This window comes from Ruegeria sp. BHSA191 (assembly GCF_059613325.1).
The window spans coordinates 1-56,784 of sequence record NZ_JBXWSH010000012.1; the positions used below are offsets into that span (position 1 = coordinate 1).

Annotated in this window: 51 protein-coding genes, 2 tRNA genes and 2 pseudogenes (1 of these 55 only partly in view); 25 read left to right on the top strand and 30 right to left on the bottom strand. The window is 62.9% G+C overall.

Annotated elements, in window-relative coordinates:
* On the top strand, positions 1-233 hold a 233-nt coding region (locus AC2FNS_RS12335), incomplete at its 5' end, for an NADP-dependent isocitrate dehydrogenase (protein WP_496803871.1).
* Between the two features lie 390 nt (positions 234-623).
* On the opposite strand, the gene AC2FNS_RS12340 is transcribed toward AC2FNS_RS12335, so the two are convergent.
* The 12 genes from AC2FNS_RS12340 to AC2FNS_RS12395 all read right to left on the bottom strand — a co-directional run bounded on the left by AC2FNS_RS12340 (position 624) and on the right by AC2FNS_RS12395 (position 16,554).
* Entirely contained in the window at positions 624-1,730 is a 1,107-nt protein-coding gene (locus tag AC2FNS_RS12340) for a peptidoglycan-binding protein LysM (protein WP_496797137.1), read from the bottom strand.
* A gap of 46 nt (positions 1,731-1,776) precedes the next feature.
* On the bottom strand, positions 1,777-3,039 hold the full coding sequence (locus tag AC2FNS_RS12345) for a type 2 periplasmic-binding domain-containing protein (protein WP_496797816.1): 1,263 nt from the start codon (positions 3,037-3,039) through the stop codon (positions 1,777-1,779).
* 22 nt (positions 3,040-3,061) lie between these two features.
* Complete coding sequence (locus tag AC2FNS_RS12350) at positions 3,062-3,847, bottom strand: PP2C family protein-serine/threonine phosphatase (RefSeq protein WP_496797817.1); 786 nt, start codon at positions 3,845-3,847, stop codon at positions 3,062-3,064.
* 3 nt (positions 3,848-3,850) lie between these two features.
* Complete coding sequence (locus AC2FNS_RS12355) at positions 3,851-4,843, bottom strand: FHA domain-containing protein (protein WP_496713010.1); 993 nt, start codon at positions 4,841-4,843, stop codon at positions 3,851-3,853.
* A gap of 203 nt (positions 4,844-5,046) precedes the next feature.
* The gene (locus AC2FNS_RS12360) at positions 5,047-7,221 is read right to left on the bottom strand and encodes a serine/threonine protein kinase (protein WP_496713011.1); all 2,175 of its coding nucleotides are present in this window, start codon (positions 7,219-7,221) and stop codon (positions 5,047-5,049) included.
* A 339-nt stretch (positions 7,222-7,560) separates the two neighbouring features.
* Complete coding sequence (locus tag AC2FNS_RS12365; protein ID WP_496713013.1) at positions 7,561-8,841, bottom strand: dynamin family protein; 1,281 nt, start codon at positions 8,839-8,841, stop codon at positions 7,561-7,563.
* Positions 8,838-10,880 carry a dynamin family protein gene (locus tag AC2FNS_RS12370; protein WP_496797818.1) on the bottom strand — a complete coding sequence of 681 codons (2,043 nt, stop codon included), beginning with the start codon at positions 10,878-10,880 and terminating at the stop codon, positions 8,838-8,840. The genes AC2FNS_RS12365 and AC2FNS_RS12370 overlap by 4 nt, the downstream gene beginning before the upstream one ends.
* 69 nt (positions 10,881-10,949) lie before the next feature.
* Positions 10,950-11,813: a hypothetical protein gene (locus AC2FNS_RS12375; protein ID WP_496713017.1), complete on the bottom strand. Its 864-nt coding sequence runs from the start codon at positions 11,811-11,813 to the stop codon at positions 10,950-10,952.
* Between the two features lie 23 nt (positions 11,814-11,836).
* Positions 11,837-12,238 carry a hypothetical protein gene (locus AC2FNS_RS12380; RefSeq protein WP_496684595.1) on the bottom strand — a complete coding sequence of 134 codons (402 nt, stop codon included), beginning with the start codon at positions 12,236-12,238 and terminating at the stop codon, positions 11,837-11,839.
* Positions 12,239-12,362: 124 nt separating this feature from the next.
* Positions 12,363-14,021: a dynamin family protein gene (locus tag AC2FNS_RS12385; RefSeq protein ID WP_496713018.1), complete on the bottom strand. Its 1,659-nt coding sequence runs from the start codon at positions 14,019-14,021 to the stop codon at positions 12,363-12,365.
* Positions 14,022-14,026: 5 nt separating this feature from the next.
* Positions 14,027-16,039, bottom strand: a complete 2,013-nt coding sequence (locus tag AC2FNS_RS12390; protein WP_496713020.1) for a dynamin family protein — start codon at positions 16,037-16,039, stop codon at positions 14,027-14,029.
* 2 nt (positions 16,040-16,041) lie between these two features.
* Complete coding sequence (locus tag AC2FNS_RS12395; RefSeq protein WP_496713022.1) at positions 16,042-16,554, bottom strand: hypothetical protein; 513 nt, start codon at positions 16,552-16,554, stop codon at positions 16,042-16,044.
* Positions 16,555-17,065: 511 nt separating this feature from the next.
* Here AC2FNS_RS12395 and AC2FNS_RS12400 point away from each other — a divergent pair.
* Positions 17,066-17,150: transfer RNA gene (locus tag AC2FNS_RS12400), tRNA-Leu, on the top strand.
* Positions 17,151-17,319: 169 nt separating this feature from the next.
* On the opposite strand, the gene AC2FNS_RS12405 is transcribed toward AC2FNS_RS12400, so the two are convergent.
* Genes AC2FNS_RS12405 through AC2FNS_RS12455 form a run of 11 tightly spaced genes read right to left on the bottom strand, consistent with a single transcriptional unit; the run spans position 17,320 to position 25,135 of the window.
* Complete coding sequence (locus AC2FNS_RS12405; RefSeq protein ID WP_496682715.1) at positions 17,320-18,234, bottom strand: F0F1 ATP synthase subunit gamma; 915 nt, start codon at positions 18,232-18,234, stop codon at positions 17,320-17,322.
* Entirely contained in the window at positions 18,218-19,771 is a 1,554-nt protein-coding gene (locus tag AC2FNS_RS12410) for a F0F1 ATP synthase subunit alpha (protein WP_496685434.1), read from the bottom strand. Before AC2FNS_RS12410 ends, AC2FNS_RS12405 begins: the two co-directional genes overlap by 17 nt.
* Positions 19,768-20,529: a F0F1 ATP synthase subunit B family protein gene (locus AC2FNS_RS12415; RefSeq protein ID WP_496803872.1), complete on the bottom strand. Its 762-nt coding sequence runs from the start codon at positions 20,527-20,529 to the stop codon at positions 19,768-19,770. The genes AC2FNS_RS12410 and AC2FNS_RS12415 overlap by 4 nt, the downstream gene beginning before the upstream one ends.
* A 3-nt stretch (positions 20,530-20,532) precedes the next feature.
* The gene (locus tag AC2FNS_RS12420) at positions 20,533-20,820 is read right to left on the bottom strand and encodes a F0F1 ATP synthase subunit C (protein WP_490362510.1); all 288 of its coding nucleotides are present in this window, start codon (positions 20,818-20,820) and stop codon (positions 20,533-20,535) included.
* On the bottom strand, positions 20,817-21,512 hold the full coding sequence (locus AC2FNS_RS12425) for a F0F1 ATP synthase subunit A (protein WP_496682703.1): 696 nt from the start codon (positions 21,510-21,512) through the stop codon (positions 20,817-20,819). Before AC2FNS_RS12425 ends, AC2FNS_RS12420 begins: the two co-directional genes overlap by 4 nt.
* The gene (locus tag AC2FNS_RS12430) at positions 21,512-21,799 is read right to left on the bottom strand and encodes an N-ATPase subunit AtpR (protein WP_496685437.1); all 288 of its coding nucleotides are present in this window, start codon (positions 21,797-21,799) and stop codon (positions 21,512-21,514) included. Before AC2FNS_RS12430 ends, AC2FNS_RS12425 begins: the two co-directional genes overlap by 1 nt.
* Entirely contained in the window at positions 21,796-22,083 is a 288-nt protein-coding gene (locus AC2FNS_RS12435) for an AtpZ/AtpI family protein (RefSeq protein WP_496682697.1), read from the bottom strand. Before AC2FNS_RS12435 ends, AC2FNS_RS12430 begins: the two co-directional genes overlap by 4 nt.
* A complete protein-coding gene (locus AC2FNS_RS12440) occupies positions 22,080-22,490 on the bottom strand; it encodes an ATPase (RefSeq protein ID WP_496682695.1) in 411 nt (136 codons plus the stop codon). Before AC2FNS_RS12440 ends, AC2FNS_RS12435 begins: the two co-directional genes overlap by 4 nt.
* Positions 22,487-23,878: a F0F1 ATP synthase subunit beta gene (gene atpD / locus AC2FNS_RS12445; protein WP_496713030.1), complete on the bottom strand. Its 1,392-nt coding sequence runs from the start codon at positions 23,876-23,878 to the stop codon at positions 22,487-22,489. The genes AC2FNS_RS12440 and atpD overlap by 4 nt, the downstream gene beginning before the upstream one ends.
* Entirely contained in the window at positions 23,875-24,792 is a 918-nt protein-coding gene (gene arcC, locus AC2FNS_RS12450; protein ID WP_496713032.1) for a carbamate kinase, read from the bottom strand. The genes atpD and arcC overlap by 4 nt, the downstream gene beginning before the upstream one ends.
* A 1-nt stretch (position 24,793) precedes the next feature.
* On the bottom strand, positions 24,794-25,135 hold the full coding sequence (locus tag AC2FNS_RS12455; RefSeq protein WP_496713034.1) for a hypothetical protein: 342 nt from the start codon (positions 25,133-25,135) through the stop codon (positions 24,794-24,796).
* Between the two features lie 40 nt (positions 25,136-25,175).
* On the opposite strand from AC2FNS_RS12455, the pseudogene AC2FNS_RS12460 reads away from it, so the two are divergent.
* The 7 genes and pseudogenes from AC2FNS_RS12460 to AC2FNS_RS12490 form a co-directional block, all read left to right on the top strand.
* A pseudogene (locus AC2FNS_RS12460) lies at positions 25,176-25,556 on the top strand (SDR family NAD(P)-dependent oxidoreductase); the annotation flags it as partial.
* A 287-nt stretch (positions 25,557-25,843) separates the two neighbouring features.
* A pseudogene (locus AC2FNS_RS12465) lies at positions 25,844-26,166 on the top strand (hypothetical protein); the annotation flags it as partial.
* Between the two features lie 231 nt (positions 26,167-26,397).
* A complete protein-coding gene (gene xylB / locus AC2FNS_RS12470) occupies positions 26,398-27,852 on the top strand; it encodes a xylulokinase (protein ID WP_496713036.1) in 1,455 nt (484 codons plus the stop codon).
* Positions 27,852-28,793, top strand: a complete 942-nt coding sequence (locus AC2FNS_RS12475) for an aldose epimerase family protein (RefSeq protein WP_496713038.1) — start codon at positions 27,852-27,854, stop codon at positions 28,791-28,793. The genes xylB and AC2FNS_RS12475 overlap by 1 nt, the downstream gene beginning before the upstream one ends.
* A gap of 389 nt (positions 28,794-29,182) precedes the next feature.
* Entirely contained in the window at positions 29,183-30,745 is a 1,563-nt protein-coding gene (locus tag AC2FNS_RS12480; RefSeq protein WP_496713040.1) for an FAD-binding domain-containing protein, read from the top strand.
* A gap of 2 nt (positions 30,746-30,747) precedes the next feature.
* The gene (locus AC2FNS_RS12485; protein ID WP_496682710.1) at positions 30,748-30,900 is read left to right on the top strand and encodes a DUF2256 domain-containing protein; all 153 of its coding nucleotides are present in this window, start codon (positions 30,748-30,750) and stop codon (positions 30,898-30,900) included.
* A gap of 64 nt (positions 30,901-30,964) precedes the next feature.
* On the top strand, positions 30,965-32,497 hold the full coding sequence (locus tag AC2FNS_RS12490; RefSeq protein ID WP_496803873.1) for a cryptochrome/photolyase family protein: 1,533 nt from the start codon (positions 30,965-30,967) through the stop codon (positions 32,495-32,497).
* A 348-nt stretch (positions 32,498-32,845) separates the two neighbouring features.
* On the opposite strand, the gene AC2FNS_RS12495 is transcribed toward AC2FNS_RS12490, so the two are convergent.
* Together AC2FNS_RS12495 and AC2FNS_RS12500 are read right to left on the bottom strand one after the other, a co-directional pair.
* Positions 32,846-32,922: transfer RNA gene (locus AC2FNS_RS12495), tRNA-Pro, on the bottom strand.
* A gap of 93 nt (positions 32,923-33,015) precedes the next feature.
* Positions 33,016-34,128, bottom strand: coding sequence for a THUMP domain-containing class I SAM-dependent RNA methyltransferase (locus AC2FNS_RS12500; protein WP_496713044.1), 1,113 nt, complete (start codon positions 34,126-34,128; stop codon positions 33,016-33,018).
* Positions 34,129-34,427: 299 nt separating this feature from the next.
* Between AC2FNS_RS12500 and AC2FNS_RS12505 the strand changes: the two genes are divergently transcribed.
* From AC2FNS_RS12505 to nqrF, 6 genes are read left to right on the top strand one after another with little or no spacing between them, the layout of a single operon-like run.
* A complete protein-coding gene (locus tag AC2FNS_RS12505; protein ID WP_496727681.1) occupies positions 34,428-35,771 on the top strand; it encodes a Na(+)-translocating NADH-quinone reductase subunit A in 1,344 nt (447 codons plus the stop codon).
* A 5-nt stretch (positions 35,772-35,776) separates the two neighbouring features.
* The gene (locus AC2FNS_RS12510; RefSeq protein WP_496727680.1) at positions 35,777-36,985 is read left to right on the top strand and encodes an NADH:ubiquinone reductase (Na(+)-transporting) subunit B; all 1,209 of its coding nucleotides are present in this window, start codon (positions 35,777-35,779) and stop codon (positions 36,983-36,985) included.
* Entirely contained in the window at positions 36,978-37,793 is an 816-nt protein-coding gene (locus tag AC2FNS_RS12515; protein ID WP_496682671.1) for a Na(+)-translocating NADH-quinone reductase subunit C, read from the top strand. Before AC2FNS_RS12510 ends, AC2FNS_RS12515 begins: the two co-directional genes overlap by 8 nt.
* Positions 37,793-38,446, top strand: coding sequence for an NADH:ubiquinone reductase (Na(+)-transporting) subunit D (locus AC2FNS_RS12520; RefSeq protein WP_093963366.1), 654 nt, complete (start codon positions 37,793-37,795; stop codon positions 38,444-38,446). The genes AC2FNS_RS12515 and AC2FNS_RS12520 overlap by 1 nt, the downstream gene beginning before the upstream one ends.
* Complete coding sequence (gene nqrE / locus AC2FNS_RS12525; RefSeq protein WP_170453916.1) at positions 38,446-39,054, top strand: NADH:ubiquinone reductase (Na(+)-transporting) subunit E; 609 nt, start codon at positions 38,446-38,448, stop codon at positions 39,052-39,054. Before AC2FNS_RS12520 ends, nqrE begins: the two co-directional genes overlap by 1 nt.
* A 12-nt stretch (positions 39,055-39,066) precedes the next feature.
* Entirely contained in the window at positions 39,067-40,287 is a 1,221-nt protein-coding gene (gene nqrF / locus AC2FNS_RS12530) for an NADH:ubiquinone reductase (Na(+)-transporting) subunit F (RefSeq protein WP_496685462.1), read from the top strand.
* Positions 40,288-40,323: 36 nt separating this feature from the next.
* Here the strand turns inward: nqrF and AC2FNS_RS12535 are convergent, their stop codons facing one another.
* Positions 40,324-41,343: an NAD-dependent epimerase/dehydratase family protein gene (locus AC2FNS_RS12535; RefSeq protein ID WP_496713438.1), complete on the bottom strand. Its 1,020-nt coding sequence runs from the start codon at positions 41,341-41,343 to the stop codon at positions 40,324-40,326.
* 135 nt (positions 41,344-41,478) lie between these two features.
* On the opposite strand from AC2FNS_RS12535, the gene AC2FNS_RS12540 reads away from it, so the two are divergent.
* Positions 41,479-42,255 (top strand): metallophosphoesterase, encoded by a 777-nt coding sequence (locus tag AC2FNS_RS12540; protein ID WP_496713450.1) that lies wholly within the window; start codon positions 41,479-41,481, stop codon positions 42,253-42,255.
* 7 nt (positions 42,256-42,262) lie between these two features.
* On the opposite strand, the gene AC2FNS_RS12545 is transcribed toward AC2FNS_RS12540, so the two are convergent.
* Entirely contained in the window at positions 42,263-42,787 is a 525-nt protein-coding gene (locus AC2FNS_RS12545; RefSeq protein WP_490362249.1) for a CBS domain-containing protein, read from the bottom strand.
* A gap of 64 nt (positions 42,788-42,851) precedes the next feature.
* Between AC2FNS_RS12545 and AC2FNS_RS12550 the strand changes: the two genes are divergently transcribed.
* The 7 genes from AC2FNS_RS12550 to AC2FNS_RS12580 all read left to right on the top strand — a co-directional run bounded on the left by AC2FNS_RS12550 (position 42,852) and on the right by AC2FNS_RS12580 (position 50,208).
* Positions 42,852-43,094 (top strand): hypothetical protein, encoded by a 243-nt coding sequence (locus tag AC2FNS_RS12550; RefSeq protein ID WP_496727611.1) that lies wholly within the window; start codon positions 42,852-42,854, stop codon positions 43,092-43,094.
* Between the two features lie 66 nt (positions 43,095-43,160).
* Entirely contained in the window at positions 43,161-44,186 is a 1,026-nt protein-coding gene (locus AC2FNS_RS12555) for an FAD:protein FMN transferase (RefSeq protein WP_496713440.1), read from the top strand.
* 15 nt (positions 44,187-44,201) lie between these two features.
* Positions 44,202-44,447: a (Na+)-NQR maturation NqrM gene (gene nqrM / locus AC2FNS_RS12560; RefSeq protein ID WP_170599965.1), complete on the top strand. Its 246-nt coding sequence runs from the start codon at positions 44,202-44,204 to the stop codon at positions 44,445-44,447.
* On the top strand, positions 44,448-46,115 hold the full coding sequence (locus tag AC2FNS_RS12565) for a sulfatase-like hydrolase/transferase (protein ID WP_496713442.1): 1,668 nt from the start codon (positions 44,448-44,450) through the stop codon (positions 46,113-46,115). It begins immediately after the preceding gene.
* A gap of 92 nt (positions 46,116-46,207) precedes the next feature.
* Entirely contained in the window at positions 46,208-47,725 is a 1,518-nt protein-coding gene (gene gpmI / locus AC2FNS_RS12570; protein ID WP_496713444.1) for a 2,3-bisphosphoglycerate-independent phosphoglycerate mutase, read from the top strand.
* Entirely contained in the window at positions 47,722-48,855 is a 1,134-nt protein-coding gene (locus tag AC2FNS_RS12575) for a murein hydrolase activator EnvC family protein (protein WP_496713446.1), read from the top strand. Before gpmI ends, AC2FNS_RS12575 begins: the two co-directional genes overlap by 4 nt.
* A 6-nt stretch (positions 48,856-48,861) precedes the next feature.
* The gene (locus AC2FNS_RS12580) at positions 48,862-50,208 is read left to right on the top strand and encodes a S41 family peptidase (RefSeq protein WP_496685472.1); all 1,347 of its coding nucleotides are present in this window, start codon (positions 48,862-48,864) and stop codon (positions 50,206-50,208) included.
* A gap of 54 nt (positions 50,209-50,262) precedes the next feature.
* Here AC2FNS_RS12580 and AC2FNS_RS12585 read toward each other — a convergent pair whose 3' ends face one another.
* The 3 genes from AC2FNS_RS12585 to AC2FNS_RS12595 all read right to left on the bottom strand — a co-directional run bounded on the left by AC2FNS_RS12585 (position 50,263) and on the right by AC2FNS_RS12595 (position 53,020).
* Complete coding sequence (locus AC2FNS_RS12585; RefSeq protein ID WP_496727612.1) at positions 50,263-51,789, bottom strand: MFS transporter; 1,527 nt, start codon at positions 51,787-51,789, stop codon at positions 50,263-50,265.
* Between the two features lie 104 nt (positions 51,790-51,893).
* Entirely contained in the window at positions 51,894-52,247 is a 354-nt protein-coding gene (locus AC2FNS_RS12590) for a hypothetical protein (RefSeq protein WP_496711957.1), read from the bottom strand.
* Between the two features lie 11 nt (positions 52,248-52,258).
* Positions 52,259-53,020: a DUF6478 family protein gene (locus AC2FNS_RS12595; protein WP_496711958.1), complete on the bottom strand. Its 762-nt coding sequence runs from the start codon at positions 53,018-53,020 to the stop codon at positions 52,259-52,261.
* Between the two features lie 222 nt (positions 53,021-53,242).
* Here AC2FNS_RS12595 and AC2FNS_RS12600 point away from each other — a divergent pair, with 222 nt between their 5' ends.
* Both AC2FNS_RS12600 and AC2FNS_RS12605 read left to right on the top strand, forming a co-directional pair.
* Positions 53,243-56,323 carry a cyclic nucleotide-binding domain-containing protein gene (locus tag AC2FNS_RS12600; RefSeq protein WP_496803874.1) on the top strand — a complete coding sequence of 1,027 codons (3,081 nt, stop codon included), beginning with the start codon at positions 53,243-53,245 and terminating at the stop codon, positions 56,321-56,323.
* Positions 56,320-56,784: the 5' portion of a CPBP family intramembrane glutamic endopeptidase gene (locus AC2FNS_RS12605; RefSeq protein ID WP_496711960.1), read on the top strand. 438 nt of this gene lie beyond the right edge of the window; only the first 465 of its 903 coding nucleotides appear in the window; its start codon is at positions 56,320-56,322; the stop codon falls past the right edge of the window. The genes AC2FNS_RS12600 and AC2FNS_RS12605 overlap by 4 nt, the downstream gene beginning before the upstream one ends.

Here is a 56,784-nt window from a genome sequence, read left to right on the forward strand (position 1 = left end):
GGTTTGCCCGCTATTGGGCCGAGGCGCTTGCCGCGCAGTCCGACGATGCCGACCTGGGCGCGACGTTTGCACCGATCGCCAAGGAACTGGCCGAGAAAGAGCCGCAGATCCTGGCCGAATTGGCTGCCGTGCAGGGTAAACCGGTGGATCTGGGCGGGTACTATCACCCCGACCGGGCCAAGGTTGCGGCGGTGATGCGCCCCAGCGCCACGCTGAACGCCATCATCGGCTGAGAAACGAACAGGCCCGCGCCATCGCGCGGGCCTGCGACCCTGACGCCTGACCGACGGCGTCGTGGGTAAACGCCATCAATTGCGCAGACAAATGCGTCGGGGCAAACGCGCCAGTCCAGCAGTCTGGCGGAGTATTCCAAATTATTTTGGTTGAATTGACCGAGATTCTACGGGATTCCCCCAATATTCAGCCGCACTGCGCGGGGCTATCCTGAAAACAACCTCGGACAAATACCGGTGAGGCCCGTCGGGGCTGCACCACTCACTCAGAAAACGGCCAGCATTTGGGGTGCTGGCCGTTTTTCTTGTCGATATGGCCTGTGACGGGCGCCGACAAAAAAAGAGGGCCGGTCGCAAGACCGGCCCCAAGATTTTCGCGCAACCGAGGGATCAGTTCGACGCGGCGTTCATCTCTTCGTTGTGCTCGCGCAGCGTGTCCGAAACGATGGCGTACCATTCGCCCGACTCGCGCATTTCATTCAGGCCCTTGTTCAGCATCGCGATGTATTGTTTGCCGAACGGGTTGCTGCGATGCGCGATGATGCGCTGGCTGGCAATGGTGTTCACGAAGGGGTTTTCCACGATGTCCTTCGGTGTCAGGCCCATTTCGCTCATGGCATCCGCCGCCAGCTGAACCTCGAAGGATGCAACGTCGGCGGTACCGGTCAGAACGGCGTCCAGGCACTCAGCGGCGCTGATCGGGCGGACCATTGTGATGTTCGGCTCGAAAACGCCCTGTTCTTCGAGGTCGTGGGTGAACCAGGCATCCATCCGGCACAGCCGCGCGCCTTTGAAGTCTTCGAAAGAACGGGCCTCGGCGTATTTGCTGTCGGGCAGGGTGTAGAAACCGATAACCACGTCATACACGCTGACGGTCGAGTCGAACTCGTTACAGCGACGGGTTGTCTCCGCCGACCATTCATAGCTGCGGTTCGAGCAGTCCGGGATGTACCAGCCAAGACCTACGTCGAACGCGCCCAGCGGCAGCAGCGTGTCCAGGTGCGAACCCCAATCGTTCACGAAGCTTACCGAATGCTCGCGACTGTTGCCGCCACGGCTGAGCGCGGTCGAGGCCAGACGCACCAGAATGCCACCGCCCGACAAGCTCTCGTCAGAGAAGGGTGCATAGTTGCCGCCGGCAAGAATCTTGACGGGGGGTTCATAGACGTTCGACGCCTTGTTGTTCGCGTTGCGGGCTTCCTCGGCGGCGATCAGGTCCTGTGCGCTCAGGCCGTTGGGCAGGCTGCCGTCCTCACAGGGCAGGGCCAGCACGACGCCCGGCTCAAGGTTCGAGGGGTTCGAGATGATGTTGCGGTTTGCGTTGAAGATCGGCTGGTAGTTCGACGTGCCGTAGGCCGCGATCGAGATGGTTGCCAGCGTGTCGCCATCCTGAACCGTATAGTTCGAGCAGGCTTCCTGAGCTGCGGCGGCGCCGGCGCTCAGGGCGGTGATTGCGGTGGCCGCAACCACCAGTTTCTTCAGATTGATTTCAAACATGTCCACTTCCTCCAGACTTTTGTTTTTTTCAGGCCTGTTCGGGGCCTTATCCGTTTTCCATTTGGTACCGCAGGGCCTCGGACACGATGTCGCGCCATTCGCCCGATTGCTGCATGATCGCCAGACCCTGATTCAGAGTCTCGAGGATCGCTTCCCCATCCGGGTTGTCCTTGTGGGTCATGACATTGAGCGGCTTGATCGCCGCAAGGTTGGGGTTTTCGACAAGTTGATGTTCGTACCCGAGCCGTTTGATCGCATCGGTGGCCAGGTGCGCCTCGATGGCTACGATATCGGCGCTTCCGTCCATGGCGGCGCGGAAACAGTCATCTGGGTCGACCGGGCGCATCAGGGTGATCGCGGGTTCATACAGGCCCACCGCATCCATGTGGGTCGTTGACCATCCTTCAGGACGGCAGATCGTTGCGCCCGCGAAATCGGCATAGCTGAGCGTGGTCTCGTAGCCCGAGCCATCCTTGGCAAAGAACGTGTCCACCACCTCGTAGAACGGGTTCGAGAAGTTGTAGGTCTCGCACCGGTTCCTGTCGCTTTCCGACAGGGCTTCGGCCTCGTCGCAGTTGGGGCGCGACCAGGGGAAGGTGGCGTCGAAGGCGAGGGTCGGCATCAGCAGGTCGAGATGCGAAGACCAGTCGTTCACGAACTGGATCTTGTAGGCCTGTTCAGGCGCGGCTCGCAGGAAGGCGGTTTCGACCAGATGCGTGTACAGCCCGCGATAGGGCAGGGACTCGTCGGTGAAGGGCGCATATTTGCCGCCGGTGATCAGCAGCAGCTGACGGTCGCGGATGGCCGGGCGCTCGGCCGTGCCGGCGTCGCGGATCAGCGCGGCAGCCTCGGCGCGGGCGGCTTCAATTTCTTGTTTCGCGGCCGTCTTGGCGGCAATCACCGCCTCTTCGCTGGCCTTTTTGGCTTCGGCCTCAGCGGCGGCGACGCGGGCCTCGGCCTCGGCGATGGCCTTGGCAGCGCGCTCTTCGGCGGCCTTGACCAGTTCGGCGGCCATCTCGGCGGCCATGCGCTCGGCCTCGGTCTCGGGCTGGGGTGCGGCCCGGCCGACATCTTCGAGACAGGGCATCTTGAGAATGTCACCCACGCGGATGATGTTCGGATTCGAGCCGATCACCTCGCGGTTGGCGTCATAGATGATGCGGAAGTCTTCGGTTGCATAGACTTCGATCGCCAGTGCCCGCAGGCTGTCGCCGCGCTGGATCTCGTAGTCCGAGCAGGCCTCTTGCGCCGAGGCTGCTCCTGCGGCTGCCGCAAGGGCCAGGCTGGATATTAGGAATGTCTTTTTCATGGGTCCTGTTGGGTTGCTCTTGTTATTGTCCGGTCGCTTTCACGACGGCGATCGAAATGTTATCCTGGTCGGGATCGGCCTTGGCGATCAGGGCCTGCAGAAGGCTGTCGGCAATGTCCTGGGAAGGCGCGTCGGCGTTGTCCTGCAGAGTCGCGCGGATTTCGTCGTCGGTCAGGTACTGCAGCCCGTCGCTGCCCAGAACCACGATATCCTCGGGGTCCAGTTCCAGCGCCTGTTCGGGGCAGTCCACCTTGGGGATCGCCGCGCCCATGATGACTGAGGTCAGCTGGTTGCGGTTGGGGTGGGCCTGGGCTTCTGCCGGCGACAGATGCCCCTGTGCGACGCGGGCGTCGATTTCGGGCGCCATCGAGTGATCTTCGTTGATCTGGGTCAGGGCCCCGTCGCGGAACAGGTAGAGTGGGCTGTCGCCGATCGAGATCCAGAACAGCCGGTTGCGCAGCAGCAGAACGCCCAGAAGGGTCGACCCCATGTTGAAGCCTGCCGGCTGATCTTCGCCGTAGCCCGCCACCGTCGCATTGGCCTGCATGGCGGCCAGGGGCAGGGCGTCTTGCAATTCGCTTTCGGTCGGTTCGCGACTGTCCAGAACGGCATCCAGAACCGAGCGCCAGGCCTTGATCACGAGGTCCGAGGCGACCTCGCCGGCCGCGTGACCGCCCATGCCGTCGGCCACCACCACGTAGCCGGCATTGGCCGCGTCAAAGACACGTGCCGCGATCGCGTCCTCCTGCGAGTCGCGCCGGCCCTGATCCAGGATCAGCGCAATGTCATATGACGGAGTCGCCAGCATTCGTTATGCGTCCCGCCAGTCGAAGTTTTCGTCGCAGAAGGCGACGAACCGCAGGGACGTTTCGCTGATGCGGATCAGGTCGCCGCTGGCCAGCGGTACGGTACTCAGAACCGGCTTGCCGTTCAGGCGCACCAGGTTGGCCTTGCCTCCATGGCCCAAATAGCATTTCCGGTCTTCCGGATCATAGGCGATGAACGCATGGTTCGAGCGCGAAATGCCGGTGTCGCCGAAATCGAGCTGGATCGCCTGATCGTCGTTGCGGCCGATCTGCATCAGCCCTTCCTTCAGGGTGATGCTGGCGCCACGGCCTGGGCCGCCAGTGACGACCAGCCAGCCAACCGGGAAGGTCTCGGTGGCAGTCTCGGCCTTGCGGATCGGTTCGGCGGTTTCGATCAGATCCTGAACATGGGTGTCCGGCCGCTCGAAGCCCAGGAAGGTGGTCTTGACCCGCGCGCGGCGGTCCTGTTGGGCTACGTCGGGTGCCGCCGTCATGGCTGCGGTTGCGGTGGCCGCGATCGTAGCAGGCTCGGGCGCTGCGACGGGCGGTTCGGGGGACTCTTCCAGCGCCGACGTCTCTGGCTCGGGCGCCTCGGCAACCGCTTCCTCGGCGCTGTCCGCCTCGATCGAAGCTGTCTCGGGTTCAGGCTCGGGCTGAGCCAAACGCAGGGTCACGACCGGCTCGGGTTCGGGCTCGGCCGCTTCGGGCTGCGACGGGGCTTCCTTGGCCGCCTCGGTGACCGGTTCTTCCTCGTCGTCAAACTCGGGCATCTTGTCCTCGGGGAGCAGCTCGTCGCTTTCCTCGAAGCCTTCGGTGTTCAGGCTGCCGCCACCCAGAGCCTGCCGAAGCGCGTTGAAATCCGCGATCGGCTGAGGTTTCTCGTCGGGCGCAGCCTCGGGTTCTGTCTGCGTGGCTTCGGCCGTATCAGTGGCCTCGGCTTCCTTGGTCTTGCCGGCACCTTCGAGAAGCCGGCTGAGGGGGCTTTTGTATTTGAACATGGTGTCGACACCTTTTGACTTCTTGCACGGACTGGATGGGTCCGTGGGGCTGCGAAAAACCTCTGCGCACGGGCAGGGCACTGATGATCGGGGAAACCAGAAAATCTTTACGCTCCGCGACGGGCCGGATCCCGTCAGGGTGGCGCAAAACCGATGCCACCCTCAGCCAAACACGCTGGCGGGTTCGGGACTTGTCGGTCAGGTCATTCCGCCTGCTCCTGTGTCAAGGGCATCAGGGCGGTGGTCTCGGCGCCGTTGCGCGATACCGTCAGCTTTGCCTCGGGCTGGCCATCGGCCACCAGTTCGGAAATCACCCGGTCCAGGCTGTCGGACTCGGTGATCTCGGTGCCGGTGTGGATCTCGCGCAGCAGGATGTCGCCTTCCTGCAAGGATCCAGCCCCTTCGATCGGCGCTTCGCTCACGATGGTCTGCCAACCCGTGTCGCCACCGGCACGGGCGGTGAAACCATACCCGTTGATCAACCCGAAGTTGCGGATCGCGGGTAGGGCCAGCAGGCCGTTCTCGGGCCGGGTCTTGCCTGGTGCCCGGTACCGGGCGGCCACGCGGACATAGCCGTCGGGGTCGATCTCAAGGTTGTTCAGCACCTGCGTCGCCAGGGGTGCGTCGTCCTGAATAGGCTCGCCGTTCAGGGTGTAGATGACCGCGCCGCGTGCGACCCAATCGCCAATGACCGACAGGTCCCGGCCCTGTTCAACACCGGTGATCGCGATCGCGCTGCCGGTAGAACCGCGCCGCGTGGCGGTTGAGAACGGGACTTCGACATCCCAATGGGCAAAGCCGAACTGGTTCTGGGCCAGCTTGACCGGTGCGGTCGGGGCAGGGGTCTCGGGCGCAGCAGCCGTGGGTTTTTCGACGACTGGATCTGCCGTTTGGGCTGGCTCGGCCAGGGGCTGCTCGACAGGCTGGTCCTGCGCTTCTGGTGTTGCCGCGGTTTCTTCCGGCCCGCGATTTCCCACACCGTCGGTCGGCGGGGTTTCGAGGGCGGTGTCCGGTTCGGGGTCTGATTCGATGGGTGCGGGTGCTTCCGGCGTGATTTCGGGTGTCGCCGCCGCGACGGTCGTATCCGCCTGAACGGCGGATACGGCAGCGTCGGGTGCCGTGGCGTCCTTGTTCATCCAGACATAGCCGCCGCCGGCAGCCAGGGCTGCCAGAACCGCCAGGCCGGCGATCAGTTTGCCGCTGCCGCTCGAGCTTTTCTGAACGACGGTGTCGACCGTCGGGGCCGTATCACCCACGGACCCCGAGGCAGCCGCCTCGTCGTTCTTGGTCGGGCCAAGAGCCAGATCGGAATTGCCGGCCAGCAGGGCGGTCACGACCGCTTCGGCATTGTCGGCCTCGGCCTTGATGCGGGCCTTTTCTACCTCGTCATCTTCGCGGTCCAGCGCGACGATGACCGAGACCGGACGATAATCGAAGTTGTCGAACACGACGCTGGGACCGCGGAACATGCGCAGCCAGTCCAGAGCTGATTGCAGGCGATCGGTGGCGTGAAGCTCCATCGCTTTGTCGATCGCCTCGAGGAACCCTTCGGGATAGCCCTGGAACCGGCCGGTCAGCGGGACATACGGGTCCGGCTGGCCGTTATTGAAGGCGTTCAGGCGGGTCTGCCCGTCGATGGGCCGTTCGCCGCTGATCGCGTGGTACAGCGTGGCGCCCAGCACATACAGATCGCTGCTAGGTCCCTGTTCCGATCCGCGTACATAGAATTCATGCGGGGAATAGCCGTCCTTGATGACCCGCAGGGTCAGCAGGGCGGCGGACTTGTTGGCGGCCTGTTCCCGCGCGGCCCCGAAATCGATCAGGATCGGTTCGCCATGTTCGTCGATCAGGATGTTGTCGGGCGAGATGTCGCGGTGCAGCATGCCGCTTTGGTGAATGAACGACACCGCCGACAGCATCTTCTCGGTGACCTGCACGATAAAATCTGGGCCGCTCTCGGTCTTGGGGTCTTCGATGTAATCCAGCAGGTCGCAGCCGCGGATCAGGTCCATCGCGATATAGGCGGTGTCGTTGTCCTCGAACACCTGATGAACATCAACGATGTTCGGGTGCACCAGCCGCGCGTGGTTGCGGGCCTCTTGGATGAACAGATCGATGATGGCGCGCAAATCGTCCTTGAAGGCGGGGTCGTTGGGTTCGACCAGATCGCTGTTCCGGCGGCACAGCGCCCCCGGATAGCATTCCTTGATGACCACGTCGCGATCCAGGCTGTCACGGGCCAGGTAGGTAATCCCGAACCCGCCATTGCTGAGAAATTCCAGTATTTCATACTGGCCGCGCAGCAGCTTCGCGCCGGGTTGCAGCCCTTGGATCTGTGGTTCGTCGTGCGAGGCGCCGACCGCGTGGTTGTGATTCATTTTTCCCGCCCATGAGTTCAATTCTTGCGGCCTACAAAAACCGGACAAACTGCCCTTGCACTCACAACCAAAAACAACCGCAGGACACTTGAGAACGGTTAGACGGTTCAAATTTGACTTTATTGGGGCCGCCGCATGGCTTCACTATGGATCGACCCGCAGGGCGATCTGTATCTTGTGTGTTATCTGAGGAAATATGCTATATATTGGAAAATGGTGTAGTCTGACCATTGTCAGTCCGCTGGTCGCGACCGGCATGGTCAACGGATTCGAAACAATGGTTGGCAGAGTCCAGGCGCTCGATTCGCCGCTGAGCGGCGCAATCCGGGCGCGAAGAGTTCAGGTGCCGGTGCGGGGCGCGGCCGTGGCGACCTTGCTGCCGGCCCAGGCCAGATTGTCGCTGAGCTGCGCCAGTATGCTGACCGCATCCTTCAGCCGGGTCTCGCCGGTTTCGAACTGAAGCAGCAGCAACAGGTCCGTGGCCTTTTCGAACTCGGCCGGGATCCAGTCGGCCTCGGGGTCGATCTCGGACCCGGAGTCCAGGCGTTCGGCAAAATCTTCGACGATTTCCCGGCAGCTTTCCAGGAAGGCGCCGGGGTCGATGTCCGAGCTGTCGCGCAGGTCCTCGTAGATGCTGGCGATGGCGGCCAGCCAGTCTTCGAGGATCGGATTGGACAGCGGCGGCAGCGCCGATTCCAGACTGGGCTGGACGGTGCGCGAGTCGGGGGTTTCTGGTTCGTCTCCCTTGAGGGTCTCCAGAAACGGCAGAAATTCCTGTTTCAGGTCGCGGCGTGCGGCCTCCAAGTCGGATTTGCGCCGGTCCGAGGCGATTTCCAGCATCTGTTCAGCCAGTTTCTGGCCGCCGCAGGTCTCCCACAAGGCGAAATCGGGTTCGGGCTCTTGGGCCATGGCGCGCACGGCGACCGGTGTTCCGATCGGGACGATGGCCCGGAACATGCCGGTCTTCTGTTTTTCCAGCCGGGCCAACACGCGGTCCAGGGCGTCGCGCACCGGCGGCAAGTCGGCATGGGTCACGGCCAGCAGGCTGTTCGCCCGCAGGGTTTCCGGCACCTGTGCCCACAGGTGGTGTTCGGTCTCGCGCCAGGCGTTGGTGCCGTTGGTGCACCAGATCGCGCAATCGACGAACTTTAGCAGGTCCAGCGTTTGCTTGTAGCTGTCATCCAGGGAACCCGATCCGGGCAGGTCGAACAACGAGATTTCGCGCAGGGCCGGGGTGTTAAGCCCGACCGAAATGAAATCGGGGTTATCGGCTGCCGCCTTTTCAAGGACGATGCCGGAGTAGGTCTTGGGTTCCTTGTCCCACCAGCCGACGGTGGTTTCCGGCGCGTCGGCATAGGCCACGATCACCAGCGGCAGTTTCAGATGCTGCGGGCCGGTGGGCAGAATGTCGGCCCCGGCCAGCATGTTGGCCAAGCTGGATTTGCCGGCGCCGAATTCTCCGGCGAACCCGATCGACACCGCGGTCGACAACCGTTCGGCATGGGCCTGCGCGCGTGCGCGCATATCCTCGAGCCGGTCCGTCGCGGGCAGCGACTCGGTGGCGCCGAGAAACCGCTCGAGCTGTCGGACCTCGTGTTCGGTAGAGGGAAATTCGATCACTCTGCGGCCTCCGGTTGTCGTTCGTTGCCGTGTTCGATGTCAAAGACCAATTGCAGCTGGTCCGCGATGGCCCGCGCGCGGTCCAGCTCGATCTGGGCCTGACCGCGTTCCGAGTTTTTGCCAGATGCGGCGCGGTTTTCAAGATGACCCGCCAGCAAGGCCAGAAAATGATCTAGTACCGTGTTCAACCGCTCCAGCAGATCGTCGCGGGCGGTGTCGATCAGGTCGTCGCCGATCAGCTGGAATTCCTGCACGATCATGCGCTCGGCCCGGGACACGACCGATTTGCGGGAAATCAGCCGCGACAGCCAGTTCACCCGCAGCTCGACCGTGATCCCGCGGGTCAGGGCCGAGGTGTCGGGTCGGTACCAGCGCACCGCGCTGGTGTTCATGCGGCTGTCGGCCGGCTCCTGCCAGCCGGGCAGGGCGCGCAGCGCGCCATTCGCCTGCATGTCGATCGAATAGAGTTCGCTGAGCATGCGCTGGCGGATCACCTGGGTCGCACCCTGGACCAGCTCGCGCATCCGTTCGCGCAGGGGGACAAAGTTCAATTCGGTCGCGTCGCCCTTGGCCAACAGCGGGGATTGCCCATTGGGGCCGTATACCACGTCGGCGACCGCCTCGGCCACGGTGTCGTCCATCACCCCACGCAGATTGGCCAGTATGTCGTCCATCTCGCGGGTAATTTCGACGATGCGGTCCGCCACGGTTTTGCGCAGATGGGTCAGTGTCTTGTCGTTCTCCGCGGCGCTTTCGGTCTGGCACCGGCCGTCTTCGTCCAGTGCGCGCAAGCGCGCTTTGCCGCGTTCCAGCGCCCCTTCGGCAAAACTGTTGAGATGCTGCCACGCCATGCGCAGCTGTTCCTCGCGCTTGCCTTCGGCCAGCGCGGTGGTGACGTGGCGACGCAGATCCGGCAGGCCCGACGCGATCATCGCGGCATAGCGCAGGACCGCTTCGCGGCTGATCGGGGCGGGGGCCTGCTTCAGCTTCTGAACGCCTTCCAGATACTGCTGCATCTGATCGGGATGGGCGCGCAGCCAGACCAGAACCTTGTCATGGTTCACCTGGGATTCGTCGCCGGTCAGCGCATAATGCGCCCATTGGGCGCTGCCCATCAGCACGTCGATATTGGTCTTTCCCAACGCCTTTTGCAGGCCGTCCAGCACGTCAGCGCGAACCTTCGCGGCATCTTCGGCACCGCCGTTCAATTCGTCGACGCGGTTGATGAATACCACGATCTGACCCAGTTCCAGCGCCTGCATCAGGCGGAACAGTTTCAGATCGGCACGCGACAGTGCCTGATGCGCCGACAACACCACCACGAAGAAATCGCTTTCCTTGAGATACTGACGCGAGATCTCCTCGCGGATCAGCAGCGGGTCGTTCACCCCAGGCGTGTCGGTCACGGTCAGCGGAAACGGGAAATGGCCCCGTTCGAAATAGACATCGGCCTTGCGGGTGATGTCACTGTACAGACCCCGGTCCGAGCCCGGATCATGTTCGGTCGCCTCGGTCGGATCCTCGCCGGCGCAGACATAGCGGGCAAGATCCTCGGAGGTCAGCTCTTCGAGGTCGTGGTGCTGGCCCAGCAACTGCTCGTAGCTGTCGCCCAGCCGCAGCCGGGCGCGGGTTTTCATCGCCTCGACCTGCTCTTCGATCATCTCGCGCTTGTAGCTGTCCTCGTCATCGGGGAACATGTTGCGCAGTTCTTCGCCTTCGGCGATCAGGGCGCGCCACTGACGGTCGTCGAAAAAGTGGAACTGCGCCCCTTGGGTCCGCCCCGACGGGTGCCCGAAATGCATGTCGGTAATCACCGTCGTCCAGGGATTGACGTCCGAGGGCAGAAATTCGGCCTGTCCGGTGAATCCGTTGATCAGCCGGGATTTCCCTGCCTTGATCTGCCCGACAAAGGCGATCGAGGGTTTCAGGTTGGTCAGGTCATCAATGATCCGTGAAATGAAATGACGGGTCTCGTCATTGCTCATTTCGTTCAATTCGTTGGCGATCCGGATCAAGTCCCGGCGGTTGGATTCACTCATGACACTAACCTTGAAAACTGGCAAAAACGCGTGACGGTAAGGATTTATTTGCAAAAAAGGGCCGGGTCGTCACGGATCCGTCCCCCGAAGCGATTTCCATAGCGCGACGACGGCCCCCAGCTTGCGCGCGTCGTGAATGGCGGCGGCATTGTCCTGACCGTCACGCAACAGGGCCAGCGCGGCCCCCTTGCCGCCCGATGGGCGCATGACGATCAGTTGCGGATGAGGCAGTTGCCCGCTTGCATCGGCATCCCAGCCGGCCAAGTCCTTTGCGAACCGGTCCAGCAAGCCGGCCGACGGGTGCAGGGGCTGGCCATCCGCGCAAAGGCCGTCATGCTGATGCGTGGATGCCGGGCCGCTTAGAAAGCGTCCCATCGCAAACCGCCCGGACCCTTCGAAAAAGGCGGCTGCAAGCCCTTCGCTCTCAGGGGCCGGGTCTGGGTCGTCCGCGACGGGTTCGGGGGCGGGTGTCTGCAGGACGGTCAGCCTGGGCTCGTCTTCCGGCAATTCGACCGCCGCACAGGCCGTTTTCATCTCGGTGAAGGTGATCCCGACATCGTCGGCCTCGGTCGGGCCGTAGGGTTGCAGGGACACCATCTGAATCGGATCGCCCGCAAGGGCGAGGTCCGACACCAGTCGTGCCAGCTTCCGCACGATGGTTTCACGCGCTTCGGTCGCGAAATCGGGAAGCTCGCCGGTGCTGGTCCGGTAGACATCGGTAATGCGCGAGCTGTTCAGTTCAAGCGCCAGACGCGTTCCGTCAGGGGCGGTGAACTCGGCGCGGCGGGGCAGTACGGTACCCCGGATCGCCTGCAGGATCAGACTGCGCCGCGCGGCCGGTGTTTCCGCCGTCAGGTCGACCGCGGGCGACAGCCGTGGAGTCGCCCTGCGCCCGATGTTTTCGAGCATGTCGATGATCTCTGTCGCCGTCATTGCATCCGTCCTTGATATCCTTGCTAGACCGCCGCCGCCACCGGCCCGAGGCTCAGGTGCGATTTGGTCAGGGCCAGGCCGGTATTGGCGCTGGCGTGACAGATGTAGCAGACCACGTGTTCGGGGTACTCGCGCGTCCGCAGAAAGATGTGCAGCCGATCTTCTGAGAATACGGCGATTTCTCCGAACCCGGGGGTGTCGTTGTCTTGCAGGCCGGCCGATTCGAGCAGGTCCTGGAAGGCCTGTACACCGCGCCCCTGAAACAGGTTGGCAACGGCGATGGCCAGATTGTTCAGAACCTCGGCATCGGCATCATCCGTCGTTGATGCGCCCAGCAACATGCCCGTTTCCATATCGATATATCCGGCTGCGATACAGTCGGGGATGGTCTCCATGGCGCTGGTCAGGGCGGCCTCTATGCTCATCTAACGTCCTGTCAACCTTTCAAAAAACCGATGCGCAACGGGGTCTTCCCGTCGCGCAACCGATAGCATTCATCGTCCGGGCGGGAAACGGCTTTTTCCGATCCGCCCGGTTCGCGGGGTCGCGTCACGAGACCTGCCATTCAGCCCTGTCCTTGGGTTCGCTCATCACCGCTGGTGGGCTCTGCTGGCCACTGTGTTCGCGCGCGATCTGGTCGAATTCCTCTAGAAAAGCCTGAAAGACGGCGCGCAACCCAGCGGGATCCGACGGTAGTTCGGTGCCGTCGGAAATCTCGCGCCACATGGCGGACGCGCTCAGCGGCGTTCCGGCCGGGACGTCCAGCAAATGATCAAAAGTTCGGGCCGGCTGCGGGTCGTCCGTGGTTCCGCCATTGGTCAGGGCATTCGATTCGGGCTCGGGCTCGTAACAGTCCGGGTCGGCGGCCTGTTGTTCGGACAGCAGGGCGGTGATCGAGGAAACCGAAACCTCGATATCCGCAGGTGCCGAGTCGGAATCTTCGGTCGGGGCGGCGTCAGCGGGCGTGTCCGCGCGTAGCTTTTCCGACAGGGTCGTCACCACTTGGTCGGGGTCCTCTCCCGAGTCGTCCTCGTCGGACAAGTCCGACGCTCCGTCGCTCAGATCGAATTCGTCCTCGAGTTCGAACCCCTCAAGGCGGGACGGCTCGAGATGGCGGCCGGTGATGTCCGCACGCGAGTCCTCGGGTTCACGGAACAACGAGCGCAGGTCATCGTCGTCTTCGCCCATGGGGGTCATCTCGGCTCGCATCCGCTCGGCATCCTCGGCGTCGATGCGGGCGCGCTCGCCGTCTTCCTTGCGGCGCTCGACCCGGGCGGGCCGGACCGGGAAGGTCGCAATCACGTCGTCCGAGTTGCGAACCGCATCGAATCCGTCCTCGGCCCGCAGCGGGTCGCCCAGTTTCAGCGGAGCCTCGGGGGCGGGCATCTCCGGCGCCGCAGTCGCGGCCGTCCGGGGCTCGCTGGCCGGGGCCAGTGTCCTGTCGATCTGGTAGCGGGTTAGCATTTCGGCGCGCTGATCCATGATCTGCTCGGTGATTTCGAGGAAGCTGTCGATCATCTTGCCGCCGCCGCTGCGGGCCCAAAGCTCGGCATCGCCGGTCTTGTCGCGCGCGATGATGGCGTCCTTGGCCGAAAACAGGACGGTGCGATTGAACAGGTGACCGGCTTCGCGGTTGACGCGGCGCAGCACCTTCTGGCGGTCTTTCTGGGTCAGGGCATCAGCGCGCGTGACCAGCAGCAGCGAGTTGTGCTGCAGGCGTTCAGGCAGCGACACCCAGGTGGCCCGTTCGGTTTCACGCCAGGCCTGGGTTGAATGCGTGCACCACAGAACCCCGTTGGCCTGACCCACGGCACGGCGCCAGACATCGGTGTCGATCTTGGGGTCGGAAATGCCGGGCGTGTCGATCAGATCGACCGCCTCGAGGATGTCGGCCTCGAGAAAGATCCGGATAAACTGCGCGTCATTGACGCCGACCTGGTTCAGTTGATCCAGGCCGATTTCCGTCTTGCTGCCGTCGTGGCCGTGCACATAGGCCGGACGGTTGCCCCAGCTGAACCAGACCGGCGGCAGTTGGGTGGCGGTGACCTGCGTGGGCAAGGTTTGCTTGCGCAGAAGAAAGTTCATCAGCGTCGACTTTCCGGCGCTGAATTCTCCCATCAAGGCAAATACCGGTTTGCGGCGGGACCACTGCTCGATGCGTTCCCATGCCTTCGGAGAGACGAAGCGGATCTGTGTATCTTTGGCCATTTTTCTTACGCTGCTTCGTTGCTGAGGTTCTTGAGGATGTCGCCCAGGATTTCATCGCGGGACTTTTTCGGCTCGATTCCGGCCAGCAGGGCGGCGTTGGGGTTGTCGCCCTTGGTCGCGGATGGCGAGATGCTCAGCAGGGTTTCCTTCTGCTCGCGCATGAAATCGGTCAGCGTCGCCCGGACGTTTTCCAGAACCGCAGCGATCTGGGTCTCTTCCAGGTCCTTGGTGATCGAGTTCGCCTCGGACGCAATCAGGCGGGTATAGTCGGCGGCGTAGGCTTCGAACCCCTTGCGCCGTTGCCACCACCTGCGCCACCAGGTGCTTTGAAGATCCAGCGCGATGGTGCGCCCGATGCCCAATGGGGGCGGCACGCGCGGCACGATCGGGGCCTCGATGTTGAATTCGCCCAGGTGGTTGCCCAGAATCTTGTGGTACAGCGCCTCGACATCGGCGGCAGCGGCGGAATAAAGCGCGCCAGCCTCTTTGCGCATCGACCGGGCAAAGCTGAAATAGGCCGCCTTCTGCAGGGTGCGCAGGCCGGCCGGGTCATATTGCCAGGTGCCCTGCTCGCCGTTCTGTTCCAGATGGGCGATCAGCGAGTCGGTGGCGCGTTTGACGAAATTCGCCTCGGCCGAGGCCAGCCGTTCCAGCACCTTGTCGCGCAGTTTCGTGGTCAGCTCGGCGGCCTTCTGTTCGTAGTCCTCGCTCAGCTTGGCGATCGCCTCTTCGGGCGCGACGCCATCCAGGTCGCGCGCCAGCCCGTCACTGTCCGACAGGGATTTGGCCACCGACGTCGCCTGGATCTGGCTGGCGATGTTGCGTGCACGGTGGCGCACCCGGTCAAGCAGGCGGTGGCCCGCGCCTTCGGCGATGCGTTCGTTCATGGCCAGCAGCAGATCGGGCAGTCCCGACAGCGCCCAGATCTTGTCCAGCGAGGCCGCCTGATCGCCGAACCCTGCGGCCAGATAGAACGTGTTCAGCGCCCGGCGCGAATCCTCGGTCAGAATGTCAGGATTGCCGGTCAGGGCGGCCTCGGCCCACAGGGCGCTGCCGAACACGACGCTGGTATTGGTGTCGACGCCGTTCTGTTTCAGCGTGTCCAGAATCCGGTCGCGGATCTCGGGCACCTGGCTGACCGGGTCGGTCAGTTCGTCGATGCGGTTGACGAACAGGATGATCTGGCGGTTCTCGAACTGGGCGATGATCCGCATCAAGGCCATGTCCATCGTCGTCAGAGCCTGGCTGGCCGCTAGCACGACGACGCAGACCTCGGACCCGCGCAGGCTGCGCAGGGTGATCTGCTCGCGTACCATGAAGGTGTCGTTGACGCCCGGCGTGTCGCACAGTTTCAGCGCGATCGGATATTGCGGAATGTCCATGTACAGTTCCGCCGATTTCGTCACGTCGGCAAAGCGACCGGTCTTGGGATTGATGTCGGGATCATCCTCGTCGCCCAGGCAGACATAGCGCTGGACCAGTTCCTCGTCGAAATAGTCGTACTGGTGGCTCTGGCCCAGGATCAGGTCGAAATGCTTGCCCAGCCGCTCTTCGGACTTGGCCTTCATCTGGGCGATCTGACGGCGGATGTCCTCCATCTCGTCATCGGCGCCGGCGCGGTTGGCCAGTTCGCCCAGACGGCCGCCACCCACCATCAGATTGTCCCATTCTTCCTGCTCGAAGAAGGTGAATTTCGATTTGTAGTCACCCGGCGCGCGGGTGTTGATGTTCAGCGTCGTCACCACCGAGGTCCACGGGTTCACGTCCGACGGCAGCAGGTTCGGGCGACCTGCCAGAATGTTCACGATCGAGGATTTCCCTGCCTTGACCTGACCCACGAAGGTGACGCTGGCAGTGAAGTTCTCGAGCCGGGTCCGAAGCGTGGACAGGCGCGCGGTCGAGCGCGCATCGGCCACCTCTGTCAGCTGGTCGATCTGGGTCGTCAGCGCGGACATGGCCTCGGTCATCGGTGCCAATGCCTCGTTTCCTACGGACAGAAGGTGGTCGTTTCGGGCCATTTTCAGCCTCCGGTTCCTGTTGCGGCGACGTCGGGTTGTGGGCGGGCGGCTACCGAGTCGCCGAAATTGTCGATGCGGGCGATGATTTCCAGCGCATTGCCGAGAATCTCCGCCTCGGTGCTGGGTGAGACTGACTTCAGGCTTTCGGCATCGGCCAGAATCTCGATGGACCTGAAGCGGTTCCCGTTCTCCAGCCGCGCGACGCGGCGGCCGCTCGGAAACCCGCGCGCGCCTTCTGTGGGAAGCGGCATGCGGGCGTTGGCCAGCAGGTATTCGTCGCCCGCCTGGGTCTGCAGGGCGATGCCGAATCCGGTGTTCGGAAAGCGCCGGTTCAGAGTTCTGAGTTCGCCGGCAAAATTCTGTCGGGCAAGAAAGACGGTGTCTTCCTCGGTGGCGTATGAGCTCATGTGTTTGGTCACGGCTGAGACCCTTGTTCTGGAGTTGCGAGACACACTGGTAAATTGCCGGGCGGCGAAAAGACTCATTAACTCCTTGCTGAACAGAATTACCTTCAAGGCGGTCTTTGTTGGGCGCGATTGCGTTCTTTTAGCGCCTGAAATGTGGCGCAATTGTGGGTGGCCTCTGGTAAGGTGTTGCAACTTAAAGAAGAATTGCGAAATTGGCCGAGACGCCCAGGCACGGCCGAACCGGAAGATGGCCAGACGGTCTGAGCGGGAACGCGCGCAGGGCCCGGCAGCAAGCTAAGGTTCCGAGAAGTTTTCAACTTTTGGATTCACCCGGAAGGCCTTCGTCGCCACGGCAATGCTCGCCCCGACGTAAACGCAGGCGCGGGCATTTGTTGGGTGGCGAGAGAGCGCCTGACATGCCTTTGTCTTGCGGCACAACGTATGGAGGTTCTTGCGATACGGTCACGATCCCGCGCACGATGGCCAAAATCTGGCCCTGCCTGACGCGCAGGTTTCCCGGCCGCGGGCCAAGCGCGGCGCGATGCGAAAAATTCCCTCTCGCACTTGCCGGGAAGCTTTGTTATCAGCCCAACAAGCCCGGCACGGCAGGTGCTGGCATGCGGGTGTGGCGAAATTGGTAGACGCACCAGATTTAGGTTCTGGCGCCGCAAGGCGTGGGGGTTCAAGTCCCTCCACCCGCACCATACTATCCCTTTGAAATCAAAGAAAAGCCTTGCAAACAAGGCCGTGTGACCGTTTGAAGGTCACAACTTTGGATACAATGGGTGTTCCGATGGCGGGCAAGATTCGTCAACTGGATGCAGAAGCCGGGAATATAGGCCGGCGAGGTGCCTCGCCTTCCGTTATTGCGCATCAAGCTGGATCGGTCGGTATCTTGCGCCGCTTTCGGTTGCGTGCCTCAAAGCCGATCACCACGTCCATGAGCTCGGAGGTGATCTCAGCCTGCCGAAGCGTTCGGGTATCCGCCTTCAGCTCTTCGAGCCGATCGCCGATGGATTGTTCGGCCCGGTGCATAGCCGCCAGGCGGGTCGCGTTTTCAGTCACCAAAGCTTCTGCCGAGGCGCGAAATACGCCTGAAAAAATGTGGCTGCGGATCAGGGCGGCAAACAAATCGTCCGGTGGCATGGTGTAGGTCGGCAGGCTGCGGGATTGCCATGGCCGTTTCATCAATTGGTCAATCATCTCAGTGGAAAACGGCATGAAATGCTCGACTATGGGATCTTGCTGCCCATGGTCACTGCGCCGTGTATAGGCCAGTTTCACGGCAAGGCCGTCCGCTTCGCCATGTCGCATGATGTGGTCGAATCGCTCGACGATGGCGCTGGCAAGCCGCCCGATTCCGTCAGTTGAAGCTGGTGTCAGCATGACATCGTCGGCCCGAATGCCCCAGCCATTCAGGGCGTCGTTCATCTGGGCGCCAATGCACAAGATATAAGGTGCGGCTTGAGTATCCCCCCCAAGGGCGAGATGCCTGGCCAGTTCCGCAGCCACCCTTTCGTTGTAGGCACCACACAAACCATGGTCAGATCCGAAAACGACGATGGCCATGTTCTGCTGGGGCGGCGATGTCAGATCCATGCGACCCGTGCGGTGCAACAGGGCAGCGATTCCGTCAAGGACGGTTCGGTGGTAGGCGTCGATGGATTTTGCGGCCTGCTCATAAGGCGCCGAGTTCAAAACCGACAACGTCTTCATGATATGGACGATGCTGCGAATGTTGCTCAGCGTTTCGGTCCTATGAAGCAGGGTTTCAAGAGTCTGCGGCATCCGAAGACCCCTTTGAAGTACAGGCTTGCCTGGCCAGATTCAGCAACGCGGCTCGGTCGGCCTCGTTCAGCGGTTGGTCGATGGCGATGCGTTTCGACAGATCGTGCGGCGATTGCCGCAGGAACAGCCTCAGCCGGTCCATCGCGGCAAATGCCTCGGGGTCGGTCAGATGATCGTACACGCCCTCCAGTGCCGCCAAAAGAACTGCAACCTGCTCCAACGCCGAAACCGGGTCGCGTTCGGGTTGTCTGAGGGCCCTGCGGACAGCCGCGCCTCGGGCCAGCCGGGCGCGCGTGGCGTCGTCAAGCCGCGTTCCGAAACGGACGAAATCTTCGAGCTCTTCGAACTGGGACAGCGTGACCCGCAGATTTCCGGCCACGTCGCGAAAGGCGGCAGACTGTGCCTTGCCGCCAACACGGGACACTGAAATACCCAGATCGACGGCCGGAAACTGATTTTTGCGGACCTGGCGTGGCGACAAGTAAATCTGGCCATCGGTGATCGAAATCAGGTTGGTCGGAATGTAGGCCGACAGGTTTTCGGCCTGCGTTTCAACGACCGGCAGAACCGTGATCGACCCGCCCCCCGCGGTGTCGGCAAAGTTGCCTGCGCGTTCCAGCAGACGGGCATGCAAATAGAAAATGTCGCCGGGAAAGGCTTCGCGGCCTGGCGGCCTGCGCAACAAAAGTGAAAGCTCGCGATAGGCGCGGGCATGATGGGTCAGGTCATCCATCACGATCAGCACATCATGCCCTTGCTCCGAGAAATGTTGCGCCATGGTCATGGCGGTGTACGGGGCCACATAAGCAAGTCCGGGAGGATCTTCGTCTCCGGCGGCAATGATGATCGTGTGCGCCATCGAGCCACCATCTTTCAGCGCACCGATGACCTTGGCCACCGCATCCCCGCGTTGTCCAATCGCGCAGTAGACGCAGAGCACCCCGTGTTGTTTCTGGTTCAGGATCGTGTCGATGGCGATCGAGGTCTTGCCGGTCTGGCGATCCCCGATGATAAGTTGGCGCTGCCCCAGGCCAATCGGGACGGCGGCGTCGATCACCTTGAGGCCCGTTGCCAAAGGCCGCCGGACCGCCTCGCGGTCAAGAATTGACGGAGCATCCGCTTCGACGGGCAATCTGAAATCGGAATCGACCGGCGGGCCATCGTCCAGCGGGGCACCCAACGCATCCACCACCCGACCCAGAAGCGCGGAACCCACTGGAACCGTCAGCACGCTGCGGGTGCGGCGCACGGCCTCACCGACCGAGACCTTGTCCGAACCACCGAACAGAACCACCCCGAGGCGGTCTGTTTCCAGGTCCAGAACAATTCCCGTTGCGCCCGAGGAGAACTGCAAAAGCTCATTGGCCAGCGCGTGGCTCATGCCGCGGACAACGGCAATGCCGTCTCCGACTTCGACGACCTGACCGATCTCGCTAACGACGGGCCGAGGCGATACCGTTTGCAGGGTCGCCACAAGCTGGTCGGCCAGCGAAACGGTCGGCTCGGAAGCCGGGAAAGCCGGGGGCGTCTGGGTCATTGTGCAGCCTTGCCCGCCTGCGTCTGGCGTAGTCCCTCGATCACAATCGTCTCCAGTTCACCTAGATAACTGTCGAGTGTCCATTCGATGCTGGTCGCTCCAACCTTGAGGACCAGACCGAAGGGCTGGGTGGAGTCGACCTCAAAAATACACTTGGTTTCCGGCGCCAGTTTCTGAAGGTCGTCAGAAACTTTCTGTCTCAAACCTTCGGGCAGCGCTGAATGAGTCGTCACGGTGACCGGCCTGTCGTCTGCGATCATCTTCCGTATCTCGTCGGCCATGGGCTGCAACTTTTTCACCGCGTGTGCCGCAATTCGTTCTTCCAAAGTCTCGTCTGCAAGATCCGACAGCGCCTTTCGCGTCAGATGAACCAGAACCCGGGCACCGGTTTCGCTGAGTTGACGGAGGAACCTTTGCTTCTCGACTGCCAGATGTTTTTCGAAATCACGCCGCTCTTGATCGATCCGATGGCGGGCCTCGGTAATCATGGCGTCGCGTTCGCGGGCGGCCTCGCGCCGCAGGTCTTCCGCCATTCTGGCCTGGCTGTTTTCCAGTTCAAACAACTTGGCATCATAGGCCGAGATCTCCGCCCTGGCGTCTTCCATCAGACGATGGGCTTCCGACATTCGATCCGAGATCTCCTTTTCACGGGCGTCGATGCCATCAAGGATTGGACGATAGAGAAACCGTTTGAGCAACCACAGCAGAACCAGGAAATTGGCGATCTGCGCCGCAACGGTCAGCCAATCGACAGACATGCTCTATTGACCCGATGTCCGAACCAGTTCCAGAGCGGTGTCCCAGAACGGGTTGGCGAAAATCAGGATCATCGCGACGACGAAACAGTAGATCGCGGTGGATTCGATCATGGCCAGACTGACGAAAAGTGTGCGCGACAGGGTGGGGGCGGCATCGGGCTGCTGGGCGATCGCCGCCAGAGCCTGGGCTGCCGCACGGCCTTCGCCCAATGCTGGACCGATGGCGCCGAATGAAACCGTCAGTCCCGCCGTAAAGATCGAAACCGCGGCGATGATTGCTAGGTCGGTCATGTCTGTTCCTTTTCGTTTTGCGTCTCATCGGAATCCGAAATCGCGGCAGAGATGTAGACGGTGGCCAGAATTGCGAAGATGTAGGCTTGGATCAGCCCGGTCAGCAGGCCCAGCAGATCCATCAATACGGGAAAGAAGAACGGCGCCACGCTCAGTAGGATCACGGCGATCACCGCGCCGCTCATGATGTTGCCATAGAGGCGGATCGCCAATGACACCCCATGCGAGATCTCTCCGATGATATTGAAGGGCAGCATGATGGGCGATGGCTCGAGATATGTCTTCAGATAGCCACGCAGACCGCGCCTTGAAATTCCGAACATGGGCACGGCGATCAGCACCGACAGCGCCAGCGCCGTGGTTGTGGACAACGAAGCGGTAGGGGCGTCAAAGCCCGGAACGACTTCGAACAGGTTGCACGTGGCAATGAACAGAAACAGGGTGCTGACGAAATAGATCAGGCTGCCGGGCGGGCGCCGGGTGATTTCCTGTATCTGATGCTGAATGCCCTGGATGATCACCTCGAGCGTCGTGCGCCAGCGATTGGGTGGCGTGTCTGGTCGGAGGTTTCGTGTGACCACGACCGACAGGCCCGTCAACAACCCCATGACGATCCACGTGTTGAAGATGGTGGCATTGATCGGGATGCCCCAGACAGTGAAAACAATGATCGAGTCCGGTGTCAGCTCCATCAGGCCGCTCCGTTTGCCGGGCGTGCCAGTGTAATCGCCGTCACTCGTGCAAGCATAAAGGCCAAGGCAAAGCCGGCGAGGGGTGCCGGCCCGGCCTGCGCGGCCAGCCAGCCGAACCCCAGGACCGTCGCGATCCGAAGTGCCGAACTGATCAGCAGCAGGCCGGTGGGTCGCGCCGCACGCAGCGCCAAGCGAACACTCATCGCCAAACCTGCGAAGTACAAGACCCCGACAGCGGCTCCTGATGCGAAGCCAGTCAGAAAACTGACCCAGTTCCAATCGATCATTTCTCACTTCCTTCCTTGTTCACCCAGGCCCATGCGATCATTCCACCTATTGCCACCCCTCCCAGGATCAGCGCCAGGGTCCACGAGAAATCCTGTGGAGCGATCCGATCCAGCCACAACCCCAGCAATGCGCCGCCGACAGTTGGAACCGCGATCGACCAACCGATCATTCCGAAGGTTCCAATCCCGCGCAACGGGCTGGGTCCGGGGTTGTCGCGCGCGGCCTTCATGCGTTCGGCCCGGCGGGAAATCTCTTCGGCGGATCTGTCGGTCTTCTGGGTCATGGCGCGTTCTTTCTGAATTCGGCGAAGCGACGGACCAGATTGGCCTCAAGCCCCGACAACGCCGAGCGCGCGACGCGTTCGTCCTCGTCCATGTGCAGAAACGTTGCCTTGATCGTGGCGCGCAGACTGTCCAGATCGTCCCCTTTCACGCCGCGCCTGATCGCCAGGCTGACATCATGGCCCTTCTTGACCAATACACCCTCGTCGATCCCAAAAAAACACTCAGCGCCTTCAGGGGTTTTCAGGGTCAGAACCGATGGTACCAACGCTGTGACGAAATCGACATGGTTGGGAAGCAGGCCAAAGCCGCCATTGGGCGCGACGGCGGTCAAGGCGGTGGCTTTGCCGTCGAACAGTGTTCGGGTCGGGAGCCTCAGTGTCACATGCATGTCGCGTGCCATCGTCATGCGGCCTGCTCCTTCACTTCGTCCAGCGCACCAATCATGTAGTAGGCGCTTTCCGGCAGATCGAACCGATCCTGGTTCAGGATCGCCTCGCACCCGTCCAGCGTCTGGTCGATCGTCACGCGCCGACCCTGGGTGCCTGTAAATGCATGGGTGGTAAAGAACGGCTGGGTCAGAAACCGCTCCAGTCTGCGGGCGCGGGCGACTGTGGTTCGATCCGCTGCAGACAGTTCCTCAAGTCCCAGCATCGCAATGATGTCGCGCAGTTCCTCGTACTCGGCCAGCGTCCTGCGCACGGCGCGCGCAACATCATAGTGGCGCTCGCCCACGACCGACGCAGACAACATGACCGAGGTTGAGGCCAGCGGATCCACCGCCGGATACAGCCCCTCGCTGGCGCGTTTTCGCGACAGCACGACCGAGGCGGAGAGGTGCGAAAAGATGTGCGCTGCGGCCGGGTCGGTAAAGTCGTCGGCGGGCACATAAACCGCCTGAATCGAGGTGATCGCCCCACGTCTGGTCGAGGCGATACGCTCTTGCAGTGCCGCCAGTTCAGTAGCAAGCGTCGGCTGGTAGCCCACGCTGGACGGCATCCGGCCCAGCATGCCCGAAACCTCTGATCCGGCCTGCACGAAACGAAAGATATTGTCGATCAGCAGCAGAACGTCCCTGTGCGCGTCGTCGCGGAAATACTCGGCCATCGTCAAGGCGGTGTTGCCGACAAGAAACCGCACGCCGGGGGCTTCGTTCATCTGGCCGAACAGCATCACGGTTTTGTCCCGCACGCCGGCAGCGCCCATTTCCCGGTAAAGTTCTTCGGCTTCTCGCGAGCGTTCGCCGATTCCGCAGAACAGGCTGACGCCCTCGTGGCTTTGGACCGTGTTATTGATCAATTCGGTGATCAGTACCGTTTTTCCGACACCGGCACCTCCGAATAGGCCGGTCTTGCCGCCCCGCTCGATCGGGGACAGCAGGTCGATCACCTTGATGCCCGTTTCCAGGACTTCGGCCCGAACGGTGCGATCTGCTAGGGCAGGCGGCGGGCGGTGAACGGGTCGGGTCAAGTCGGTCGCCGGTTCCGGCAACCCGTCCAGCGGTCGGCCGAATACATCCAACATTCTGCCCAGAACCGCATCCCCCACCGGCACTGTAATCGGTGCGCCGGTTGCGCGCACCGGCATACCCAGCCCCAGCCCGTGAACCGGGGCCAAGGCGATTGTCCGCACCACGCCGCCTTCTGCCAGCGACTCCACTTCTAGCGGGATCCTTCCGGCGTAAAGCAATTCCTTGACGCGGGGTATGGGGTCTGGAAATGCCGCCTCGACCACACCGCCGCGGATTGCGACGATTTGGCCGGTGGCACGGTTTTGAAGATCGGCGGATTGGGTCATGGTAGTTCCTTGGAAACGATCCGGGTCCCGGCCCTGCCGGCCAGAAGCGCTAGCGCATCTTCTAGCCGTCCGATCGCGCTGAGATCGCCGGATTGGGCAAAATCCGCCGCCGCTGCCAGCTTGGGCCCCATGGAACCGGCGGGGGCATCCAATGCGCGCGCCTCGTCGGGCGTCAGTCTTGGAACCGGCCTGGCCGCGTCGGTTCCGAAATCATGATAGACCGCGTCGACATCCGTCAGCAACAACAATGCGTCCGCCCGCAATTGACGCGCCAGCAGGGCGCTGGCCGCATCCTTGTCGATCACCGCTTCGATTCCGATCAGGCTGCTGTCATCCTTGCGGATGACGAGTATGCCGCCGCCGCCTGCGCAGATCGTGATCACGCCCTGGTCCAACAACAGGTTCAGAACCCGAAAATCTGGAATCTCGACTGGGCGGGGCGATGGTATGACGCGCCGCCATTTGTCCCCGTCCTGCGCTATGGTCCAACAAGCTGCGCGGGCGCGCGCCTGGGCTTCGGCGCGGTCATAGACTGGGCCGACGAACTTGGTCGGTTTGCGAAAAGCCGGATCGTTGCGGTCGACCAGAACCTGGGTCAGAAGGGTCGCCACCGGGTGCACATGGGCCAGCGCGTTTTCCAGCTCCTGTTCGATCATGTAGCCGATCATGCCTTCGGTTTCGGCCCCCAAAACGTCCAGAGGGAATGCGCCATCCGGTCCGCTGGCTGCCCCTTGAAGCGCCAGCAACCCAACTTGCGGGCCGTTGCCATGCGTGATCACCAGCCGATGCCCGGCCCCGACGATGTCCGCCAGCGCCTTGGTCGCTCGACGCACGTTGGCGCGCTGAACCTCCGCGGTCAGCGGCTGGCCCCTCCGCAACAGCGCGTTCCCGCCCAAGGCCGCGGCTACCAGCATCTTAGGCCCCCAGCGTGGCGACCAGAACGGCCTTGATGGTGTGCAGCCGGTTTTCGGCCTGGTCGAAAACGATCGAGTTCGGGCCTTCGAGCACCTCCTCGGTTACTTCCATTGCGTCCAGCCTGAATTTGCTCTGGATTTCTGCACCGACCGAGGATTCGGCATTGTGAAAAGCCGGCAGGCAGTGCACGAAACGCGCTTGCGGATTTCGGGTCTTGGCCATGAGGGCGACGTTCACCTGGTACGGGTGCAGCAGTTTCATACGCTGTGACCAAACCTCATCCGACTCGCCCATGGACACCCATACATCGGTGTAGACGAAATCGACGTCCCGGACGGCCACCGCGTGCTGCTCCGAAAAGCGCGCCGCCGCCGCGCGGGCGGTGGGCGGGGCGTCTGAAACCTTCCGTGCCGATCTGTCCCGCCTCGACGGGGCCGCCGCGCTGGCCGAGGCCGTGCGCGTCCGCCATGACCGGCTGGGTGTGCTGATCAACAATGCTGGTGTCTACAAGACCCCGCAGCCGCTGACGCCCAAGGAGCTGGACGTGCGTTTCGTAGTCAACACGCTGGCGCCCCATCTTCTGACCCGAAGGCTCTTGCCGATCATCCTGGCCGGGGGCCGTGTGGTGAACCTATCATCGGCCGCGCAGGCGCCGGTGGACGTGGGGGCGATGCACGGCAAGCGGCCGCTTTCGGACATGGAGGCCTATGCCCAAAGCAAGCTGGTCTTCACCATCTGGTCGCAGGAGATGGCACGGGCGCATCCGCAGCGGCCGGTTTTCGTTGCGGTCAATCCCGGTTCGCTGCTGGCGTCGAAAATGGTGCGCGAAGGCTTTGGCGTGGTCGGCAACGACCTGGCCATCGGCGCCGACACCCTGCGCCGCGCGGCGCTGTCGGACGAATTCGCCGAGGCTTCGGGGCGTTTTTTCGACAATGACAGCGGCCGTTTTGTCTACCCGCACCCGGCGGCGGCCAACCCCGACCATGCGGCACAGGTCATGAACGCCATCGCGGCGTTGACCAGCGACGGGGCACAGAACGGCAATCCGACCCGCGGCGCACGAAAGCCAGCCCGTGGAAGCCTGCCAGCGCCGGGGCATCGCCCGAAAAGAAGCGGCCAACGCGTCACGATCCCCGGGTCGCGTGCTTTGGCGACCCCTCTTGGCAGTATCCTGCGGGTGCGCCTGCCGGCAATGGAAAGAGCGGATATCACCGCCAAAGCCGCGTCGAGCCCAAGATGCATTGCGTGAAACTGATGGGCCAACGCCTCATGGAAAGGGGCTTCGACGGGCAGGTCGCGGACATCCAGGTCCGCTTCGCCGTGCTCACCGCTACACCGCGCTTGCCACTCCGGTCATACGGGCCATGGTGTAAATCCGTTCGGGGAAAGGGGAAGTCTACCCTTCACCCGGTTTTAGCGACAAAGCGCATACACCTCGGAAAGGCTGCCAAGTTGTCCGAAAAGGTGGGACAACTTCAGTCCAAAGGCCGGTCGTTCACCAACAATCCAATTGGATCATCCCGAGGGGCGGTGTTCAGTGTTGACATTCTTGCGGCTCAAGAAACAATTTGCGCTCGCTAACTGGACGGGCGGGGCCACATCATATGTATCTGGGTCTGGATCTGGGGACATCGGGTCTCAGGGGCATTCTTGTGGACGGGGCCGGGCAGGTTGTTGCGGAAGCCGAGGCCGGGGTTGCCACATCCACCCCGAATCCGGGCTGGTCCGAACAAAACCCGCAGGACTGGATCAAGGCCTGCAGGACCGTCATGGGCCGGCTTCGGGACGCCGACGGGCGGTCTTGGGACGCCGTACGAGCGATCGGGTTGAGCGGGCACATGCACGGCGCGACGCTGTTGGACCGGGATGGTGCAGTGCTGCGGCCATGCATCCTGTGGAACGACACACGGTCGGCGCAAGAGGCCAAAGCGCTGGACGAAAGCCCTGGGATGCGCCAAACCACGGGCAATATCGTGTTTCCCGGTTTTACGGCGCCCAAACTCGAATGGGTCCGCACCCATGAACCCGACCTGTTTGCCCGTACGGCCATGGTGTTGCTGCCGAAAGATTATCTGCGGTTCTGGCTGACTGGAGATTATGTCAGTGACCTGTCAGACAGCGCGGGAACGTCCTGGCTGAACGTCGGCGCGCGGGACTGGTCGGACTTGGCGCTCGAGCTGGGCCACATGCGGTCCGACCAGATGCCCCGTCTGGTCGAAGGCACCGAACCCGGCGGCGAGCTGCGGCAGGATCTGTGCCGCGAATTCGGGCTGTCTGGCCCGGTCGTCGTCGCCGGAGGTGCAGGCGACAACGCAGCTGCGGCCTGCGGTATCGGCAGCATCGACGAGGGGTCCGGGTTTCTGTCTCTTGGCACTTCGGGTGTGCTTCTGATGGCCCGGAACAGTTATGCACCGGCACCCGAGACGGCGGTTCATTGTTTTTGCCACGCGGTCCCCCGGCGTTGGATACAGATGGGCGTCATTCTTTCTGCGACCAACAGCTTGAACTGGCTGTCACGCAATCTGGGTCAACCGGTCGAGGTGCTGGCCGGGGCGCTGGCTGCCGAGCCTTGTGGGCCGTCACCGGTGACTTTTCTGCCCTATCTCTCTGGCGAGCGGACCCCGCACAATGACAGCGCCATCCGCGGGGCTTTTTTGGGTCTCGACATCGCAACCGGGTCGACGGATCTGGTGCAGGCCGTGATGGAGGGGGTCGGTTTTGCGATGCGCGATTGTCTTGCGGCACTGAGGGCCACGGGCACCGAGCCGGCGCAATTGGTTGCCGTGGGTGGTGGGGCGCGATCCCGCTTTTGGCTGCAGACGATCTCAACCTCGTTGAACGTGCCGCTGGCCCTGCCTGAAGGCAGCGCGTTTGGCGCAGCACTGGGTGCGGCGCGGTTGGCCATGTGCGCTGCCGGGCACGCAACACCCGAAACGGTGATGACACCGCCCAAAATCGACGCCGTCATCGAACCGCAGAATGATCTGATCGAAGCCTATGACAGCGCTTATCGACGATACAGCGCATATTACAAGGCGCTGGCGCCATTGGCCGGATGATGAACAAAAATCGGAAGGGATTGGCTGAAATTCCGGTTGTCCACCTGCAGGATGGGAGCATGCGGGTGTCAATGCTGGGCCATGGCGCGATCACGCAGGGGTGGTGGTACAAGGATCAACCGCTGATCCTTGGCTATGACGACCCGTCCCAATATCTGGACGACCCGTTCTATCTGGGCGCGATTGTTGGGCGGGTCGCCAACCGGATTGGCGGGGCAGGCTTCGAGTTGAACGGCACTCGACACGCGCTCAGTGCCAACGAAGGGCGAAACACGCTGCATGGCGGGTCCGACGGGTTGTCGCGACAGTCTTGGCAGGTCGAGCGGCTTTCCCGACGCGAGGCGGTGCTGGTGCATATCTCGCCCGACGGTACCTGTGGGTTTCCGGGGGCCGTTCGGTTCGAGGTGCAGGTCCGGTTGGATTGCCCACGCTTGACGTATTTGATCTCGGCTTGGCCGGACAGGCCGACCCCGATCAGCATCGCGCAGCACAACTACTACACATTGGGGTCCGCCCAAGGCATTTCCGAACACCTCCTGCAACTGGCGTCGCATCGTCACCTGGAGTTGGACGATCAGGGGATTCCACGCGGCAGGATCGTCGAGTCCGCATCGGTCGGGCTGGATTTCTCGTCGTCCCGGCGGATTGGACAGGCCGCCAAGGATCTTGATCATTTCTTCGTGTTCCGCACCAGCGGCATGCTGGATCAGCCGGTTGCCGCGCTTGCGGCTCCGTCGGGTCTGACGATGACGGTTCGGTCCGATCAGCCCGGGGCGCAGGTCTATTCCGCCGCCCATCTGTCCACGCCTTTCGCGCCGTATGCCGGGGTCTGCATCGAGCCGTCGGGCTATCCGAATGCGCCGAATGTCCCGGCATTTCCGGCGATTGTCTGCACGCCTGACCGGCCCTATCGCCAGACGCTGATCCTCGAGATCGCCTAGACCCGGGCGCAGGGCTTGCCGCTACGCACCCGGGCCATGCAGATCTCTGCTGGCCGAAAACGAAGCAGTCGAGACGGGTTGCGTGATCCGATTGACGGGCATGTCCGTATCATTTGAGTGATACGACAGCGGATGAGCAAATGCGGCGCGTCCAGACCAGGTCCGTTGATCCATGCCCCGATCTTGGGCTACGCGGCGCGGTTTGCCGGGCCGCCCAACGCACCGAGACGTCGCCCCGAGGTCGTGGATTATGAGAGCATGGCCAAGCGGAGAAACATAGTGGTAGACGCCAGCAGACATGGCCCGACGAACGGGAACGATGGTATGGTTTTTGCAAAATTCGACATTGCGGAAGAATCCCTCCACACGGTCGGTACCCTATCCACAGCATGAGGCCGGTGGTGCGGACCGGACCGGGCTCCAGAAGCCCCACCTTGCAGGTCGTATGGTTCAAGCGAGATCTGCGCATACAGGATCACGCTCCGCTTGCTCGGGCGGCGGCCGCGGGGCCGGTTCTTCCTCTGTACATCGTCGATCCGGATCAATGGCGGTCGGCGGACGCGTCGGGTCGGCAGTTTGCCTTCCTTGGCCAATGCCTTGCTGAACTGTCCGCAGACCTCGCATCAAAGGGTCAGCCGCTTGTGATCCGAACCGGCGCCGCAGTCGACGTTCTGGCAGAGCTTCACGCCAGGCAGGGTTTGGCCGCGATCTGGTCGCACGAGGAGACGGGCAACCTGTGGAGCTTTGGACGCGACAAGCAAGTTGCCGAGTGGGCCCGATCGCAGGGGATTCAGTGGCACGAACTGCCCCAGGGTGGCGTCGTGCGCAGGCTTGCATCCCGGGATGGCTGGGCCAATCGCTGGGAGGCCGAGATGACGGCGCCGGTGGCCAGCCCGCCGGGTGCACTGGTACCGCTGTCCGGCGTGGCGCCCGGCGCTCTCCCGACCGAGGCGGAGATTGGGATCGCGGCTGACCATTGTCCGGGCCGCCAGCGCGGGGGCAGAGCTGCGGCCCTGAGCGACCTTTCTGCATTCTTGGAGACGCGCGCGGGGGGATACAGGCGTGGGATATCGAGCCCCCGAACCGCACCGTTTACCTGCGCGCGGTTGTCGGCGCATCTGGCTTTTGGCACCCTTTCCCTGCGCGAAGTGGTGCAGGCCACGCGCACAGCCAAGGCGCGCACGGCGATGCACGGCCGGGCGGGCTGGCCTGCAGGGCTTGCCGCGTTTGAGGAACGGTTGCACTGGCGCAGCCACTTCATGCAAAAGCTTGAGGATGCGCCCGATCTCGAAGAGCGCGCCATGCACCCGGCGCTTGACGACATTCGCCCGCGCCGGCCCGAGGCAGAACTGTTGCAAGCCTGGAAGCAGGGCGAAACCGGGTTTCCCTTTTTTGATGCTTGTATGCGCAGCCTTGCCGCCACAGGCTGGATCAATTTCCGCATGCGCGCGATGCTGATGGCCGTGGCAAGCTATCATCTGTGGTTGGACTGGCGCCCGACAGGGCAACACCTTGCGCGGCTTTTCACGGATTACGAACCGGGAATCCATTGGCCGCAAGTGCAGATGCAGTCGGGGGTTACCGGTATCAATGCGCTGCGTATCTACAACCCCGTCAAACAGGGCCGCGAACACGACCCCGACGGGCGCTTCATCCGCCGCTGGGTTCCTGAGCTTGCCGAGGTGCCCGACGCCTTTTTGCATGAGCCATGGCGTTGGGCCGGGGCGGGGCGCGTTCTGGGGCGGCAATACCCCGAACCGGTGGTCGATCTTGCCACAGCGGCGCGGGCGGCAAAGGCGCGGATGGCCGAAGCCCGGCGCGGTGCCGGGTTTCAAGCGGCGAAGGCGAAGGTCCTCGCGCTGCACGGCAGCAGGCGCGGGGCGCGGCGGCACCGCAAAGCCGGGCGCTGCACGGCCGACGACCGCCAACTCAAACTGGATTTGGGCCTGTGAAGATGCGCCGAAAGGGCGACTTGCCCGCAAAGACCTGCGCGACCTGTGGCAGGCCTTTCGTGTGGCGGCGGAAATGGGCGCGGGTTTGGGATGAGGTACGCCATTGTTCCGATGCGTGCCGTCGTGCACGCAGGAAAAAGGAGAGACAGAAATGAGCACAAGAGCCTGTGTCGCCGGACGTTCCGGTAACTTGTTCGACGTCATCTGCAAGGCCGTTCCATGTTGACACCGCGGCTTGTATTGGTCTTGGGGGATCAGTTGAGCGTGGACGGCGCTGCGCTGCGGTCGGCCGATCGGCGCCGCGATATCGTGGTGATGGCCGAAGTATTGGCCGAAGCCACAAGTGTGCCCCACCATCCCAAAAAGATCGCGTTGATCTTCGCCGCGATGCGCAAGTTTGCCGCGCGGCTGGTGGCGGACGGCTGGCGCGTGGCTTACAGCCGGCTGGACGACCCCGAGAATGCCGGCTCGATTCCGGGCGAGTTGCTGCGTCGTGCGGATGAGACTGGTGCAACCGAGGTCATTGCCATCCGACCGGGCGACTGGCGGCTTGCAGCCGCGCTGGAAGAGACTCCGCTGGAGATGCTGCTCCTCGAAGATGACCGGTTCATCTGCTCGACCAAGGAGTTCGCCGCTTGGGCCAAGGGCCGCAAGGCGCTACGCATGGAGTGGTTTTATCGCGTGATGCGCCGCAAGACGGGCCTTTTGATGGAAGGTGAGCAACCCGCCGGGGGGCGCTGGAACTTCGATGCCGAGAACCGAAAACCGCCCAAGTCTGGCCTTGCTTTTCCCGATCCGCCCGCATTTGCGCCAGATGCCACCGTGCGCGCGGTGCTCGACCTGGTGGGGGAGCGCTTTTCCGGCCACTTCGGTACGGTCGAACCTTTCTCACTCCCGACCGACGGCGATCAGGCGCAGAAACTGCTCGAGCATTTTCTGCGCCATGCTCTGCCACGTTTTGGCGATTTTCAGGACGCCATGGTCACCGGGGCCCCGACGATGTTCCATTCTCTGCTTTCGCCAGCTCTCAACCTTGGGCTCCTGTCTCCGCTAGAGGTCTGCCGGGCTGCCGAGGCCGAATGGCGGGCGGGCCGGGCACCGATCAATGCGGTCGAGGGCTTTATCCGACAGATCATCGGCTGGAGGGAATTCATCCGTGGAGTCTGGTGGTTGGAAGGGCCGGGATACATTCACAACAACGTGCTGGCCCATAAACGCAGCCTGCCCAAATTCTACTGGGGGGCACCGACGCGCATGCGCTGCATTGCCGAGGTGGTCGGGCAGACCCGCGAATTCGCCTATGCCCATCACATTCAACGGCTGATGGTGACGGGCAACTTTGCGCTTTTGGCCGGGATTGACCCGGCCGAGGTCCATGAATGGTATCTTGCGGTTTATGCGGATGCTTTTGAATGGGTCGAGGCACCGAATACCCTGGGCATGAGCCAATTCGCCGATGGCGGCGTGGTGGCGTCAAAACCATATGTCTCGTCCGGCGCCTATATTGACCGGATGTCGGACTATTGCGTCGGTTGCGCCTATGACGTCAAAGAAAAGACGGGGCCGAATGCGTGTCCTTTCAACCTTCTCTACTGGCACTTTCTAGACCGTCACCGAGAGCGCTTCGCGCAGAACCCGCGCATGGGGCCGATCTATCGCGGCTGGAGCAAACGGGCGCATGCGACGCGGGCGCAGATCCTTTCCGAGGCTGAAACCTTCCTTGCCCGAATGGAGGCGGGCGACGCGGTCTGAGGCCACGCTCCGGCAAGGGTTGTGTCGTATATTTCTAGAATGGCCAGCGCCAGCGACCTACCGCGCGCACCTGGCGTTACCAGTCCGTGATCGTGAAACAGCCGGGAAGTTCCAGCTTCCAGTGGTCCAAGGTTGGGGAGCCGTGCACAGGGTCTAAGGTGGATGAGATAGCTCTCAGTATCTCGGTCACACCGATACTAGAATCACGGCGTCGACCTACGCTCGGTTCAGTCCCGAGCATCTGCGGAAGGCTGCCAGAGTTCTGGAGTTCGAATAGCAATGAGGTTCAACGAACCTTGGAGCTCTGTCTTGCCAACAAAAAAGGCGCCACAGGGCGCCTTGAATTATTGGTCGGAGTGAGAGGATTCGAACCTCCGGCCCCTGCCTCCCGAAGACAGTGCTCTACCAGGCTGAGCTACACTCCGACCGTGGCGCGTGATCTATACCCGGCGATTTGAATGTGCAAGAGGGATTCTTGGGGCAATGCGCTCAAAACTCTTCGCCGGACACCGCCGTGGTCAAGGCAAGGGGTCGGTTCGGTACAACCGGATCTTGGTGCCGCCGTGATCGACGACCGGCCCCGGCGCGACCAAGGGCAGGCGCGTCGCCCGCGCCAGCGACTGGTTGCTGGTCACGATCCCGACCCGCCAGCCCGAAAACCGTGCCATTAGCACCTTGCCCAGGCTGCCATAGAGCGACCGAAGGCGTTTTTCGTCGCCGATCCGTGCGCCATAGGGCGGGTTCACGATCACCAGCCCGGCTTGGTCGGCAGGCGGCTTGATGTCGCTGACCGCAGCCTGTCGAAACCGCGTGACCGTATCGACCTCGGCGCGTTGCGCGTTGGCCGTTGCGGTTTCGATCGCGCCCGCATTCCGGTCAGAGCCGTAAAACCGCAGCCCGGTCCCGGCGGCGTCGTGCGGTTGGCGCATCCGGGCCCATTCGGCGGCATCGAACGTCGCAAGATGCTGAAAGGCAAAGTCGCGCGACCGGCCGGGCGGAAGGCCAAGCGCGATTTCGGCCGCCTCGATCACGAAGGTGCCAGCCCCGCACATCGGGTCCAGTACCGGCTCGGACCCGTCAAAACCGCATTCGTGCAGGAACATGGCTGCCATCGTCTCGCGCATTGGCGCCTTGGCCACCGCCGCCTTGTGGCCGCGTTTGTGCAGCGGATCGCCCGAGCTGTCGACCGACAGGGTGCAGATGTCCCTCTCGATGCGCACCAGCACCCGCACCGGCGCATCCTGGGCGAGCGGGGCGCCCAGTGTGTCCGAGATCGCGCGTTCGATGCGCTGACGCGCCGCACCGGCGTGGTAGATACGGGATTTGCGGCTGGTGGCCTCGACCCTGACGGGCACGTCCGGGCGCAGCACGTCGCCCCAGGGAAACTTGCGCGCGCGCTTGTCCAACTGGGCCAGATGCACGGCGGGAAAAGACCCCAGCCGGACCAGAACCTTGTTGGCCCCGCGCAGCATCAGGTTGGCCCGCCAGACCTCGGGCCAGCCGCCGCGCAGCAAGACGCCGCCGGGCACTTGCTTCGCACCGGCGAATCCGTTGCGGATGGTCTCGGCCAGCAAGGGCTTTTCCAACCCGGGCGTGGCCACCAGAAAGATTTCAAGCTCGGCTGTGTCCATCCCGGGTGCATACACCAGCGCTTGTGGGCGTGCGACAGGAATTTGCGCGTACCGGGTTTTGGGTATTTCGGCGCTGGATTTCGCAGATTTTTTTGGTTTCGGTGGCGATTTTGGCGGTAACAGGTTTGCGTTTGGACGCAGTGCCGCGTAAAGGGGCCGTAATCGGAAAGACGCCTGCGGATTTCGGCCGGTCTGCGTTGCTTTTGCGACGGGGCGGGCGGAACTCCGCGCTGTTCAGTGCTCGGATCATCGGGCCTGCATGGCGGGCGCAAGAAAAAGGCTTGGAAGAACGTAGCGACATGCAAACTTTCAAACTGAAAAAAGGGCTGGATCTGCCGATTCTGGGCGCGCCCGAGCAAAGCATCCAGCCGGGTCCGAACTATTCAACCGTGGGCGTTCTGGGTGCCGATTACATCGGCCTGAAACCCCGTATGCTGGCGCAGGAAGGGGACCTCGTCCAGCGCGGCACGCCGCTGTTCTGCCACAAGGACGCGCCCGAGGCGATGATGGTTGCGCCGCTGACCGGCAAGGTCGTGGCCATTAACCGCGGCGCGCGGCGCGTGCTGCAGAGCGTCGTCATCGAAGTGTCGGACCCCAACGACCCCGGTGTTGATTTCTCGGGCGTGGGCGATGCCGAGACCGCGCAGGGCCTTACCGCCAAGCTGTGCGCCGCCGGCCTGTGGACCGCATTCCGCACGCGGCCCTATTCCAAGATGCCGCAGCCGGGCACTCAGCCCGCCGCGATCTTCGTCACCGCCATGGACAGCGAGCCGCTGGCCGCCGATGCCGCGCTGATCATCAACGACGCGGCTGAGGCCTTTGCCGCCGGTCTGGCCGCCGTGGCCAAGCTGACCGAAGGCAAGACCTATCTGTGCCAGAAGGATGGCGACACGATCCCAGGCGCCGATCTGCCGGGCGTCGAGGCCGCGGCCTTCAGCGGCCCCCATCCGGCGGGCCTTGCCGGCACGCATATCCACTTTCTCGAACCCGTGACCGCCGAGAAAACCGTCTGGACCATCGGCTATCAGGACGTGATCGCAATCGGGCGGCTGCTGCAATCGGACCATCTGGACCCGAACGTGGTGGTCGCCTTGACCGGTCCCGGCGCGCGTCAGCCGCGTCTGATCCGCACCGTCATGGGGGCCTCGACCGAGGATCTGACACGCGACGAGATCAATGTAGACGGCGAAGCCCGCGTCATTTCCGGCTCGGTTCTGTCGGGCCGTCACGCCACCGGGCCGTTCGCCTATCTGGGACGCTTTGCGCGTCAGATTTGCATTATCCGCGAGGATCACGACCAGATCCCGATGGGCTGGATCCGTCCGATGCCGTCGAAATACGCGGTGCAGCCGGTTCTGGGCTCGGCCTTTGCCCAAAAGCTGTTCGCCTTCACGTCGAACCTGAACGGCGGTCGCCGCGCCATGGTGCCCATCGGCACCTTCGAAGAACTGATGCCGCAGGATTACCTGCCGACGCAACTGTTGCGGGCGCTGCTGGTGATGGACACCGACACGGCGCAGGCCTTGGGCGCGCTGGAGCTGGACGAAGAGGACATGGGCCTTGTGGGCTTTGCCTGTCCGGCCAAGTACGAATACGGGCTGGCGCTGCGCGACTGCCTGACCAAGATTGAAAAGGAGGGCTGATCCACATGGGTTTGCGCAACTTCTTTGACCGGATCGAGCCGCAATTCACCAAGGGCGGCAAGTACGAGAAGTTCTTCCCCATCTACGAGATGGTGGAAAGCTTCATCTACACTCCGAAAACCGTGACCACCGTGGCGCCGCATGCGCGGTCATACGTGGATATGAAGCGGATCATGACCTATGTCGTGATCGCCACCATCCCCTGCATCCTGTGGGGCATGTACAACACCGGGTTCCAGGCCAACTCGGCCATCGCGACGCTGGGCCCGGAGTCGGCAACCGGTTGGCGCATCGCCATCCTGCAGGCCTTGGGCATTTCGCTGGACCCGTCCAGCATCTTTGCCAACGTGATGCACGGGCTGATGTATTTCCTGCCGATCTATATCGTGACACTGGTCGCCGGCGGCACCTTTGAGGTGATCTTTGCCACCGTGCGTGGGCATGAGGTGAACGAAGGCTTTCTTGTCACCTCGATGCTGTACACGCTGATCATGCCGGCCACCGCGCCGTTGTGGCAGGTGGCGCTGGGGATCATTTTTGGTGTGGTCATTGGTAAGGAAGTGTTTGGTGGAACCGGTAAGAACTTCCTCAACCCTGCGCTGGTGGGGCGGGCCTTCCTGTACTTCGCCTATCCCGCGTCCATGTCGGGCGATGCCGTCTGGACCCCGGTAGATGGCTTCTCGGGCGCGACGGCGCTGGCGGTGTCGGCGGCTGACGGGTATCAGGCGCTGGCCGCTCAGGGCATGACCTGGTGGGATGCTTTCTTTGGCACGATCCAGGGTAGCTTTGGCGAGACCTCGACCCTTGCCGCGATGATCGGCCTGGCCTTCCTGCTGATGACCAAGATCGCCAACTACCGCCTGATCGTGGGCTGTCTGGCAGGGACCATCGGCTTTACCCTGCTGCTGAACCTGATCGGGTCGGACACGAACCCGATGTTCGCGATGCCTTGGTACTGGCACGTCGTGCTGGGCGGTTATGCGTTCGGCCTGGCCTTCATGGTGACCGAGCCGGTCTCGGCCAGCCACACTAACATGGGCCGCTATATCTATGGCGCGCTGATCGGTGTCATGGTCGTGCTGATCCGGGTGGTGAACCCGGCCTTCCCCGAAGGCATGATGCTGGCCATCCTGTTCGGCAACGTCTTTGCGCCGCTGATCGACTATTTCGTCGTGCAGGCAAACATCAAACGGAGGGCGCGTCGCCATGTCTGATACGCAATCCCCTGAACCCAAAGGCGCCATCGCCCGGTTCCTGGCGGCCTCGCCGGATTCGGTGGGCAAGACGATCTTCATCGCCGTCGCTGTGTGCCTCGTGGCCTCGATGATCGTGTCGGCCGCCGCGGTCAGCCTGCGCCCGGTGCAAGAGGCGAACAAGCTGAAGGACAAGCAGATCAACGTTCTGCAGGTCGCGGGCGTCTATGAACCCGGCATCGACGTGGCCGAGGCTTTTGCCGCGTTCGAGCCGCACGTGCTGGACCTGGCGTCGGGTGAATTCGTCGACGACCGGTTCGACCCGGCCACGTTCGACGACATTGCCGCCGCCAGCGACCCCGAGCTGAGCGAACCTCTGGAAAACGACCCTGCCGGGATCGGCCGCAAGGCGAAATACCGCGTGATTTACCTGCTGCGCGACGAGAACGGCGCGCTGGATAAGGTGATCCTGCCGGTCCACGGCTACGGGTTGTGGTCCACACTGTATGGTTTCATCGCGCTGGAAGAGAACGGCAACGACATCTTCGGGCTGCAATTCTATCAGCACGGTGAAACGCCGGGTCTGGGTGCCGAGGTGGACAACCCGCGCTGGAAAGCCCTGTGGAACGGCAAGAAGCTGCGCGACGATGCTGGTGATCTGCAGATCACCGTCGCCAAGACCATGCCCGCCGCAGGGCCTGACTTCTACATCGACGCGCTGGCCGGCGCGACCCTGACCACGGTCGGCGTCGACAACCTGGTGAAATTCTGGATGGGGGACGCGGGCTATGCTCCGTTCCTGGCCAAGCTGCAAGCAGGAGAGATCTGATGTCACAGACCAAGAAAGATCTGCTGGTCGACCCGCTTGTCGACAACAACCCGATCACGCTGCAGGTGTTGGGCATCTGCTCGGCGTTGGCGGTAACTTCGTCGCTGCAAGTGGCCTTCGTGATGTCGCTGGCCGTGATGTTCGTGACGGCGTTTTCGTCCTTTTTCATCTCATGCCTGCGCAACCAGATACCCGGCTCGATCCGGATCATCGTGCAGATGGTCATCATCGCGTCGCTGGTGATCTTGGTCGACCAGATCCTCAAGGCCTATGCCTTCGAGATCTCGAAAACGCTTTCGGTCTTCGTGGGCCTGATCATCACCAACTGCATCGTGATGGGCCGGGCCGAGGCCTTTGCCATGAAGAACCCGCCCGTGGCGTCCTTCATCGACGGTCTGGGCAACGGCATGGGCTATGGCCTGATCCTGATGCTGGTGGGTATCATCCGCGAGCTGTTCGGCTCGGGCTCGTTGTTCGGGGTGACCATTCTGGAGACCGTGAACAACGGCGGCTGGTACGTCCCCAACGGGCTGCTGCTGCTGCCGCCGTCGGCCTTCTTCATCATCGGCTTGATCATCTGGGCCTTCCGCACGTGGAAGCCGAACCAGGTCGAAGAACGTGAATACAAGATCCAGCAGGTAGAGGCGCACTGATGGAAGGGCTCATCTCACTGGCCGTAAAGGCCATCTTCGTCGAAAACCTCGCGCTCAGCTTCTTTCTGGGCATGTGCACCTTCATCGCCGTGTCGAAAAAGATCTCGACGGCGCTGGGTCTGGGGATCTCGGTGATGCTGGTGCAGGCGATCACTGTTCCGGCCAACAACCTGCTGCTGAACTATCTGCTGAAACCGGGCGCGTTGGCCTGGGCCGGATTCCCGGACGTGGACCTGACCTTCCTGGGTCTGATTTCCTATATCGGCGTGATCGCGGCGATGGTGCAGATCCTCGAGATGATCCTCGATAAGTATTTCCCGCCGCTCTACAATGCGCTGGGGATCTTCCTGCCGCTGATCACGGTGAACTGCGCCATCCTGGGCGGCTCGCTGTTCATGGTCGAACGCGACTACAACTTTGCCGAAGCCGCGACCTATGGCCTGTCTTCGGGCTTTGGCTGGGCGCTGGCGATCACCGCCATGGCGGGCGTGCGCGAAAAACTGAAATATTCCGACATCCCCGACGGGCTGCAGGGCCTTGGCATCACCTTCATCACCGCAGGTCTGATGGCGATGGCCTTCATGTCCTTCTCGGGCGTCAAACTGTAAAGGGGCAGGGGCATGGAAACTTTCTCGCTCGGCGTTGTCCTTTTCACCCTGATCGTTCTTGCGCTGGTAGCCATCATTATGGTGGCGCGCTCGCGACTGGTCTCGACAGGCAACGTCAACATCACCATCAACGGTGAGAAAACCGTCTCGGTGCCTGCGGGCGGCAAGCTGCTGCAGACCTTGGCGGCTCAGAAACTCTTCGTTCCGTCGGCCTGCGGTGGCGGCGGCACCTGTGCACAATGTCGGGTGCGGGTCCTGGAAGGCGGCGGGTCGATCCTGCCGACCGAGGAAAGCCACATCACCAAGCGCGAGGCCGCCTGCGGCGACCGTCTGTCGTGCCAGGTGGCCGTCAAGCAGGACATGAAGATCGAGGTTCCCGAAGAGGTCTTCGGCGTCAAGAAATGGGAATGCACCGTCCGGTCGAACGACAACGTGGCGACCTTCATCAAGGAGCTGGTGCTGGAGCTGCCCGAAGGCGAGGATGTGAATTTCCGCGCCGGTGGCTACATCCAGATTGCCGCCCCGCCGCACGATGTTGACTACAAGGATTTCGACGTCGCCGAGGAGTACCGCGAGGATTGGGACAAGTTCAATCTGTGGCAGTACAAGTCCACGGTGAGCGAACCGATCGAGCGCGCCTATTCGATGGCGAACTACCCCGAGGAAAAGGGCATCATCATGCTCAACGTGCGGATCGCCTCGCCCCCGCCGGGCTCCGAGGGCATCCCGCCGGGCCAGATGTCGTCCTATATCTTCAACCTGAAACCGGGTGACAAGGTCACGATCTCGGGACCGTTCGGCGAGTTCTTCGCGCGTGACACCGACAAGGAGATGGTGTTCATCGGCGGCGGCGCGGGCATGGCCCCGATGCGCAGCCACATCTTCGACCAGCTCAAGCGGCTGAAGACCAAGCGCAAGATCACCTTCTGGTACGGCGCCCGGTCGCGGCGCGAGATGTTCTATGTCGAGGATTTCGACCAGCTGGCCGCCGAGAACGAGAATTTCGAATGGCACGTCGCCCTGTCGGACCCGCAGCCGGGCGACAACTGGGAGGGCTTCACCGGCTTCATCCACAACGTGCTGTACGAGCAGTACCTCAAGGACCACCCGGCGCCCGAGGACTGCGAATTCTACATGTGTGGTCCGCCGATCATGAACCAGTCGGTCATCAACATGCTGCTGGAACTGGGCGTGGACCGCGAAGACATCATGCTGGACGATTTCGGCGGATGACCAACCTTGAAACCGGCGCCCAGAGCGCCGGTTTTTTCATGCGCCAATGCCGTAATAGTCGCGGTACCACGCCACGAAGGATTTCATTCCGTCCCGAATGTCGGTCTGCGGCTTGAACCCGGTCAGGCGCTGCAGAAGCGAGGTGTCGGCCCAGGTCGCGGGCACGTCGCCCATCTGCATCGGCATGTAGTTGCGAATGGCCTTCTTGCCGACCGCTTCCTCGATCGCCTCGATGAAATCCATCAGCCGGACCTTGTCGGAATTGCCGATATTGACCACCCGGAAGGGCGCGACGGGCGACAGGCTGTCGCCCTGGGCGATATCCGCCTTTGACGCAGGCCGTTCGGGCACCGCATCGATCAGCAGGCGGATGCCGCGCACAAGGTCATCGACATGGGTAAAGTCGCGGTACATCTCGCCGTTGTTGTAGATGTCGATGGGCCGGTCATGCAGGATGGCATCGGTGAACTTGAAATAGGCCAGGTCGGGCCGCCCCCAGTTGCCGTAGACGGTAAAGAAGCGGAACATCGTGGTCGGCAGGTCCCACAGATGGGCATAAGAATGGCCCATCGCCTCGTTCGCCTTCTTGGTGGCGGCATAGATGGTCAGCTGGTGGTCGGCCTTGTCCAGCTCGGAAAACGGCATGTCCTCGTTCGCGCCATAGACCGAGGAGGTGGAGGCCATAAGCAGGTGCTCGACCTTGTGCGTGCGCGCCACTTCCATCACGTTGAACGTGCCCACCACGTTGGAGTCCACGTAGCTGCGCGGATGTTCCAGGCTGTAGCGCACGCCCGCCTGCGCGGCGAGGTGAACGATGATCTCGGGTCGGAATTCCTCGGCGACCTGCATCAGGCGGTCATGGTTTTCCAGCAGGTCCTCGGTTGCGGAAAAGCCAGGCGTCTGCAGCAGCATCTGATGCCGGCGTTGCTTGAGCGTGACGTCGTAGTAGTCGGTCATCCCGTCATAGCCATGCACCCGGAACCCTTCGGACAACAGCAGTCGTGCCAGGTGAAACCCGATGAACCCCGCCGTTCCCGTCACCAATACCCGTTTCATTCAAGCTCCGTCCGCAAACCCCGTGGTCCAACCATCAGGGACCCTTTCGAACGGCCGAGGTCAAGGAGATTTTCGGGGTCGTCAGGGCCGTTGAGCATTGCCGGGCGCGGGTCTTCGGGATAGTCACTGCGGGTGATGATTTTTTCCTGGCTCAAGTCGCTTGTTTCGCGCCCCGGCGGGACGAACCCGTCCGACGCACTGGCCACGCTGGCGCCCGGGCAACGGTTCTACGCCGTGGGTGACATCCATGGGCGGCTGGATCTGCTGCAGCAGATCCTGGGTCAGCTGCAGCAAGACCTGCCAATCGTGTTCGTCGGCGACTATGTCGACCGCGGCGACCACAGCGCCCAGGTCCTGCGCCACCTGCAGCACCTGAGCCAAGCCCGTGACCGGCAGGTGATCTGCTTGCTGGGCAACCACGAAGACCTGCTGCTGCGGTTCCTTCAACGGCCCAGGCGAACCTGTCGATTGTGGATGCACAATGGCGGGCGGCAGACGCTGGCCTCGTTCGGGCTGACGGATCTTGCATTGGACTTGACGCCCGACGACGCGGTGCGCGCCGCCCGACGGCTGGAACAGAAAATGGGGGCGCCGCTGCTTGAGTGGATGCACGCCCGGCCGCTGTGCTGGACGACGGGAAACGTGACCGTCGTGCACGCAGCGTTGAACCCCGGTTCGGACCCCGACGACCAGGCTCGTGGAACCTGCCTGTGGGGGCATGGAGATTTTCCGGGCAAGCCGCGTTCGGACGGTCAGTGGGTCGTCCACGGCCATACGATCGTGCCGGAACCATGCGTACGCAACCGGGTGATCTCGATCGACACGGGCGCATTTGCCACGGGTCGGCTGACGGCGGCCGAGATCGGGCCCAGCACGGTCCGGTTCCTGTGCACCGATCCGGTGCAGACCTGACTGCCGGTCAGCCGACGATCATCTGTTTCATGCGCAGGGCTTCGTATTCCAGTTCCTTCAAGCGGAATTGCACCACGTCGCCGATTGTGATGACACCGCACAGATGCCCGTCGCGCAAAACCGGCATGTGGCGGAATCGGCCTTCGGTCATGGTTTTCACCACCTCGATCAGCAGGTCGTCCGGTGTGCAGGTCCGCACCTCGCGCGTCATCAGGTCCTGAACCGACTGAGGCAGGGTCTGGCCCGGCGTATCGGCCATACGGCGCACGATGTCGCGCTCGGACAGGATCCCCTGCAGCGCGCCGTTCTGATCGGTGACCACGACCGCGCCGATGCGCTTGTCCTTCAGGATCTGCACGACCGTATGGATCGTGTCATTGGGTCGAACCGCAATCACGTCTTCGCCCTTGCCTTCCAGCAGCTTCGCCACGGTCGATTGGGTCTGCGACAGATTCGACTCGACCGACTGGCTGTAGGTTGCGCTCTCGGGCTTGTCGCCGCGCGTCGGGGGCTGGTAAGAGCTTGGGGCCATGGGCGGTCTCCTCCTTCACTGCTGCTGTCCTTTCACCTTACCCCAGGATGCGCACCTGTATAGGGTGCAATTTCTGGAAACCCGCGCAACCGCGCCAGACCAAAAAGGAAACCCGGGCCGCGTGTCGAACCTGCATCTGACCCCTGCCATTGCCGCGCTGATTTTTTTCGGGGTGGTGGTCTGTGGCCACAACTTCCGCAAACTGTGGAAAGAGCAGCCCCCGGGCTGGCAGAAGCGCGCTTGGCTGTTCGGTCTGCCGGCGGCGATCGGGCTGCTGGCGCTTGGCTTTCTGCCACTGAAGGTCTGAGGTCGGTTTGACTCTGACTGGGGGCGCTGGCATACGCGCCACGAAACATTACCCGGAGATCACGCGATGCGCCGACTGCTTGCCCTGGCCCTGACCCTGTTCGTCGCTGGCTGCCTGTTCGACAAGGAACCCGAGGTTGTTCGCCTGTCGGGTGAAACCATGGGAACCACCTATCACGTCACCGCAATCGGCGAGGATTTGGACGCGGATGCCCTGTCCGCCGCCGTGGAGGAAACGCTGGCGCAGGTGAACGCGAAGATGTCCAACTGGGACCCGAATTCCGAGGTCTCGGTCTTTTCCGCCTCGGCCAGCACCGACCCGATGCCGGTGTCGAAAGAATTCGCCTATGTGATCGCGGGTGCCAACCAGGTGCACGAACAAAGCGGCGGCGTGTTCGACGTGACGCTTGGCCCGTTGATCGAGCTGTGGGGGTTCGGTCCGCGCAAGCCCGAGGACCCGGTGCCATCGGATGCCGAGATCGCGGCGGCGCTCGAGCAGGTGGGGCAGGCGCGCCTGCTGACGCTGGATGCGCAGGCCGGGACGCTGGCCAAGACACAGACGGGCGTGGGGATCAACCTGTCGGCCATCGCCAAGGGATACGGGATCGACGCCGTGGCTGAGACGCTGCGCGCGGCGGAGGTCGAGAACTATATGGTCGAGATCGGCGGTGATCTGGTGGCCCGCGGTCAGAACGACAAGGGCGAGGCCTGGCGCATCGGCATCGAAAAGCCCGAAACCGGGTCGCAAACCATCCAGTTCATCGTGCCGCTGGACAACCGCGGCATGGCGACCTCGGGCGATTACAAGAATTTTTTCGAACAGGACGGGGTGCGGTATTCGCATATCATCGACCCGACCACTGGACGCCCGATCACTCATCTGACGACCTCGGTCACGGTTCTGGCGGAAAACGCGATGATGGCCGATGCCTGGGCCACCGCGATGCTTGCGCTGGGGCAGGAGCGGGGGCTGAAACTGGCCGATCAGCTGGGTTTGGCGGTGTTTTTCATCTCGCGGGATGTGACAGGCGGCGAAGATGCCTATATCACGGTACAAAGCAGCGCATTCAAGGATGCGCTGGGATCGAACTGAAGGGCGGGCCGGCCGATGAGCACCTTTATCCTCGCGTTTGTTCTGCTGCTGATCATCATGGTCGGCATGTCGCTGGGCGTGATGCTGATGGGCAAGACCATCAAAGGCAGTTGCGGCGGGCTGAACGCGATCTCGGGCGCCGACAAATGCGTGGTGTGCCAAAAGGACGTGGACCCCAACAGCCCCCTGCGTGACAAGCTGCAATGCAAGCGCGCCCGCCGGATGGTGGAACAGATGGAAAGCCAGGGTGAACGGACCTGAATGGCCAAGGCCCGCAACATCCTGTTCATCATGTTCGACCAGCTGCGCTGGGACTACCTGAGCTGTTACGGCCATCCACATCTGCACACGCCCAATATCGACCGTCTGGCCGCGCGCGGCGTGCGGTTCACGCGGGCCTATATCCAGTCGCCGATCTGCGGCAGCTCGCGTATGTCCACCTATACCGGGCGATACGTGCAGTCGCACGGCGCCTCGTGGAACGGCATTCCGCTGAAGGTTGGCGAGCTGACCATGGGCGACCATCTGCGCAAGGCGGGGATGGACTGCTGGCTGGTCGGTAAGACCCATATGCGCGCCGACGCCGAAGGCATGGCCCGGCTGGGCCTGGAGCCCGACAGCCTGATCGGCGCGCGGGTGGCCGAATGCGGCTTTGACGTGTTCGAGCGCGATGACGGGATGCGCCCCGAAGGCCCCGACGGGTTCTATGACCCTGATGGCGCCCGAGCCTATAACGCTTGGCTGGCCGACAAGGGTTACGACAGCGACAACCCCTGGCACGACTTTGCAAATTCCGGTCTGGATGCCGATGGAAACGTGTTGTCGGGCTGGTTTCTGAAAAACGCGCCGCAGGCCGCAAACATCGCCGAGGAGGATAGCGAAACCCCCTATCTGACCACGCGCGGCATGGAGTTCATGGAAACCCATGACGGCCCATGGTGCTGCCACCTGAGCTACATCAAGCCGCACTGGCCCTATATCGTCCCCGAGCCCTATGCCTCGATGTACGGGCCCGAGCATGTTCTGCCGCCCAACCGGTCCGAGACCGAGCGGGCCGAGGCGCATCCCGTGCTGAGCGCCTTCATGCACACCAAGATCGGCCAGACCTTCTGGCGGCAGGATGTGCGCGCGGCGGTGATCCCCGCCTATATGGGCCTGATCAAGCAGGCCGACGACCAGATCGGGCGGTTGCTGGACTGGATGGAGCACACCGGCCGCATGGACGACACGATGATCGTGCTAACCTCGGACCATGGCGATTTTCTAGGCGATCACTGGATGGGCGAAAAGACGTTCTTCCACGACGCTTCGACCAAGGTGCCGCTGATCATTTACGACCCATCCCAACAGGCCGATGCCACGCGCGGCACCACCTGCGACGCGCTGGTCGAGTCGATCGACCTGGCCCCCACTTTCGTCGAGGTCGCGGGCGTTGCGGTGCCCGACCATATTCTGGAAGGTCATTCCCTTTTGCCCATCCTTCACGGGCAGGCGGCCGAGACCCCGCGCCAATTCGTGATCTGCGAATACGACTATTCGGCCTCGCCCATCGCGGAAACCCTGGGCGTGTCGGTGCGCGACGCGGCGATGTTCATGGTGGCCACGAAAAAGTGGAAGCTGATCCATTGCGAAGGCGGGTTCCGCCCGATCCTGTTCGATCTGGAAAACGACCCCGCCGAGTTGACCGATCTGGGCGACAGCCCGGCCCATGCGGGTGTGATCGCGCAGATGTACGACCACCTGTTCGCCTGGGCACGTCGCCCGTCGCAACGCACCACCCGCTCAGAAGCCGAGCTGGTCGGGATGCGCACCAAAAGTCGCGGCAAGGGCGTGATCCTGGGCGCCTATGACGAAAGCGACGCTCCGCCCGAGCTAACGGTCAAGTATCGCGGCCGCAAGGCGCGGCCCTGGCAGCAGATCAGGAAATAACCCCGCGCGGCGCGGATCGCCGCAAAAGGCGGTTCACGATGCGGCGGGCAGGGGATAGAAGAACGGACAAGAGCAGTTACCGGAGACCCGACATGAGCGCACCCAAACCCGTCGTCCTGTGCATCCTCGATGGCTGGGGCCTGTCCGACGACACACTGGCCAATGCGCCGTATCTGGCCAACACGCCCACATTCGACGCGATCATGTCCAAGGGTCCGCACGCGCGGCTGATCACCCACGGTCCGGATGTGGGCCTGCCCAGCGGGCAGATGGGAAATTCCGAGGTCGGCCACACCAATATCGGGGCCGGGCGGGTCGTGGCTATGGATCTGGGCCAGATCGATCTAGCGATCGAGGACGGCTCGTTCTTCGAAAATGCCGCGCTGCAGGACTTTGTCGCCAAGGTGAACGCGGCGGGCGGAACCGCGCATCTGATGGGGCTGGTCTCGGATGGCGGGGTGCATGGGCACCTAAACCATATCGTCGCCGCCGCAAAAGCGATCACCGATGCAGGCGTGCCGGTGGCACTGCACGCCATCACCGACGGGCGCGACGTGGCCCCGAAATCGGCGCTGGACTTCCTGGCCGAGCTGGAGCGTCGCCTGCCCGCGAACGCGCGCGTCGTCACCGTTTCGGGGCGGTACTATGCCATGGACCGCGACAACCGGTGGGAACGGGTCGGCCGCGCCTATGACGCGATCATCAAAGCGCAGGGCGGGCAGGCTGATACCGCAAGCGCCGCGATTCAGGCCGCGTACGACCGGGGCGAGACCGATGAGTTTATCGCCCCCACGGTTTTGCCCGGCTACGACGGCGTCCGCGACGGTGACGGGTTCTTCTGCCTCAATTTCCGCGCCGACCGCGCGCGTGAGATCCTGCGCGCCATCGGCGAACCCGGATTTGCCGAATTCGACACCGGACCACGCCCGCACCTGTCGGCGCTGCTGGGCATGGTGGAATATTCCGACGGCCACAACGACTACATGACGACCGTATTCCCCAAGCGCGAGATCGTGAACACGTTGGGCGAATGGGTCGCCAAGCAGGGCCTGCGCCAGTTCCGTCTGGCCGAAACCGAGAAATACCCCCATGTCACGTTCTTCCTGAACGGCGGCAAAGAGACACCCGAGCCCGGCGAGGACCGCTATATGGCCCCGTCGCCCAAGGTGGCGACCTATGACCTGCAGCCCGAGATGTCGGCCGCCGAGGTGACGGACAAATTCGTCGAGGCGATCGAGGACGGCTATGACCTGATCGTCGCCAATTACGCCAACCCCGACATGGTGGGCCATACCGGTGACCTGCAGGCCGCGATCAAGGCCTGCGAGGCCGTGGATCAAGGCCTGGCCCGTGTGGTCGCCGCGCTTGAAAAGGCGGGCGGGGCCATGATCGTGACCGCCGATCATGGCAACTGCGAAACCATGATCGACCCCGAAACCGGCGGCCCGCATACCGCCCATACCCTGAACCCGGTACCTGTGGCATTGGTTGGCGGACCCGAGGGCGCAACCCTGCGCGAAGGTCGCCTGTCCGATCTGGCCCCCACGGTGCTGGACCTGATGGGCCTACCCAAGCCGCTGGAAATGACGGGTGAGAGCCTGCTGTCATGAGGCTGCGCGCGCTTCTTCTGGCGGCTCTGATGGCGGGGCAAGCGGCCCGGGCCGCGCCGGACCCCGCGCAGGCGGCGCTGGATGCGGCGCAGATGCTGGAACAGGCCTCGATCGCGCTGACCGAGGCCGAAACCGCCCGCGACCGTGTGCGCGCCCTGACCGAGACGATCCAAGCCTACGAAGCCGGGCTGGCGGCCATGCGCGACGGGCTGCGCCGGGCGGCTTTGCGCGAAAGCCAGCTGACCACCGAGCTGAACGCGCGCGAACGAGAAATCCGCCAGTTGCTGGGCGTGCTGCAAACCATCGAAACCACGGCGCCTCCGGTTCTGATGCTGCACCCGGCCGGGCCGCTGGGGGCGGCGCGCACCGGGATGATGCTGTCCGAGGTCACCCCCGGCCTGAATGCCAAGGCCCGGGCGCTGGCCCGCGATCTGGACGAGGTTCAGACCCTGCGCCGACTGCAGCAAAGCGCGGCGCAAACTCTGACCGAAGGGTTGGAGCAGGTGCAGGATGCCCGCACGCGGCTGAGCGAAGCCATCGCCGACCGTACCAACTTGCCGCGCCGTTTTGTCGAAGATCCGGTGCGCACCGCGATTCTGATCTCGTCCACCGAAACATTGGACGGGTTCGCCAGCGGTCTGGCCGAGATCTCGGCCGGTGAAATCGCCGAAACCGATGCTGATATTTCGGATCGCAAGGGCCGGATCCCGCTGCCGACGCAGGGCGTTCTGGTGCACCGGTCGGGGAAAACCGATGCGGCCGGCGTCACCCGGCCCGGCCTTGTTCTGGCCACCCGGCCGCGTGCCTTGGTAGTATCGCCCACGGCCGCCACGATTCGCTATCGCGGGCCGCTGCTGGACCTTGGCAACCTGATCATCCTGGAACCGCAGCCGGGGCTTCTTTTCGTGTTCTCGGGCCTTCAGGAGGTTTATGGCGAACCCGGGCAGGTGATCCCCGAGGGCTCTCCGGTGGGGTTGATGCCGGGGAATCTGCCGGAAATCGGCGCGATTTTGTCAACAAGCGGTGATGGCACTGGAACTGATCGGTCAGAAACGCTCTATATAGAGGTCAGAGAGAACAACAGGCCCGTTGATCCGGAAACATGGTTCCGGACGCACAAGGATGGATAGACGCGCATGAAACGATTCGTGATGGCCGGTCTGGCCGGAACCCTGGCAGGGATCATCGCCACAACCCAGATCGCCGGGCCGCTGCTGGCGCAGGAGGCCGCAAACAAGGCCAGCGTGTACGAGCAGCTGGACCTGTTCGGTGACATTTTCGAGCGCATCCGTGCCCAGTATGTCGAAGAGGTCGCGCCCGAAGACCTGATCGAGGCGGCGATCGACGGGATGCTGACCTCGCTGGATCCGCATTCCAGCTATCTGTCGCCCGACGACGCCGAACAGATGCGCGTGCAAACCCGCGGCGAGTTCGGCGGGCTGGGCATCGAGGTCACGCAGGAGGACGGGTTCGTCAAGGTTGTCTCGCCCATCGACGGCACCCCGGCGGATGAGGCGGGCATCGAGGCCGGCGATTTCATCACCCATGTCGATGGCGAAAGCATCCTGGGCCTGACGCTGGACAAGGCGGTCGATCTGATGCGCGGCCCGGTGGGGTCGGAGATCGTGATCACCGTGGTGCGCGAAGGCGAGCCCGATCCGTTCGACGTGACCATCATCCGCGACACGATCAAGCTGACCGCCGTCCGCGCGCGCACCGAAGGTCAAAGCGTGGTCCTGCGCGTGACCACCTTCAACGACCAGACCTATCCGAACCTGAAGGAGGGTCTGGAGAAACAGATCGCCGAGGCCGGCGGCATCGACAAGATCAACGGCGTCGTGCTGGACCTGCGCAACAATCCGGGCGGCCTGCTGACCCAGGCGATCAAGGTCTCGGACGCGTTCCTGAACGAAGGTGAGATCGTCTCGACCCGTGGCCGCAACCCCGAAGATGGGGAACGGTTCAACGCCACGCCCGGTGACCTGGCCGAGGGCAAGCCGATCGTCGTGCTGATCAATGGCGGTTCGGCCTCGGCGTCGGAAATCGTCGCGGGCGCCCTGCAGGATCATCGCCGGGCCATCGTCGTCGGCACCAAGAGCTTCGGCAAGGGGTCTGTCCAGACGGTGATGCCGCTGCGGGGGGATGGCGCGATGCGCCTGACCACGTCGCGGTACTACACGCCGTCGGGCCGCTCGATCCAGGCGCTGGGTGTCAGCCCGGACATCATCGTGGAACAGCCGCGCAACCGACCCGAAGAGGACGAGGACGAAGAGGCGGCCGCCCGCACCCGGTCCGAGGCCGATCTGCGCGGAAGCCTGAACAATGACAGCCTGACCGAGGACGAGAACCGCCAGATCGAAGAAGACCGCGCCAAGGCCGAGGCGACTGCGGAACTGCGCAAGCAGGATTATCAACTGGCCTATGCCATCGACATCCTGAAGGGTTTGTCCGCGTTCAACCCGACCGCCCGCGCCTCGCAGTAACGACCGGGCATCGAACAGCACGGGTCGCGCCGGGCGCGGCCCGTTTTCGTGTCGTCAGCTTTCAACCTTGTGCAGTTTCTTTTCGTCCAGCAACAGGGCAAGGATGATGCCCATCGAAACCGATAGGGTGGCAAACACGAAAGCCATGTTCATTCCCGTATCGAATGCCGTGGCAATGGCGGATTTGACCGTCTCGGCCTGGTCTGCATCCAGCTTGCCCATGATGGCCTGTGCCGTCCGGGTCGTCAGGGTGCCGCCATTGATCGCCTTCTGATCGGCGGCCGGCATGTCGATGCCCGCCTTGGCGAGCTGACTGCCGAGGCTGGACAGGCTGGTCGTGTACATGATCGCGGTGGCAACCGCGACCGAGACCGCGCCATAGACCAGATGTGCCATGAAGCTCAGGCCCCCGACCAGCCCGGCGCGCTCGGGCCGGACAGCGCACACGGCGGCCGTACCAGAAGGCCCGACCGTCAGCGTGGCCCCCAATCCGATCAGGGCCATGCCCGGCAGGATCTGCAGGTATCCCAGGCTCATCGGCAGGATGACGATGCTGGCGGCGCCGGTCGTGGCCGACAGGTAGCCCCAGAACATGAGCCGCTTGGGGCCAAAGTCGTTGTACAGCGTGCCCGACACGATCGAACCGACGGCCAGCAGGACCGTCAGAGGCGCCAGGCCCAAGGCGGATTCGAAAGCCGACCAGCCCAGGACCTTTTGCATGTATTGCGGAAAATACAGCAGCCCGACAAAGGCGGCCGAGACATTGAACATGTTCAGCCCCAGCGTGATCCGGAATTGCGGGTTGTGCATCATCTGCGGCAGCAGCAGCGGTTGGCGCACACGATTTTCGACCCTCGAAAACAGCCCCAACAGCACCGCGCTGACGAAAAACACCGCCAGCAACGGAACCGAGAGCCACCCCCAGTCGGCCCCGACATCCAACCCGTACAGCAACAGCAGAACCGCCATCGACAAAATGCCCATTCCGGCAAAGTCGATGTGTTCGCCGTTCTTGTGATCGGTCTCGCGCGGGATCAGCGTCAGCGTGGTGCCCATCGAGACGGTCGAAAACACCACATTGGCGAGGAAGAACAGGCGCCAGTCCCCCAGATTGACGACGAACCCGCTGATCATCGGGCCAAAGACATTGCCGCTGGTGACGCCGGCCAGGATCAGGCCCATCACCAGCGCGCGGTGTTCGTCTCGCGAGACCTTGGTGGCGCCTAGGGCCAGGGTGCATGGCCAGACGCACCCGGCACCCACTCCCTGCAACGCCCGGGCACCGATCAGAAAATCCAGGTTCGGTGCGACGAGGCACAGAATCGACGAAAACAGAAACACCGACAGACCGATCAGCATGACCTTGCGGTGGCCGTACAGGTCTCCCAGCCGCCCGCCCGCGACCATGGTCATGGCAAAGAACAGGGCATAGATGTTCAGAACCCATTGGGTGCTGGTGATGTCGGCGTCGAAGGAATTCTCGATCGCGGGCACCAGCATCAGAGCACCGGTGAAGTCGATCCCGATGCCGAAGGCGGTCACCATCAACGCGATGACCTTGATGATGCTGTCGCGTTCCATGACGCATCCCGGCCGTTTCGAATGCCCCATCAAGCCACAAATCCCGTCAAATTGACAGGTCGCAGTTGGAGTCGGCCAGTGCGGCCCGGCGGATCGGGGTGGCGCTACCCTTGGTGCATTCTGCGCACGACGCGTTTCAGCATATCCAGCTCGGCCCGCAGTAGTTCAAGCTCGGTCCGGATGTCGCCCGAGGCCGGCGCCCCAGATATTACCGAAAAGTCGCCCAGTTTCGACTGGCGCTCGCAATCCCAGATGGTGACGCAATGCACCCCGTCCGACAGCAGGGCCGGCGGTACGGGAACCCTTAGCATCCAGCCCGCGTCGTTCGGAGTGACCTCGACGCCCGGCAGCACCTCGCCCAGATACCGGGCCTCGACCCGGGGTTCCGATGCGGCGGTCAGTTGCCCCTCCCAGAGGGCGTTTTCGAACCGGATCGGTACAAGCTTTGCATGGGTCATGTCGGTGTCCTTCACAGATCTGCGCGATGATAGCGGCACAGGGTCAGGTCGCGAATGACCACCCGGTTCATGGCCGGCCCGTCAAGGATCAGATCCAACCAGATTTTCTGGACCCGACGTTCGTTCAGTTCCAGGTGGGCCAGGTCGAAATCCACCGTCGAAACCTCGGACCCGGGCGGCAGTTCCCGAAGGACCTGTTCGGTGTTTGGGCCGTGCTGGATATTCAGACGCGCGAACATCCGCGCCTGCCGCTCCTGTTCCGACTGGACGCTGGCGCGGAACATGTGCTGGCGGCTGAGGGCAGTCCGGGCCTCGGACGGCAATTCGACGGACACTGACAGGAACGAACCGCGGAAATCGAACACATCCAGAGCCAGACCGAACGGGGCCAGATCGCGTTCGTCGCTGTTGCGCACCTGCTGCATGCCGATCTCGGCCTGCGGGCAATCGTGGAAGATGGTCGTCTGTTCATCCAGCCGCTCCTGCCGCGCGACCGGACAGACGCCCCGTCCGGGCATCGGCCCGCGCCACAAGTCGGGTCGCCACGACCAGTCTGTGCCCAGCGGTTTGGGGAATTGTCGTGAACCGATCCGGGGCCGCATCAGGCGGCTGTCAGCCTCATGAATCAGGCGATTGAGCTCGAACCGTAGCAGGCGCGCCTGATCGCGCTGCAGGCGCAGTTGCGGCAGGCTGGCCGTGCCGGCGGTCGCGGCCGCCCGGCGCCATCTGTCCAGCACCTTTCGGTTGAAATAGCGTGTCAGAAGCTTGCGCATGAGCCCTTGCATCGAGAAACGCCACCTCTTTAGTCGATTTGCCGGGGCAGGATAAACCCGCCTTCGTGCGGGGTGCGGCAAAATTCGCGGTGACGCGGGGTGGGCGGAACAATTTTTCGGGTGTTCTTGAAATGGCTCCGGCCAAAGCTTACCGTCAGGCACCCGGCCGCAGTGGAACCTTTGCAACGGGCCGCAGTCCAAAACTTCAAGACAAGGCCGGGCATGGAACCCACCCTCTTTGCATTTATTTGGAAGCATTCGAAGAAACAGCAGTTCATCCTTCTGTTTCTGACCGTGATTTCCTTCCCATTCCTTTACGCCTCACTCGAGCTGCCCAAGCGGATCATCAACGACGCAATTGGTGCCACGGGCAACACGGTGACGTTTTTCGGCGTGACGGTGACGCAAGTTCAGTACCTTATGATCCTGTGCCTTGCGTTTCTGGGGACGGTGATCGCCGGCGGCATCATGAAGATGCGGATCAACACGATGAAGGGCATCGTGGCCGAACGCATGTTGCGCCGCCTCAGGTTCACCCTGATCCGGCGGATGCTGAAGTTTCCGAAACCCTATTTCTCTTCGACCAGCCAGGGCGAGCTGGTGTCGATGATCACCGCCGAGGCCGAGCCGCTGGGCGGGCTCATGGGCGATGCCATCGCCCAGCCGGTCTTCCAGTTCGGCCAGATGATGACCATCGTGACCTTCCTGTTCATGCAGAGCGTGTGGTTCGGGCTGGCCGCGATTGCGCTCATTCCGTTGCAGGCCTGGCTGATCCCGCGCCTGCAGCGCCAAATCAACTTGTTGAACAAGGAGCGCATCCAGGAAATCCGGCACCTGAGCACCGAGATCGGCGAGACCGCAGCCGGTATCAGCGATCTGCGGGTGAATGGCGGCTGGCGGTATCGGCTGGCCCAGTTCAGCCATCGGCTGGGAACCCTGTTCGAGATTCGCGTGAAGATCTACAACAAGAAGTTCTTCATGAAATTTCTCAACAACTTGATCGCCCAGATCACACCCTTTCTGTTCTATTCGATCGGCGGGTATCTGGCGATCACCGGCAAGGTCACGGTGGGGGCGCTGGTTGCGGCACTGGGCGCCTACAAGGACCTCAGCGGCCCCTGGCGCGATCTTCTGACCTATTACAACCAGGTTCAGGACATGTCGCTGCGCTGGCAGGTCGTGACCGAACGCTTCAACCCCGACAACATGATCCCCGAGGAGCTGTTCGAAGGTGAACCCGACGCCATCCCGCATCTGCACGGCGACATCGAACTGAAGAACGTCACCGTGCGGGACGAGGACGGAAAGATCGTTCTGGAAGATATCGACCTGACCATTCCCAGCAAGGCGCGTGTGGCGATCAAGGCCTCGCACGAATCTGAGCGGCGCGCCCTCGCCGAGCTGCTCACGCGTGAGGTCTTGCCCGCCCAGGGCGAGGTCACCCTGTCGGGACACAAGCTGGACGAGCTGCATCAGGCCGTGATCGCCGCCCGGATCGGATACGCGCATTCGCGGCCCTACCTGTTCAGCGGGACCTTGGGCGACAACCTGCTGATGCCCCTGCGCACGCATCCCCAGTACGAAACCGAGGATGGCAAAGTGCCATCGCGCTTCGCGATCGAAGCGGCCCGGTCGGGCAATCTGCCCGATTCACTGTCCGATGACTGGGTTGATCCCAGCCTGGCGGGTCTGGACAGCGTTGAAGACATCCGGGATTGGTGGTTCCAATTGGTCGAGGCGATGGGGATCGACGAATTCATGCTGCGCCGCACGCTGCGGTCGCAGTTCGACCCCCGGCAGCATCCGGCCCTGGCCGACGAAATTGTCCGGCTGCGGCCCAAGGTCGCCGAACGGCTCAGGGAAAAGGGGCTGGACAAATATATCTTTCGGTTCGACCCGGACCAGTTCAACCCGGCGGTTCCGCTGGGGGGAAACCTGTTGTTTGCGTCGCCTCTGAATGACATTTCCGCAGACCTTCTGGCCGGGGATGCCCGGTTTCTGGAAATGCTTCGGGCGCATGAGCTGGATCGCGATGCGCTGAGCATCGCCAGCGCCGTTCTGGACACGCTGAACCAGACCTTCGGCCGCGAAGGCGCCGATCATCCTCTGTTCCTGCGCCTGGGGCTGTCCAAGGACCTGTATCACCGGCTGCTCGACATCGAGGAGCGCCGCCGCAGCCAGGGCGAAGACAGCCTGTCGGAGAGCGAGAAGGCCTTGCTGTTGACGGTGCCGTTCATGTTGACGGCCGAACAGATCGGGCCGAGCTTTCCCGAGGAATACAAGGACAAGATCCTGAAGATCCGCAAGACCCACGCCGACAGCCTGCACCAGTCCTTCGACGGGCTGTTCGTCAAGGTCGGGCCGGATGTCTACGTCCCGCGCCTGACGGTGATGGAAAATGCCATCTACGGCCGCGTGTCGCTGACCGCGGGTAGTCACGACCGGGACATCGAGGACGTGGTCGCCGAGGTGTTGAACGAGGCCGGGCTACGACGGCGGCTGGCGGCCATCATCTATGATCTGTCCACCGGTCTGGGCGGGGCCAACCTGCCGACGGTGTTCCAGGAAAGGGCGGCCTTTTCCCGCGCCGCGATCAAGCGGCCGGATATTCTGATCCTGGATAAGGTGCTGGCCAGTCACGATTCCGAAAGCCGGCATCAGACCCGTATGAAACTGCGGCAGCTGTTGCCCGATTCGATCATGATCTTTATGGAGGATCATTTTTCCCACCCCGAGGCCTATGACCTGTATCTCGAGATCAAGGACGGGCGCATTGACGGGGTTTCTCGGGCGGCCCTGCCGGTCGAGGAAGGCGCTTCGGATGACTTCACCCGCAAGCTGAAGGTGATTGCCGCCACCGAACTGTTCTCACGGCTGGATGGCCGCAACCAGCGGCTCTTGGCCTTTTCGGCAAAATGGTACGACGCGGCGGCCGGGCAGGTCATCTTCTCGCGCGGGCAGACGCCCGATGCGGCCTATCTGTGCGTGTCCGGCCAGGCCAGCCTGGAATGGTCGATGCCCGACGGCGAAAAGCGCCGCATCTCGACCGTCGAGCCCGGACGCCTGATCGGAGATCTGTCGATCATTACCGGCGCGCCGCGGCAACTGGATCTTGTCGCCCTGACCGATTGTTCGTTCCTGCGCATCGGCGCCGAGGAACTGAGGGCTGTCATCGAAAGCGATCCCACGGTTGCGGTCAGCCTGCTGGAAACGGTTGCGGGCTATCTGACCTCGGTATCCGAACGGTTCCTGGCGGCGAATATCGAGCTTCCCCCCGAGGTCGAAACCGGGGCTGGCGGATGACCGAGCCCGGCGAAGTGACACGCGCCTATGCGGCACACGAGGCGCTGGTCGCACCGGTGCGCGCTTATGCGGCCTTGTGGCGGCTGTTCGGCGGGGTGGCCCTGGTGGTCGCGACCGTCGTCGCGTTGAACCTGGTGCTGTTCGCCGCCGTGGTCGGCCTGGCCCCGCCAGACCAGGTGTCCGGGTTCCAAAGCGGCGCGTCGCCGATGGCGGTGTTGATCCTGCTGTTCAGTTTCGGCTTTGTCACGCTGGCCGTGGCGCTTGCCGTCCGCCAGTTCCAGAATCGCAGCCTGTGGTCCGTCATCGGGCCCCGGCGCAAGGCGGTGGCGCAGTTCTGGCGCGTTCTGGGCGCGCTGCTCGTCCTGGGGGTCGTGCTATTGCTGCTGCCACCCTATGGCATGGGCGTTTCGTTCGAACCCAACCTGCCGGTCGGTCTGTGGCTGGGTCTGCTGCCGCTGTCT

Bases quoted from the DNA above. Each gene is read 5' to 3' on its own strand.
- AC2FNS_RS12340 (WP_496797137.1), bottom strand. From the start codon at position 1,730: ATGTTTGAAATCAATCTGAAGAAACTGGTGGTTGCGGCCACCGCAATC.
- AC2FNS_RS12345 (WP_496797816.1), bottom strand. From the start codon at position 3,039: ATGAAAAAGACATTCCTAATATCCAGCCTGGCCCTTGCGGCAGCCGCA.
- AC2FNS_RS12350 (WP_496797817.1), bottom strand. From the start codon at position 3,847: ATGCTGGCGACTCCGTCATATGACATTGCGCTGATCCTGGATCAGGGC.
- AC2FNS_RS12355 (WP_496713010.1), bottom strand. From the start codon at position 4,843: ATGTTCAAATACAAAAGCCCCCTCAGCCGGCTTCTCGAAGGTGCCGGC.
- AC2FNS_RS12360 (WP_496713011.1), bottom strand. From the start codon at position 7,221: ATGAATCACAACCACGCGGTCGGCGCCTCGCACGACGAACCACAGATC.
- AC2FNS_RS12370 (WP_496797818.1), bottom strand. From the start codon at position 10,880: ATGAGTGAATCCAACCGCCGGGACTTGATCCGGATCGCCAACGAATTG.
- AC2FNS_RS12375 (WP_496713017.1), bottom strand. From the start codon at position 11,813: ATGACGGCGACAGAGATCATCGACATGCTCGAAAACATCGGGCGCAGG.
- AC2FNS_RS12380 (WP_496684595.1), bottom strand. From the start codon at position 12,238: ATGAGCATAGAGGCCGCCCTGACCAGCGCCATGGAGACCATCCCCGAC.
- AC2FNS_RS12385 (WP_496713018.1), bottom strand. From the start codon at position 14,021: ATGGCCAAAGATACACAGATCCGCTTCGTCTCTCCGAAGGCATGGGAA.
- AC2FNS_RS12390 (WP_496713020.1), bottom strand. From the start codon at position 16,039: ATGGCCCGAAACGACCACCTTCTGTCCGTAGGAAACGAGGCATTGGCA.
- AC2FNS_RS12405 (WP_496682715.1), bottom strand. From the start codon at position 18,234: ATGCCGCAGACTCTTGAAACCCTGCTTCATAGGACCGAAACGCTGAGC.
- AC2FNS_RS12410 (WP_496685434.1), bottom strand. From the start codon at position 19,771: ATGACCCAGACGCCCCCGGCTTTCCCGGCTTCCGAGCCGACCGTTTCG.
- AC2FNS_RS12415 (WP_496803872.1), bottom strand. From the start codon at position 20,529: ATGTCTGTCGATTGGCTGACCGTTGCGGCGCAGATCGCCAATTTCCTG.
- AC2FNS_RS12420 (WP_490362510.1), bottom strand. From the start codon at position 20,820: ATGACCGACCTAGCAATCATCGCCGCGGTTTCGATCTTTACGGCGGGA.
- AC2FNS_RS12425 (WP_496682703.1), bottom strand. From the start codon at position 21,512: ATGGAGCTGACACCGGACTCGATCATTGTTTTCACTGTCTGGGGCATC.
- AC2FNS_RS12430 (WP_496685437.1), bottom strand. From the start codon at position 21,799: ATGATCGATTGGAACTGGGTCAGTTTTCTGACTGGCTTCGCATCAGGA.
- AC2FNS_RS12435 (WP_496682697.1), bottom strand. From the start codon at position 22,083: ATGACCCAGAAGACCGACAGATCCGCCGAAGAGATTTCCCGCCGGGCC.
- AC2FNS_RS12440 (WP_496682695.1), bottom strand. From the start codon at position 22,490: ATGACGATGGCACGCGACATGCATGTGACACTGAGGCTCCCGACCCGA.
- atpD (WP_496713030.1), bottom strand. From the start codon at position 23,878: ATGACCCAATCCGCCGATCTTCAAAACCGTGCCACCGGCCAAATCGTC.
- arcC (WP_496713032.1), bottom strand. From the start codon at position 24,792: ATGCTGGTAGCCGCGGCCTTGGGCGGGAACGCGCTGTTGCGGAGGGGC.
- xylB (WP_496713036.1), top strand. From the start codon at position 26,398: ATGTATCTGGGTCTGGATCTGGGGACATCGGGTCTCAGGGGCATTCTT.
- AC2FNS_RS12475 (WP_496713038.1), top strand. From the start codon at position 27,852: ATGAACAAAAATCGGAAGGGATTGGCTGAAATTCCGGTTGTCCACCTG.
- AC2FNS_RS12480 (WP_496713040.1), top strand. From the start codon at position 29,183: ATGAGGCCGGTGGTGCGGACCGGACCGGGCTCCAGAAGCCCCACCTTG.
- AC2FNS_RS12485 (WP_496682710.1), top strand. From the start codon at position 30,748: ATGCGCCGAAAGGGCGACTTGCCCGCAAAGACCTGCGCGACCTGTGGC.
- AC2FNS_RS12490 (WP_496803873.1), top strand. From the start codon at position 30,965: ATGTTGACACCGCGGCTTGTATTGGTCTTGGGGGATCAGTTGAGCGTG.
- AC2FNS_RS12500 (WP_496713044.1), bottom strand. From the start codon at position 34,128: ATGGACACAGCCGAGCTTGAAATCTTTCTGGTGGCCACGCCCGGGTTG.
- AC2FNS_RS12505 (WP_496727681.1), top strand. From the start codon at position 34,428: ATGCAAACTTTCAAACTGAAAAAAGGGCTGGATCTGCCGATTCTGGGC.
- AC2FNS_RS12510 (WP_496727680.1), top strand. From the start codon at position 35,777: ATGGGTTTGCGCAACTTCTTTGACCGGATCGAGCCGCAATTCACCAAG.
- AC2FNS_RS12515 (WP_496682671.1), top strand. From the start codon at position 36,978: ATGTCTGATACGCAATCCCCTGAACCCAAAGGCGCCATCGCCCGGTTC.
- AC2FNS_RS12520 (WP_093963366.1), top strand. From the start codon at position 37,793: ATGTCACAGACCAAGAAAGATCTGCTGGTCGACCCGCTTGTCGACAAC.
- nqrE (WP_170453916.1), top strand. From the start codon at position 38,446: ATGGAAGGGCTCATCTCACTGGCCGTAAAGGCCATCTTCGTCGAAAAC.
- nqrF (WP_496685462.1), top strand. From the start codon at position 39,067: ATGGAAACTTTCTCGCTCGGCGTTGTCCTTTTCACCCTGATCGTTCTT.
- AC2FNS_RS12535 (WP_496713438.1), bottom strand. From the start codon at position 41,343: ATGAAACGGGTATTGGTGACGGGAACGGCGGGGTTCATCGGGTTTCAC.
- AC2FNS_RS12540 (WP_496713450.1), top strand. From the start codon at position 41,479: ATGATTTTTTCCTGGCTCAAGTCGCTTGTTTCGCGCCCCGGCGGGACG.
- AC2FNS_RS12545 (WP_490362249.1), bottom strand. From the start codon at position 42,787: ATGGCCCCAAGCTCTTACCAGCCCCCGACGCGCGGCGACAAGCCCGAG.
- AC2FNS_RS12555 (WP_496713440.1), top strand. From the start codon at position 43,161: ATGCGCCGACTGCTTGCCCTGGCCCTGACCCTGTTCGTCGCTGGCTGC.
- nqrM (WP_170599965.1), top strand. From the start codon at position 44,202: ATGAGCACCTTTATCCTCGCGTTTGTTCTGCTGCTGATCATCATGGTC.
- AC2FNS_RS12565 (WP_496713442.1), top strand. From the start codon at position 44,448: ATGGCCAAGGCCCGCAACATCCTGTTCATCATGTTCGACCAGCTGCGC.
- gpmI (WP_496713444.1), top strand. From the start codon at position 46,208: ATGAGCGCACCCAAACCCGTCGTCCTGTGCATCCTCGATGGCTGGGGC.
- AC2FNS_RS12575 (WP_496713446.1), top strand. From the start codon at position 47,722: ATGAGGCTGCGCGCGCTTCTTCTGGCGGCTCTGATGGCGGGGCAAGCG.
- AC2FNS_RS12580 (WP_496685472.1), top strand. From the start codon at position 48,862: ATGAAACGATTCGTGATGGCCGGTCTGGCCGGAACCCTGGCAGGGATC.
- AC2FNS_RS12585 (WP_496727612.1), bottom strand. From the start codon at position 51,789: ATGGAACGCGACAGCATCATCAAGGTCATCGCGTTGATGGTGACCGCC.
- AC2FNS_RS12590 (WP_496711957.1), bottom strand. From the start codon at position 52,247: ATGACCCATGCAAAGCTTGTACCGATCCGGTTCGAAAACGCCCTCTGG.
- AC2FNS_RS12595 (WP_496711958.1), bottom strand. From the start codon at position 53,020: ATGCGCAAGCTTCTGACACGCTATTTCAACCGAAAGGTGCTGGACAGA.
- AC2FNS_RS12600 (WP_496803874.1), top strand. From the start codon at position 53,243: ATGGAACCCACCCTCTTTGCATTTATTTGGAAGCATTCGAAGAAACAG.